General features: G+C 33.5%; 56 protein-coding genes and 1 tRNA gene. 19 read left to right on the plus strand and 38 right to left on the minus strand.

What is annotated here, in order from left to right; genetic code table 11:
- Window positions 1–361 precede the first annotated feature (361 nt).
- The 7 genes from BUB80_RS16150 to thrA form a co-directional block, all read right to left on the minus strand.
- Window positions 362–432, minus strand: a tRNA-Cys gene (locus BUB80_RS16150).
- 63 nt (window positions 433–495) lie between these two features.
- Complete coding sequence (locus tag BUB80_RS16155) at window positions 496–993, minus strand: RDD family protein (RefSeq protein ID WP_073294884.1); 498 nt, start codon at window positions 991–993, stop codon at window positions 496–498.
- A gap of 21 nt (window positions 994–1,014) precedes the next feature.
- Window positions 1,015–2,379: a DUF4403 family protein gene (locus BUB80_RS16160; RefSeq protein ID WP_073294887.1), complete on the minus strand. Its 1,365-nt coding sequence runs from the start codon at window positions 2,377–2,379 to the stop codon at window positions 1,015–1,017.
- Window positions 2,380–2,417: 38 nt separating this feature from the next.
- Window positions 2,418–2,786: a dihydroneopterin aldolase gene (gene folB, locus BUB80_RS16165; protein ID WP_073294890.1), complete on the minus strand. Its 369-nt coding sequence runs from the start codon at window positions 2,784–2,786 to the stop codon at window positions 2,418–2,420.
- Between the two features lie 5 nt (window positions 2,787–2,791).
- On the minus strand, window positions 2,792–4,096 hold the full coding sequence (thrC, locus tag BUB80_RS16170; protein WP_073295059.1) for a threonine synthase: 1,305 nt from the start codon (window positions 4,094–4,096) through the stop codon (window positions 2,792–2,794).
- A 25-nt stretch (window positions 4,097–4,121) separates the two neighbouring features.
- Window positions 4,122–5,048, minus strand: coding sequence for a homoserine kinase (locus tag BUB80_RS16175; RefSeq protein WP_073294892.1), 927 nt, complete (start codon window positions 5,046–5,048; stop codon window positions 4,122–4,124).
- A 10-nt stretch (window positions 5,049–5,058) separates the two neighbouring features.
- Window positions 5,059–7,506: a bifunctional aspartate kinase/homoserine dehydrogenase I gene (gene thrA, locus BUB80_RS16180; protein ID WP_073294897.1), complete on the minus strand. Its 2,448-nt coding sequence runs from the start codon at window positions 7,504–7,506 to the stop codon at window positions 5,059–5,061.
- A 61-nt stretch (window positions 7,507–7,567) separates the two neighbouring features.
- Here thrA and BUB80_RS23680 point away from each other — a divergent pair, with 61 nt between their 5' ends.
- The 5 genes from BUB80_RS23680 to BUB80_RS23685 all read left to right on the plus strand — a co-directional run bounded on the left by BUB80_RS23680 (window position 7,568) and on the right by BUB80_RS23685 (window position 8,714).
- Entirely contained in the window at window positions 7,568–7,741 is a 174-nt protein-coding gene (locus BUB80_RS23680) for a hypothetical protein (protein ID WP_175549622.1), read from the plus strand.
- 80 nt (window positions 7,742–7,821) lie between these two features.
- Complete coding sequence (locus BUB80_RS23430) at window positions 7,822–8,028, plus strand: bacteriocin-like protein (protein WP_139262738.1); 207 nt, start codon at window positions 7,822–7,824, stop codon at window positions 8,026–8,028.
- A gap of 14 nt (window positions 8,029–8,042) precedes the next feature.
- The gene (locus BUB80_RS16190; RefSeq protein WP_073294903.1) at window positions 8,043–8,264 is read left to right on the plus strand and encodes a hypothetical protein; all 222 of its coding nucleotides are present in this window, start codon (window positions 8,043–8,045) and stop codon (window positions 8,262–8,264) included.
- Window positions 8,265–8,309: 45 nt separating this feature from the next.
- Window positions 8,310–8,501 (plus strand): bacteriocin-like protein, encoded by a 192-nt coding sequence (locus tag BUB80_RS24145; protein ID WP_449384807.1) that lies wholly within the window; start codon window positions 8,310–8,312, stop codon window positions 8,499–8,501.
- A 45-nt stretch (window positions 8,502–8,546) separates the two neighbouring features.
- Window positions 8,547–8,714 (plus strand): bacteriocin-like protein, encoded by a 168-nt coding sequence (locus BUB80_RS23685; protein WP_175549623.1) that lies wholly within the window; start codon window positions 8,547–8,549, stop codon window positions 8,712–8,714.
- 38 nt (window positions 8,715–8,752) lie between these two features.
- Here BUB80_RS23685 and nadA read toward each other — a convergent pair whose 3' ends face one another.
- The 3 genes from nadA to BUB80_RS16205 all read right to left on the minus strand — a co-directional run bounded on the left by nadA (window position 8,753) and on the right by BUB80_RS16205 (window position 11,309).
- A complete protein-coding gene (nadA, locus tag BUB80_RS16195) occupies window positions 8,753–9,772 on the minus strand; it encodes a quinolinate synthase NadA (protein ID WP_054511778.1) in 1,020 nt (339 codons plus the stop codon).
- A 49-nt stretch (window positions 9,773–9,821) separates the two neighbouring features.
- Window positions 9,822–10,388: a guanylate kinase gene (gmk, locus tag BUB80_RS16200; protein WP_073295062.1), complete on the minus strand. Its 567-nt coding sequence runs from the start codon at window positions 10,386–10,388 to the stop codon at window positions 9,822–9,824.
- A 63-nt stretch (window positions 10,389–10,451) separates the two neighbouring features.
- Window positions 10,452–11,309, minus strand: a complete 858-nt coding sequence (locus tag BUB80_RS16205) for a YicC/YloC family endoribonuclease (RefSeq protein WP_073294906.1) — start codon at window positions 11,307–11,309, stop codon at window positions 10,452–10,454.
- Window positions 11,310–11,536: 227 nt separating this feature from the next.
- On the opposite strand from BUB80_RS16205, the gene miaA reads away from it, so the two are divergent.
- Complete coding sequence (miaA, locus tag BUB80_RS16210; protein WP_073294909.1) at window positions 11,537–12,457, plus strand: tRNA (adenosine(37)-N6)-dimethylallyltransferase MiaA; 921 nt, start codon at window positions 11,537–11,539, stop codon at window positions 12,455–12,457.
- Window positions 12,458–13,156: 699 nt separating this feature from the next.
- On the opposite strand, the gene BUB80_RS16215 is transcribed toward miaA, so the two are convergent.
- The 4 genes from BUB80_RS16215 to BUB80_RS16235 form a co-directional block, all read right to left on the minus strand.
- The gene (locus BUB80_RS16215) at window positions 13,157–14,569 is read right to left on the minus strand and encodes an efflux transporter outer membrane subunit (RefSeq protein WP_073294912.1); all 1,413 of its coding nucleotides are present in this window, start codon (window positions 14,567–14,569) and stop codon (window positions 13,157–13,159) included.
- A 382-nt stretch (window positions 14,570–14,951) separates the two neighbouring features.
- A complete protein-coding gene (locus tag BUB80_RS16225; protein ID WP_073294917.1) occupies window positions 14,952–18,134 on the minus strand; it encodes an efflux RND transporter permease subunit in 3,183 nt (1,060 codons plus the stop codon).
- 42 nt (window positions 18,135–18,176) lie between these two features.
- Window positions 18,177–19,337, minus strand: coding sequence for an efflux RND transporter periplasmic adaptor subunit (locus BUB80_RS16230; protein WP_073294920.1), 1,161 nt, complete (start codon window positions 19,335–19,337; stop codon window positions 18,177–18,179).
- 364 nt (window positions 19,338–19,701) lie between these two features.
- Complete coding sequence (locus BUB80_RS16235; RefSeq protein ID WP_073294923.1) at window positions 19,702–20,298, minus strand: TetR/AcrR family transcriptional regulator; 597 nt, start codon at window positions 20,296–20,298, stop codon at window positions 19,702–19,704.
- 290 nt (window positions 20,299–20,588) lie between these two features.
- Between BUB80_RS16235 and BUB80_RS16240 the strand changes: the two genes are divergently transcribed.
- Window positions 20,589–21,143, plus strand: a complete 555-nt coding sequence (locus BUB80_RS16240) for a thioredoxin family protein (protein ID WP_073294925.1) — start codon at window positions 20,589–20,591, stop codon at window positions 21,141–21,143.
- Window positions 21,144–21,447: 304 nt separating this feature from the next.
- Here the strand turns inward: BUB80_RS16240 and BUB80_RS16245 are convergent, their stop codons facing one another.
- Complete coding sequence (locus BUB80_RS16245; RefSeq protein WP_073294928.1) at window positions 21,448–22,353, minus strand: AraC family transcriptional regulator; 906 nt, start codon at window positions 22,351–22,353, stop codon at window positions 21,448–21,450.
- Window positions 22,354–22,475: 122 nt separating this feature from the next.
- Between BUB80_RS16245 and BUB80_RS16250 the strand changes: the two genes are divergently transcribed.
- Genes BUB80_RS16250 through BUB80_RS16260 form a run of 3 tightly spaced genes read left to right on the plus strand, consistent with a single transcriptional unit; the run spans window position 22,476 to window position 27,679 of the window.
- A complete protein-coding gene (locus BUB80_RS16250; protein ID WP_073294931.1) occupies window positions 22,476–23,705 on the plus strand; it encodes an MFS transporter in 1,230 nt (409 codons plus the stop codon).
- Window positions 23,706–23,710: 5 nt separating this feature from the next.
- A complete protein-coding gene (locus tag BUB80_RS16255) occupies window positions 23,711–25,186 on the plus strand; it encodes a trehalase family glycosidase (RefSeq protein ID WP_073294934.1) in 1,476 nt (491 codons plus the stop codon).
- 24 nt (window positions 25,187–25,210) lie between these two features.
- Window positions 25,211–27,679, plus strand: a complete 2,469-nt coding sequence (locus tag BUB80_RS16260) for a TonB-dependent receptor (RefSeq protein WP_073294941.1) — start codon at window positions 25,211–25,213, stop codon at window positions 27,677–27,679.
- Between the two features lie 68 nt (window positions 27,680–27,747).
- Here the strand turns inward: BUB80_RS16260 and BUB80_RS16265 are convergent, their stop codons facing one another.
- Both BUB80_RS16265 and BUB80_RS16270 read right to left on the minus strand, forming a co-directional pair.
- Complete coding sequence (locus tag BUB80_RS16265; RefSeq protein ID WP_073294943.1) at window positions 27,748–28,335, minus strand: leucine-rich repeat domain-containing protein; 588 nt, start codon at window positions 28,333–28,335, stop codon at window positions 27,748–27,750.
- Between the two features lie 4 nt (window positions 28,336–28,339).
- On the minus strand, window positions 28,340–28,978 hold the full coding sequence (locus BUB80_RS16270; RefSeq protein ID WP_073294945.1) for an MBL fold metallo-hydrolase: 639 nt from the start codon (window positions 28,976–28,978) through the stop codon (window positions 28,340–28,342).
- A gap of 278 nt (window positions 28,979–29,256) precedes the next feature.
- Between BUB80_RS16270 and BUB80_RS16275 the strand changes: the two genes are divergently transcribed.
- Window positions 29,257–30,471, plus strand: a complete 1,215-nt coding sequence (locus BUB80_RS16275) for a type IX secretion system plug protein (RefSeq protein WP_073294948.1) — start codon at window positions 29,257–29,259, stop codon at window positions 30,469–30,471.
- 4 nt (window positions 30,472–30,475) lie between these two features.
- Window positions 30,476–31,522, plus strand: coding sequence for a hypothetical protein (locus tag BUB80_RS16280; RefSeq protein WP_073294950.1), 1,047 nt, complete (start codon window positions 30,476–30,478; stop codon window positions 31,520–31,522).
- A 96-nt stretch (window positions 31,523–31,618) separates the two neighbouring features.
- On the opposite strand, the gene BUB80_RS16285 is transcribed toward BUB80_RS16280, so the two are convergent.
- From BUB80_RS16285 to BUB80_RS16305, 5 genes are all read right to left on the minus strand, one after another.
- The gene (locus BUB80_RS16285; protein WP_073294953.1) at window positions 31,619–31,879 is read right to left on the minus strand and encodes a hypothetical protein; all 261 of its coding nucleotides are present in this window, start codon (window positions 31,877–31,879) and stop codon (window positions 31,619–31,621) included.
- Window positions 31,879–32,106: a hypothetical protein gene (locus tag BUB80_RS16290; protein WP_073294955.1), complete on the minus strand. Its 228-nt coding sequence runs from the start codon at window positions 32,104–32,106 to the stop codon at window positions 31,879–31,881. The genes BUB80_RS16285 and BUB80_RS16290 overlap by 1 nt, the downstream gene beginning before the upstream one ends.
- 564 nt (window positions 32,107–32,670) lie before the next feature.
- Window positions 32,671–33,693 carry a ferrochelatase gene (hemH, locus tag BUB80_RS16295; protein WP_073294958.1) on the minus strand — a complete coding sequence of 341 codons (1,023 nt, stop codon included), beginning with the start codon at window positions 33,691–33,693 and terminating at the stop codon, window positions 32,671–32,673.
- On the minus strand, window positions 33,693–34,148 hold the full coding sequence (locus tag BUB80_RS16300; protein ID WP_073294961.1) for a hypothetical protein: 456 nt from the start codon (window positions 34,146–34,148) through the stop codon (window positions 33,693–33,695). The genes hemH and BUB80_RS16300 overlap by 1 nt, the downstream gene beginning before the upstream one ends.
- Before the next feature lie 9 nt (window positions 34,149–34,157).
- The gene (locus BUB80_RS16305) at window positions 34,158–35,036 is read right to left on the minus strand and encodes a NifU family protein (protein ID WP_073294964.1); all 879 of its coding nucleotides are present in this window, start codon (window positions 35,034–35,036) and stop codon (window positions 34,158–34,160) included.
- A 178-nt stretch (window positions 35,037–35,214) separates the two neighbouring features.
- On the opposite strand from BUB80_RS16305, the gene BUB80_RS16310 reads away from it, so the two are divergent.
- Entirely contained in the window at window positions 35,215–35,751 is a 537-nt protein-coding gene (locus BUB80_RS16310) for a gamma carbonic anhydrase family protein (protein ID WP_073294967.1), read from the plus strand.
- Between the two features lie 191 nt (window positions 35,752–35,942).
- On the opposite strand, the gene BUB80_RS16315 is transcribed toward BUB80_RS16310, so the two are convergent.
- The gene (locus BUB80_RS16315) at window positions 35,943–36,398 is read right to left on the minus strand and encodes a hypothetical protein (RefSeq protein ID WP_073294970.1); all 456 of its coding nucleotides are present in this window, start codon (window positions 36,396–36,398) and stop codon (window positions 35,943–35,945) included.
- An 85-nt stretch (window positions 36,399–36,483) separates the two neighbouring features.
- Here BUB80_RS16315 and BUB80_RS16320 point away from each other — a divergent pair, with 85 nt between their 5' ends.
- A complete protein-coding gene (locus tag BUB80_RS16320; RefSeq protein WP_073295064.1) occupies window positions 36,484–38,610 on the plus strand; it encodes a helix-turn-helix domain-containing protein in 2,127 nt (708 codons plus the stop codon).
- 54 nt (window positions 38,611–38,664) lie between these two features.
- Here BUB80_RS16320 and BUB80_RS16325 read toward each other — a convergent pair whose 3' ends face one another.
- The 3 genes from BUB80_RS16325 to BUB80_RS16335 are packed head-to-tail and all read right to left on the minus strand — an operon-like array spanning window position 38,665 to window position 40,441.
- Window positions 38,665–39,114: a hypothetical protein gene (locus BUB80_RS16325; RefSeq protein WP_175549624.1), complete on the minus strand. Its 450-nt coding sequence runs from the start codon at window positions 39,112–39,114 to the stop codon at window positions 38,665–38,667.
- Between the two features lie 16 nt (window positions 39,115–39,130).
- On the minus strand, window positions 39,131–39,664 hold the full coding sequence (locus tag BUB80_RS16330; RefSeq protein WP_073294976.1) for a hypothetical protein: 534 nt from the start codon (window positions 39,662–39,664) through the stop codon (window positions 39,131–39,133).
- Window positions 39,665–39,673: 9 nt separating this feature from the next.
- Window positions 39,674–40,441: a hypothetical protein gene (locus tag BUB80_RS16335; protein WP_073294979.1), complete on the minus strand. Its 768-nt coding sequence runs from the start codon at window positions 40,439–40,441 to the stop codon at window positions 39,674–39,676.
- A 237-nt stretch (window positions 40,442–40,678) separates the two neighbouring features.
- Here BUB80_RS16335 and BUB80_RS16340 point away from each other — a divergent pair, with 237 nt between their 5' ends.
- Together BUB80_RS16340 and ribB are read left to right on the plus strand one after the other, a co-directional pair.
- Window positions 40,679–41,683: an LLM class flavin-dependent oxidoreductase gene (locus BUB80_RS16340; protein ID WP_073294982.1), complete on the plus strand. Its 1,005-nt coding sequence runs from the start codon at window positions 40,679–40,681 to the stop codon at window positions 41,681–41,683.
- A gap of 67 nt (window positions 41,684–41,750) precedes the next feature.
- The gene (ribB, locus tag BUB80_RS16345; protein WP_073294985.1) at window positions 41,751–42,872 is read left to right on the plus strand and encodes a 3,4-dihydroxy-2-butanone-4-phosphate synthase; all 1,122 of its coding nucleotides are present in this window, start codon (window positions 41,751–41,753) and stop codon (window positions 42,870–42,872) included.
- A gap of 47 nt (window positions 42,873–42,919) precedes the next feature.
- Here the strand turns inward: ribB and fmt are convergent, their stop codons facing one another.
- The 5 genes from fmt to folK all read right to left on the minus strand — a co-directional run bounded on the left by fmt (window position 42,920) and on the right by folK (window position 49,057).
- On the minus strand, window positions 42,920–43,867 hold the full coding sequence (gene fmt / locus BUB80_RS16350) for a methionyl-tRNA formyltransferase (RefSeq protein ID WP_073294988.1): 948 nt from the start codon (window positions 43,865–43,867) through the stop codon (window positions 42,920–42,922).
- Window positions 43,868–43,966: 99 nt separating this feature from the next.
- Window positions 43,967–45,868 (minus strand): RecQ family ATP-dependent DNA helicase, encoded by a 1,902-nt coding sequence (locus BUB80_RS16355; protein ID WP_073294991.1) that lies wholly within the window; start codon window positions 45,866–45,868, stop codon window positions 43,967–43,969.
- An 83-nt stretch (window positions 45,869–45,951) separates the two neighbouring features.
- Window positions 45,952–47,403, minus strand: a complete 1,452-nt coding sequence (locus tag BUB80_RS16360; RefSeq protein WP_073294993.1) for an OmpA family protein — start codon at window positions 47,401–47,403, stop codon at window positions 45,952–45,954.
- 88 nt (window positions 47,404–47,491) lie between these two features.
- Window positions 47,492–48,619: a flagellar motor protein MotB gene (locus BUB80_RS16365; protein WP_073294996.1), complete on the minus strand. Its 1,128-nt coding sequence runs from the start codon at window positions 48,617–48,619 to the stop codon at window positions 47,492–47,494.
- A gap of 21 nt (window positions 48,620–48,640) precedes the next feature.
- Complete coding sequence (gene folK / locus BUB80_RS16370) at window positions 48,641–49,057, minus strand: 2-amino-4-hydroxy-6-hydroxymethyldihydropteridine diphosphokinase (RefSeq protein WP_073294999.1); 417 nt, start codon at window positions 49,055–49,057, stop codon at window positions 48,641–48,643.
- Between the two features lie 19 nt (window positions 49,058–49,076).
- Here folK and sppA point away from each other — a divergent pair, with 19 nt between their 5' ends.
- Window positions 49,077–50,834, plus strand: a complete 1,758-nt coding sequence (gene sppA, locus BUB80_RS16375; RefSeq protein ID WP_073295001.1) for a signal peptide peptidase SppA — start codon at window positions 49,077–49,079, stop codon at window positions 50,832–50,834.
- Between the two features lie 74 nt (window positions 50,835–50,908).
- Here sppA and BUB80_RS16380 read toward each other — a convergent pair whose 3' ends face one another.
- From BUB80_RS16380 to rpmB, 5 genes are all read right to left on the minus strand, one after another.
- A complete protein-coding gene (locus BUB80_RS16380) occupies window positions 50,909–51,163 on the minus strand; it encodes a GlsB/YeaQ/YmgE family stress response membrane protein (protein ID WP_073295003.1) in 255 nt (84 codons plus the stop codon).
- Between the two features lie 68 nt (window positions 51,164–51,231).
- Entirely contained in the window at window positions 51,232–52,185 is a 954-nt protein-coding gene (gene ftsY / locus BUB80_RS16385; protein ID WP_073295006.1) for a signal recognition particle-docking protein FtsY, read from the minus strand.
- A 111-nt stretch (window positions 52,186–52,296) separates the two neighbouring features.
- Entirely contained in the window at window positions 52,297–52,449 is a 153-nt protein-coding gene (locus BUB80_RS16390) for a DUF4295 domain-containing protein (protein WP_002976755.1), read from the minus strand.
- Between the two features lie 19 nt (window positions 52,450–52,468).
- The gene (gene rpmG / locus BUB80_RS16395; protein WP_027373683.1) at window positions 52,469–52,651 is read right to left on the minus strand and encodes a 50S ribosomal protein L33; all 183 of its coding nucleotides are present in this window, start codon (window positions 52,649–52,651) and stop codon (window positions 52,469–52,471) included.
- 3 nt (window positions 52,652–52,654) lie between these two features.
- Window positions 52,655–52,897 (minus strand): 50S ribosomal protein L28, encoded by a 243-nt coding sequence (gene rpmB, locus BUB80_RS16400; protein WP_054511814.1) that lies wholly within the window; start codon window positions 52,895–52,897, stop codon window positions 52,655–52,657.
- Window positions 52,898–53,138: 241 nt separating this feature from the next.
- Between rpmB and BUB80_RS16405 the strand changes: the two genes are divergently transcribed.
- Window positions 53,139–54,878, plus strand: coding sequence for a T9SS type A sorting domain-containing protein (locus BUB80_RS16405; protein ID WP_073295009.1), 1,740 nt, complete (start codon window positions 53,139–53,141; stop codon window positions 54,876–54,878).
- Between the two features lie 304 nt (window positions 54,879–55,182).
- Here BUB80_RS16405 and lnt read toward each other — a convergent pair whose 3' ends face one another.
- On the minus strand, window positions 55,183–56,817 hold the full coding sequence (gene lnt / locus BUB80_RS16410; RefSeq protein WP_073295012.1) for an apolipoprotein N-acyltransferase: 1,635 nt from the start codon (window positions 56,815–56,817) through the stop codon (window positions 55,183–55,185).
- Between the two features lie 55 nt (window positions 56,818–56,872).
- Between lnt and BUB80_RS16415 the strand changes: the two genes are divergently transcribed.
- Window positions 56,873–57,295: a VanZ family protein gene (locus BUB80_RS16415; protein WP_073295014.1), complete on the plus strand. Its 423-nt coding sequence runs from the start codon at window positions 56,873–56,875 to the stop codon at window positions 57,293–57,295.
- 9 nt (window positions 57,296–57,304) lie between these two features.
- On the opposite strand, the gene BUB80_RS16420 is transcribed toward BUB80_RS16415, so the two are convergent.
- Window positions 57,305–57,658, minus strand: a complete 354-nt coding sequence (locus tag BUB80_RS16420) for a winged helix-turn-helix transcriptional regulator (RefSeq protein WP_073295017.1) — start codon at window positions 57,656–57,658, stop codon at window positions 57,305–57,307.
- Window positions 57,659–57,671: the final 13 nt, after the last annotated feature.

Consider the following 57,671-nt stretch of genomic DNA (forward strand, 5'->3'; position numbering starts at 1 on the left):
ATGTAGAATTTGGTTTTCTTCTTCAAATTTTACAATCTCAAAATATTCAATCAACAGTTCAGGTAAAAATAATTTAAGCAGTTCGGCATCATTTAGCATTATACAAAAATAGCATTTTTTATTTTCTCCCCAACTTTTGAGACTGATCCAATGTTATTCGAATAAATAAGAATGAAGTATTGTTGAAAATAGTTATTTTAATATTTAAATGAAGAAGCTGTTTGATTAACTTCATCAATAAAATATCAAAGAAATCATTTTTTGGATTGTGAAGATTATTGAATTTTAGATAATCTCAAATTTTGAGAGTTTAGATTTAAATAAAAGAAAAAACCTCTAATCAATTGATTAGAGGTTTTCGAGGTACCTAGCGGATTCGAACCGCTGTAGATGGTGTTGCAGACCACTGCCTAGCCGCTCGGCCAAAGTACCATGATTTACCATTTTTGAGGTGTGCAAATATAATAAAATATATGACGCTAAAAAAACTTTTTATTAATTTTCTTTTGTGCCAAGGCTGTTTATATCGTCTTTTGCCTGTTTTTCAGCGAGATAATTATTCACATTAATTACTCGGGTATCACTCCAGCTATCATGCCATCCGTTTCCACCTCCTAAAAATGAAAGAGCATCGAAAGGAACTATCCTAGATAAAGTTCTATACAATACTTGTTGAGTGGTTACATCATTACCATCTATACTTATTGTTTTAGTATTGGTAATATATTTCCCTACAGTTCTTCCATTTGAATATTTTTCCCACAGAAAATAATAGATAAAGCTTATCAAATTTCCAGTGAAAAACTCCCAAAGTAATCCTCCATTGTTATAAAAATAGAAAAAATTTATTGAGGTAAAAGAATATATGATGAGTGATGCAAAAGATAGAATAGCATTTATGACGATTAAAACAATCAAATCTATTATATAATTTGCAAATCTAGTGCTAGTTGAGGCTCTGTTATCCTCTACAATTCGTAAATGTTTTATCATGGTTTTTTAGTTTTTTTTAATTTATATTCCGTTGACAATTAATTTTAAAGTAGCATTAATATCAATAACGGCGGTGATTCCTGTAGGATTTAGAAGGATGTTAGTTGGTTTTAAGTTAAAAACCTTACCTCTCATATTTAATCCTTTATAATACTCTTTATTAAATGCTTCTTCAATGCTTTTTCGTGATGTCTCTTCCAGCTCCTGAGTAGGAATTCCATATTCTTCTTCAATCATTTTCACAATTTTGCCTTGAAATAAAACAGAAGCTGTTTTTTGAAGAATATTCATTGTTTTCAGTTTAAACTTGGTGCCCGACAAAACGATTTTTCTTTTGGACTCGTCATATACCGGAACTCCCGAAATGATGGCTTTTCCTTTTACATAACCATCAGTTTCAGCTTCGATTATGATTTTATTATCCAATCCGTACACCCTGATGTCAGTAATCTTCACTTTAGAACCTTTTAAATCAAACTCTTTATTCAGGAAAGTTTTTCGTGCGATATTAGAGGCTTCTGTAAAAGGAATATTGGCGGTGGTCTGAAGTGAAAACTTATCTGCAAGAACAGGCACTGAATTAAAATTGCTTGCCGTTTTTATAGGTTGTGAAGCGTCTGGCTTGCTGCCTGTGAAAGTTTCAGAGTATACATCAATTCCAATACTTGTATCAATTTGATTTCCGTAAAATTTTAACGGAGTAATATTGATGTTAATAGGGGTTACTTTCAACCAGGTGTTATATTCTTCAGAAATATTAAAAGGTTGTGTAAATACATTCCAGGCCATCATTGCGTATTGTTGAAAATTCAACTGTGTTGCCATTTGTTGGTCAAGGGTTTTACAGAATTTTTCCTGCTGTTCTTTTAAACTCTTTTCAACCAAAGAAGTGATTGGAATTTTTACTTTTCCATAATCCAAAACAGGTTTTGTTACCCATTTAAAGCCATTAGGTTGTGTATTCGTGACAATGGTCCAGTTATTTTTAAAGCTTAAAGAAGCATTGAATGACATCACCGTTTCAAAAGTTGTGTTCTGATACGTGTAGACTCCTAACGTACCAATACCTTTTTCTGCCCATATTTTTAGAGGAACTTCAATCAGTAAATTCTGATTGGTTCCGCCAACGACTCTAATTGCGCGGGTTTTCCAAACTTTTACTTTAAACTGATCATTGTTATTATCAGTATAAGAATCGTCTTGATAGATCAGATCTTTCACAGAAGCATTGATCATATTGTTGATTTCCGAGAGTGGAATCGTTACCGGCATTGTAATGCTGGATTTTATCTTCGGAAAATTATACGCAGCCAATTGGTTATCAACATTGGTTTGCCCAAAAATATTGATACATGCTAATAGAAATAATATTTTTATGAATTTCAATTTCTTATGTTTTTTTAGAATACGAAAATAAGAATATTTTAATTTTCTGGTTTAAAACTTTTTTCCAGTTCAATACTTGCGCCTTTCATTTCGCCTTGCATTGGTGGAGCTGTTTTGGTGATTTTTAATTTGATATAAGAGATTTCAGGAAATTCTCCCTGAATTTTTGCAATAATCCTTCCTGCAACATGCTCCAATAATTTTGATTTAATTTTCATTTCATCATGAATGATTGCATTGATATCTGCATAACTTATGGTATCATTCAAATCATCTGATTCTGACGCTTTCCATAGATCCGTATGAAGTTCCAGATTCAATATATAATAGGTTCCGATAATATTTTCTTCAGGCAATACTCCATGATAGGCATATATTTTTACATCTTCAAGATAGATTTTGCTCATTGCTTTTAATTTTTGTCAAGCAAAATTCGTTTTAATTCTTCAAAATCTGCGTTAATTTCTACAGTTTTTTTCTCTTTATTCATTAAGTCTGCCAATGATTCAGGAAGTTCAATTGTAATGTGGGTTGCTTTTTCTACGGCATCGGGAAATTTTACGGGATGAGCGGTACCCAAAATGAAACCTTTTTTGCCCGGATTTTCTTCTGTATATTTTTCTAAAGCAGCAAAAGCTACGGCACTATGCGGCTCTAGCGTATATCCATATTTTGTGTAAACATCAGTTATGGTTTTTAACGTTTTATCATCATTAATAGAATAGCCTGAAACTGTGCTTTGAAGATTTTTAAACTGATTTTCAAAGATCTCGAGAATTCGCACAAAATTACTTGGATGCCCTACATCCATTGCATTAGATAAGGTGGCAACAGTTTTTTTATATTCTAATTTTTGAGTATTTAAATAAGTTGGAATACTATCATTTTCATTACAGGCGGCTATAAAATGCTCTGCTGGTAATCCTCTGAAATGAGTTAGAATTCCGGCACAAATATTCCCGAAATTACCACTCGGAACACAAATGACAGGATTTTCATTATTCGTTTTTTGCCATTGTTTTAAGGCTAAAAGATAATAGATTTGTTGAGGAAGCCATCTCGCTACATTGATTGAATTGGCTGATGTTAAAAATAAACTTGCATTAATTTCCTGATCTGAAAACGCTTGTTTTACCATCGTCTGACAATCATCGAAAGTTCCATTGACTTCAATAGCTGAAATATTTTCACCCAATGCCGTCAATTGTTTTTCCTGAACTGGGCTTACTCTATTTTTAGGATATAAAATAACCACGTTCACTCCCGAAGTTTTGTAAAAACCATGAGCAACAGCACCACCTGTATCTCCTGAAGTCGCCACAAGAACAGTAACTTTCTTATCCTCATCTTTTAAAAAATAGGAGAGACTCTGACTCATAAATCGCGCGCCAATATCTTTGAACGCCAATGTGGGACCGTGAAAAAGTTCTAAAATAGAAATCTTATCATTGATTTTTTTTAAAGGAATGTCAAAATTGATTGTTTGGGAAACGATCTCTTTTAATATTGATTCAGGGATTTCATTGCCCGCAAAATCTTTCATGCATTGGAACGCAATTTCTTCATCCGAAAAATGATTTAAATTTTCAATAAAATCCTTTTCAAACTGTGGAATTACATTCGGGAAAAACAAACCTTTTTCTTTTCCCTGTCCTTTAATAGTGGCTGTTTTAAAAGTAACCTGTTCTTTTTTATCTTTTAAATTATAGTAGATCATTGTCTTGGTTTTAATTGAATTAATTCTAATCTTCACTAACGATTTCAATTCCTGCAGGATTGATTTTGGATACATACACAAAACTGTTTATATCAATTTTATCATAAATAGATTTCATCATCTGAGCAATTTTTTGTGCAGTTTCTTCTTTTTCTGTCAACATAAAAATCGATGGGCCAGAACCGGAAATCCCACCACCCAAAGCTCCAAGTTGTAAGCTTTCGGCTTTAACTTCATCAAATTTAGGAATCAAAATACTTCTTATGGGTTCTATAATGACATCATTGAGGCTTCTCCCAATTAATGCATGATCATTGTTCTGGATTCCAGCTACCAATCCGGCGATATTTCCCCATTGCTGTACAGCATCTTTCAGCAAAATATTTTTCTTTAAGATTTGTCTTGCATCGGATGTTTTTACTTCAACTTGTGGATGCACTGCCGCAACAAATAGGTTTGGACAGTTTAACGGAATAATATCAATAGGGTCAGTTGATTTTGCTAATGTTATTCCGCCCAGAAGACAAGGTGCAATATTATCTGCATGTCTTACTCCTGAAGCTAGTTCTTCTCCAAACATTGCAAAATGAATCAGCTGGTTTTGAGATAAAATATTTCCTAATAAAGCATTGGCTCCAAAGGCAGCTCCAGCGGCACTTGCCGCGCTGGAACCGAGCCCACTTCCGGGTTTTATATTTTTATGAATAGTAACTCTGAAACCTGTTTTTAGATTAAAATGTTCCTGAATTTTTAAAAGTACCACTCCGGCAACATTTTCTTCTGCTTTTTCAGGAAGCCCAAAACCATCTGTATGTTTTATAATAATCTCTGGTGTTTCGAGTAATTGAAACTCCATTTCATCATAAGGTTGATTAATTGCCATTCCTAAGATGTCGAAACCACACACCAAGTTGGCAATTGTTGCCGGAACTCTTATTTTTATTTTTTTCATATTTTTATGATTAAACTGAACGTACGATATCTGCGAAAACTCCACTTGCTGTTACCTCGGCACCTGCTCCCGCACCTTTTACTACCAATGGTTGCTCAGAGTAACGTAAGGTTTTTAGGATAACAATATTATCTTTACCATAAAGATGATAGAGGTCACTTTCCGGGGCAATATGTTGTAGCCCAACTTTGGCTTTTCCATCTTTAAATTCGGCAACATATTTTAAAATTTTTCCGTCTTTTTTGGCTTCATCTAAAATCTTTTTAAAATGATCTTCATATTGAATCATTGCATTATAAAAATCTTCTACACTTCCTTGCATACAATCATCAGGAAGAAATTTTATATTCTCTATTTCATCAAACTGAAGAGGGTATCCGGCTTCTCTTGCAAGAATTAAAATTTTGCGGGCAACATCTGTTCCTGCTAAATCCAGTCGTGGATCTGGCTCTGTAAATCCTTCTTTTTGTGCTTGGGCTACAACTTCAGAAAATGGTTTGCTTCCATCATAATTGTTGAATACAAAGTTTAAAGTCCCACTTAATACGGCTTGTATGGAAGTAATCTTATCACCACTTCTTATCAAATCATTAATGGTTCCGATAATAGGAAGACCTGCTCCCACATTGGTTTCAAAGAAAAATTTGCAACTGTGATTTTTAGCAATATTTTTTAATGATTTATATTTTTCAAAATCAGAAGAAGCCGCAATTTTGTTACAGGCGATAATATTGATACTTCTTTTTAATACAGTTTCATAAATTTCGGGAACTTCTGCGTTGGCGGTAACATCTACAAAAACAGAGTTTCGAAGATTTCGGGAAATAGTTTCTTCTGCGAATTTTTTAATAGAAGCTTGTTCGCCATTTTCTAATTTTTTATTTAAATCATTTTGTGAAATTCCCTGATCTGCAAATGCCATTTTTCGGCTGTTGGAAACTCCTGCAATTCTTAAATTAATCAAAAGATTTTCCTGCAGATATTTATTTTGGTTATAGATCTGCTGAATCAGTTTTGAACCTACATTTCCAGTTCCGCAAATATAAAGATGAACCTGTTTTATTTCTGATTCAAAGAATTCTTCATGAAGCACGTTCACCGCTTTTTTAATATCTTTTTCTGATATCACAATGCTGATATTTCGTTCCGAAGAGCCTTGAGCAATTGCTCTGATATTAATTCCGTTATTTCCTAAACAGCCGAACATTTTAGCACTTACGCCACTTCGGTTTTTCATATTTTCGCCGACCAAAGCGACAATTGAAAGTCCGGATTCTATTTTTATGGGTGAGATTCTTTTTAATTTTAAATCATCCTCAAAAGAAGAATTGATTGCATTTTCTGCATTGAAAGTGTCTTTTTCATTGATTGCAATCGTAATCGAATGCTCCGAAGAGCTTTGAGTAATAAGAACTACATTTATTTTTTCATGGCTAAAACATTGAAACAGTTTTGCAGAAATACCGGGAATTCCAACCATTCCGCTACCTTCTAAAGTGAGAAGGATAATATTACTCATGTTTGAAATACCAACTGCAACTTGCTCTTCTTCATCTCCTGAAATTTTAATTGTATGAGATACTAAAGTGCCTGAAGCTTCGGGATCAAAAGTATTTTTAATCCTTAAATTAATATTCTTCACCATGACGGGTTGAATGGTAGGAGGATACAAAACTTTTGCTCCAAAATGAGAAAGTTCCATAGCTTCTTGGTAAGATATTTCCGCGATGGGTTTAGCGTTCGTAGAAAGTCTGGGATCTGCAGTCATCATTCCGCTTACATCAGTCCATATTTGCAGTTCTTCTGCGTTGACTATTGAAGCAAATATAGAAGCGGTATAATCTGATCCGCCTCTTCCCAAAGTTGTCGTATTTCCTGCCTGATCTTTAGCGATAAATCCTGGAGCTACCGTAATTTGATGTTGATTTTCTTCAAAATATTTTTTTACATTTTTTTCAGTAGCTTCAAAATCTACTTTAACATTTGTGAAGTTATTGTTGGTAACAATCTGATCTGCGGAATTCATCCAAGCCGCATCTAATTTTTCAAATTTTAATCTTGCAGCAATAATATTGGAAGAAAGAAATTCTCCGTAAGAGGTTATTTTATCTTTGATTCGATCTGTAAATTCTCCTAAAACGAATATTCCGTTGCAGAGTTCTTCAATATCATTGAAATGTTTTTTTACAAAACTTAGCCAGGCACTTTGCTCTAAGATGGGAATAAGTTCTTTTACTAATTTTAAGTGTTTTTCTTCAATAGTTTTGATGATGGTAGGATAACTATCATCATTATTTGATGCTTGTTCAGCTGCTTTTATCAGGCTATCTGTAACACCTTGTAATGCTGAAACTACAACAACTATTTTATTTGAATATTGATTTTTAATTATACTTTCTACTTTCAGAATATTTTCTGAGTTCGCAACAGATGTTCCACCGAATTTGAGGACTTTCATCGTTTTTTATTTTTTGAATTATTGACAATAGAATTTTTTTGCTCTTAAAAAAAGAGCACACGTGCCGATGATAATATGTGAAAATGTACCCCGTTATGGGGTAGTGGTTGTAGTCGTAGAAACAGAAGATACTTCAGAAGTAGAAAACTTCAGAGTAGAAATATCAGATATGTTTCTTGTAAATTTCATTGTTGTGAAACAAATGTACAAATTATTTTTAAATAGAAAAGTTTAAATTAAAATATTGTTTTTCAACAAAATGTGATTTATTGAAAATATTTATTACATTTATAATCTAAACTAAATCAAATTATTATGAAAAATCTTAAAAAGTTAAACCGGAGAAACTTGGAACAGATCAACGGGGCAGCAATATCACCAATTTCATATTGCAACGGATGCCCAACAGGAGCATTTGGACCCAATGATACCCATTCTTGTGAAGCATATTGGGGACTTCCGGATAGTTGTAGAAAATGTGTTCTTGTCAATATGGAATGCTTTGTACCCATTCAATTCTAAAAATAAATAATACCATGAAAAACTTAAGAAAATTAAACAGATTAAATTTAGAACAGATTAACGGAGCTGGAGTTTCACGTTGTGAGGGATGTCCTTCTCATCTTGTTTTTGGTCCTGGAGGAGGATGGCCTGATTCTTCTAGTGCTTCTTGTGAAGCTTATTTTGGTTTATCCGAGACCTGTAAAATGTGTGTGATGGTGAGCGTAGATTGCTTTGTTCAAATTACTGCAATTTAAAAAAATGCTATAAAAAGAGACTCTATATTTTTAAACTAAACTACCATGAAAAATCTAAAAAAATTAAATAGAAAAAATTTAAGAGCAATCACAGGAGGCTTAACAGAATGTAGTGTAGATCTGGATTGCGGACCTACAGGTTGTGCAATATGCACAGATTTTAGAGGCGGGCGTAGAGTTTGTCTTTACTTCTATGATCCGACGAACATGGATAATTGTCCAAATATTAATCCATAATTAAAGACGAAAAAAATTAAAATAATATCCAAAATCAAATAAATTATGAAAAATCTAAAAAAACTGTCAAGAGTAGAACAGACAAAAATCCAAGGTGGTTTCACGCAAGTTCAGATAGACGCTTGTGGTGGTGAAGCGTATGTATGTTTCCGAAAAGGAGGATGGGGCTGTTGGCGAAATCCGGGAGGAACCTGCTATGCACCTATGGTTTAATATAAGAAAAAAAGCACTGTAAAAACAGTGCTTTTGATTTATTTAATGCTTTTCGAAAGATCAAGCATCGCCTCAATGGGCTTTAATGCTCTCAAACGAAGTTCTTCGTCGATAAGGATCTCAGGAAGTTCATATTTCATACATAAGTACAACTTTTCCATTGTATTACGTTTCATATAGAAACATTCTGAGCAGTTACAGCTTTCGTCAAAAACCAAAGCTGGAATTAATTCTTTATGCGGTGCACGTTTTCTCATTTCGTGAAGAATTCCTTCTTCTGTAGCGATGATGAACGTCTGGCATTCGTCTTTTTCCACATAATCTAATAGAGCGGAAGTAGAACCTATAAAATGAGCCAGTTTCAACACAGCTTCTTCACTTTCCGGATGCGCAATCATTTTAGCATTTGGATGATCTGCTAACTGTTGTGCAATTCTCTCCATAGAAAAGGCTTCGTGAACGATGCAACTTCCATCCCAAAGAATCATATCACGTCCCGTTTTTTTAGATAAATATCTTCCTAAGTTTTTATCCGGAGCGAAAATAATTGGTCGGTCTTTTGGTAAGGCTTCAATTACTGTTTCAGCGTTTGAACTTGTTACGATAATATCACTTTCTGCTTTTGTTTCAGCGTTACAGTTGATGTAAGTTGCGATCAAAGCATTAGGATGCTGCTCACGCATTTTTCTCAAACCTTCCCCTGAACAACCGTCTGCCAAAGAGCATCCTGCCATCGTGTCTGGAAGAACTACTTTTTTAGTTGGGTTCAGGATCTTCGCCGCTTCTGCCATGAAATGTACTCCGCAGAATACAATCATATCAGCATTGGTATCTTTTGCCTGTCTTGCCAATTGCAGAGAATCTCCCAAGAAGTCGGCAATATCCTGAATCTCTCCAGGTTGGTAATAATGCGCTAAAATAACCGCATTTTTCTCTTCTTTCAATTTAAGAATGGCTTTCACCAATTCTTCTCCTTGAGGAATTACCAAATCTTTTATATCTAAAAATCCTCTTACCGGAATCGCAGATTTAGCTCTTTCTAATGTTTCGGTACTCATATCAACCTCAATGTTTTGTTCTTTTAAAAGTAGAAATTTTTAAGTGATTTTAATCTCTACTGATAAAATTTTTTATTAAACTTTCTATTTCTTCTTTTGCAATATCCAAATCGTTATTGATCACGATTTTATCAAATTCTTTTGCGTAAGACATTTCTTCTTCTGCCTTTTCTACGCGGGTTTTGATGGTTTCTGCATCATCTGTGTTTCTGGAAATCAATCTTCGTTCCAATTCTTCAATGGAAGGGGGTTCAATGAAAATAGATAAGGCTTTTTCTCCAAAATATTTTTTTAAAGAAATTCCGCCTTTTACATCAACATCAAAAATCACTACTTTTCCCTGATTCCAGATCTTTTCAACTTCAGATTTTAAAGTACCGTAATATTTATCAGTATACACTTCTTCAAATTCTACAAAAGCATCTTCCGAAATTTTCTGTCTGAATTCATCAGGACTTAAAAAATGATAATCCACGGCATGGGCTTCATTTCCTCTGGGTTGTCTCGTAGTACAAGAAATTGAAAATTGGAGTTCATTAAATACCTCCAAAGAATGCTTTACTAATGTAGTTTTTCCGCTTCCTGACGGCGCTGAAAATATGATAACTTTATTCATATGGCTGTTGGTTGCTTGTTTCTCGCTGCCTGTTTTATCCAGCAACTGTCAACTAGCAACTCATTATAATACGTTTAACGTTTGTTCTTTAATTTTTTCCAAATCATCCTTCATCATCACCACCAATTTTTGGATCTCAGCATGATTGGCTTTTGAACCTAATGTATTGATCTCTCTTCCGATCTCCTGGGAAATAAAACCTAGTTTTTTTCCATTGAAATCTTCATTATCCATTACTTCCTGGTAATATTTTAAGTGTTGTGTTAATCTTACTTTTTCCTCAGCAATATCTAATTTCTCTGTGAAATAAGCCATTTCCTGATAGAAACGAGTTTCATCAACGTTCTCAAATTCTTTTAAAGATTTTTGGTAACGTTCTTTTACACTCTGGATTCTTACTTCTTCAAAAGGAATGACTTCAGATAAATACTTGTCGATATTTTTAATATTCTTCTCAAGTTCAAGATGTAAGGTTTTCCCTTCTGTCTTTCTGAAATCTTCAAATTTGTCAACAGCGTTATTAACAATTTTTGCTAAAGATTCCCATTCTCCATCTGTTAATTCGTCTGGTCTTGAGGTAATCGCATCAGGAAGTCTTACCGCCATTTTAAGGTACTCAAATTCAGGAGCATCAGAAGCAATATTTCGAAGTTCATTCATGTAAGAATCAATCAGTTTTTTATTGATTTTCACATCATTGGATTCTTCAAGATTTTCTATATTAACATAGCAATCCACTTTTCCACGGATAATCCTATCGTTAAGAATTTTTCTGATCTCGAATTCTTTCTCTTTATAGCGTAACGGTATTTTGATATTTAAATCAAAGCTTTTGCTGTTCAGTGATTTAACATCTACGGTTATTTTTTTTCCTTCAAAAACATCTTCGGCTCTACCGAAACCGGTCATTGATAAAATCATAGTTTTTTATTGTCGTACAAAGATAAACATTTAAGTGTATGTGTTCCCACTATATTCAATTTTAACCACAAAAGTCACAAAAGAAAAGTTTGGAAATATTTAGTTTTCAAAAGAGCAAAAAAGTTTATGTTCCGCTTTTTTGAGCTTTTAAATATCTAAAAATCAAAGAAAGTCTTTTGTGACTTTTGTGGTTAAAAATAAAAAATCAATTTTCGTAAATTAGCGCTGTGAAAAATAAAAATTTAATTTCTGTTGTAGGACCCACCGGAATTGGAAAAACAAGATTGGCAATTGATTTGGCTAACCATTTTAGCACAGAAATTATTTCTTGTGACTCGCGCCAGTTTTTTAAAGAAATGAAGATTGGTACCGCTTCACCATCACAAGAAGAATTGGGGGAAGCACCTCATCATTTTATTGGAAATCTTTCGGTTGAGGAATATTATTCGATCGGACAATATGAGGAAGATGCCTTAAAAAAACTCAACGAACTTTTTGAAAAATATGATACTGTCATTTTAGTTGGCGGAAGTATGATGTATGAAAAAGCGGTGATTGAAGGATTGAATGATTTACCTGAAGCTAATGAAGAAAATCAAAGCAAACTCCAGGAGATTCTAGATAATGAAGGAATTGAAAAATTGCAGGAAATCTTGAAAGAACTCGATCCTGAGTATTTTGCAGTAGTAGATTTTCATAATCACCGAAGACTTTTCCGATCGATTGATGTTATTTGGCAAACCAATAAAAAATATTCTGAATTAATTGCTGTTTCACAAGATTCCAGAGATTTTAATGTGATCCGAATCGGTATTGAAGCTCCTCGAGAAGAACTGTATGACAGAATCAATAGGAGAGTGGATATGATGATGGAGAAGGGCTTGCTGGAGGAAGCAAAAGGTCTGGGAAAATTCAAAGGTTTGACTGCTTTAAACACCGTTGGCTATGCAGAATTATTCAAATATTTTGATGGAGAATGGGAATTGGATTTTGCAGTTTCTGAAATCAAAAAAAACAGCAGAAGATATTCGAAGCGTCAACTGACTTGGTACAGAAAAGCGGATGATATTCATTATTTGAAATTGGGTTATTCTCAGGAGGATTTTGATGGTTTGATTGAATATATTAATCAGGAAATTCGCAAGTGATTTTTTTTAACGCAAAGATTTATTTTCAATTTTGCTTATTTAAGGGAGCAAAGAATTGAATCAATGTAATTGATTCTTACTAAGCTAGCTTCATCAGCGACTTTATTGCTTTTCTTTGCTCACTCAAATACTAGTTTTCTTATATTAAAACTTTGCGTTTAAATTTAAATCTTTAAGATTTTTATGAAGAGGTTAAGAATATTAAGGGATTATTTTATGTTGGTTTTCGCAAAGACGCAATTTTTTCAATTTGATATATAAATAAAAATAAGGCGCAAGGATTTTATCTTCGATAAAATTTAATACGTTAAACTTGCTGAGAAATCTTTGATTTTCTTGCGCCTTAAAACAGTCTTTTATTAAAACTTTGCGTTTAAAAATAAATTCAATTTTTAACCATTAAGATTTTTATTAAGAAGTTAAGAATATTAAGTTTCACTTCGCAGTAAGTCTTAAAAATCTATTTAATTTTCTCTTAATTAAACTTAACTCCTTACGTATTCTTAATGGTTCAAATAAACTTTGCGAATTGTCATTCTGACGAAGGAAGAATCTCAACACATTAAAATAGATTCTTCACTTCACTTTGTTGCGTTCAGAATGACAGAGTGGATAAATATCAGCGTAAAATTTTAATTGATAAAACAAAAAAAGTGCGATCCCGAAAGACCGCACTTCAAACAATATTAATTTAATTTACTACTTCCAACCGCCACCTAGAGCTCGGTATAGATCTACAATACTGCTTAATCTCTGTCTTTTTACGGATGCAAGATTTAGTTCAGCTTGTAAAGAATTTCCCTGAGCTGTAATTACTTCTAGGTAATTTGCCATTCCGCCTTTATAAAGCATTTCAGCACTTTTAATTCCGTTTTTCAACGTTGCAACTTGTTCGGTTGCTTTTTGTTCCTGAACTTTTAAACTTTCGTTTGAAACTAATGCATCAGAAACTTCACCTACTGCATTCAAAACAGATTGACGGAACGCTAACACGTTTTTCTCTCTCTGAATTTTAGCAACATTTAAATCGGTTTTCAATTGTCTTTTCTGGAAAATAGGCTGAGTTAATCCTCCTAAAACAGATCCGAACAATGAAGCCGGAATCTGAAACCAGTTATCAATTTTAAATGAATTTACGCCACCGTTTGCTGTAATTTTCAATGCAGGATACATATTTGCCTGAGCAATTCCTACGATTGAATTAGATTCCAACAACACCAATTCCTGCTGACGAACATCCGGACGACGACTTACCATTGCTGCAGGAAGTCCTGTAGAAATATTTTGAGGTAAAGAAGTGTCAGACATTTCTATGGTTCTGTTCACTTTATTTGGATTTTCACCCACTAAAATGCTTAATGCATTTTCCTGAATGGCAATGTTTTGTTGCAATTGTGTGATCAAAAGTTCTGTTGATTGCTTTTGAGCTGTTGCCTGCTGAACACCCAATGAAGTGGTATCACCACTTTGCCACATCTTTTCAGTAATAGACAATGTGTTATTGCTTAATTCTAAATTTGATGTTGCAATATTTAATTGTTTGTCAAGCATCAATAAATTATAATAACCTTGAGCAATTGCTGCAACAACTTGTGTCTGGATTGCTTTTGTAGCTTCGTAAGTTTGCAAATACTGCATTCTTGAAACCTCCTGTTGGTTTTTGATTTTTCCCCAAATATCCGCTTCCCAAGATAAATTAAAGGCTGCATTGTAATCTTCAACATGGTTTTGTCCTAAAAATAAATTAAGACTTTGCCCGTTCATGCTGTTTTTTGAAGGCTTCGAGATTTGTCCTGAAACAGCGAAACCAACATCCGGATATTGAAGATATTTTGCCTGTTTTAGTTTTTCCTGTGAAGAAGCAACTTGTTTTAGAGCAATTTGTAAATCGTAGTTATTTTTAATTCCTTTTTCAATCAAACCCTGTAACATAGGATCGTTGAAAAATTGTTTCCATTCCAGGTTGGCAACACTTGCGGTATCCGCAGTTGCTGTGTATTGGAATTTCTCTGGAAGCTCAAGGGCTGGTTCTGCATATGCCAATTTGGAAACACACGAAACCGATCCTAAAGCCAATATAAATGTGAGAAATATATTCTTTATTCTTTTCATATGGAGATATTTATTTTTATTAAAAGGTCATATGTAATCGCTGGATTTTATTGAAATTTTCGTTTCCAAGTGATAGCGATTTCATAGTTCTTAAATAAACTTTTAATTGAATACAAAACTTTGAGAGGTCTTATTTTATGCAAAGAAGTCTTTAGTAGGAGAAAATACTTTGCTTTTATAATTGTAGTTTGAATAGTTGCTTCTCTATTTTTATTAATTTGAACCATTAAGGACATTTAAGGAGTTAAGTTTAATTAAGAGAAAATCAAATAGATTTTAATAAGTATTGTACTAAAAACAAAGCTCATCTTAATATTCTTAACTAAAACCTTAATGGTTTAAATTAAATGTAAATCTCTCAAAGTTTGTAATTCATTTTTTATTAATGAGCAGATGCTAAAAGTTCTTCCTGTTGTTTTTGTTTTAGCAATCTTTTATTTTTTCTGCTTGGCATTTTTTCATGCAGATATTGGAAGATCACATACATCACCGGAATGATGAAAATTCCGAATACAACTCCTGTAAGCATTCCTCCTACGGTACTGTAACCGATAGAGTGGTTACCTTGCGCAGAAGCTCCTTGAGTCCAGATTAGTGGAAGCATCCCAACGATGAAGGCAAAAGAGGTCATTAAGATGGGTCTTAAACGTAATCTTGAAGCCTGAAGTGCAGATTCAATTAATGATTTTCCTGCTTTTCTTCTCTGAACCGCGAATTCTACAATAAGAATCGCATTTTTAGCTAATAGTCCGACAAGCATGATTAATCCCACCTGAACGTAAATGTTATTATCAATTCCTGCTAATCCTGTGAAAGCAAATACTCCAAAGATCCCCGTAGGTATTGTTAAAATTACAGCAAACGGAAGGATATAACTTTCATACTGTGCTGCCAATAGGAAGTACACAAATAAGATACTTAACATGAAGACGAATATCGTTTGCCCACCTGTTTTAATCTCTTCACGGGTAATCCCTGTCCATTCGTAACCATATCCTCTTGGAAGAGATTTCTTAGCTACTTCTTCAACAGCTTTAATAGCATCTCCGGTACTGTAACCAGGTTTTGGAGTTCCGTTAATGGTAACAGCGTTGAATAAGTTATTTCTCGTCACTGTTTCCGGTCCGAAAGTTCTTTTTAAGGTAACTAACGTTTTGGCAGGAACCATTTCTCCGGATTTATTTTTTACATAAATACCTTCCAGAGAATTTATATCTGTACGGTAAGGAACATCTGCCTGAGCCATTACTCTGTAGTATTTACCAAATCTGTTGAAATCTGATACGAAGCTACTTCCGTAATAAATTTGCATCGTCTGCATCAATTCTGTTACAGAAACTCCCAATTGGTTGGCTTTATCTGTATTTACATCAATCGTATATTGTGGATTTCCTGCTGCATATGTTGTAAAGGCAAATGCAATTTCCGGACGCTTCATTAGCTCTCCAATGAATGCCTGAGTAGTAGTTCCCAATTGTTCAAAAGAACTGTTGGTTTTATCCTGAAGCATAAATTCAAAACCGGAAACGTTACCAAATCCCTGAATGGTAGGGAAGTTGAAGAAGAAAGCGTTGGCATCTTTTACCTGGCTTACTTTTCCTGTTAAGGTAGCGGCAATCTCGTTTGGATCTTTCATATCACCACGTTTGTCATAATCTTTAAGCTTGATGAAACCTGCAGAGTATGGCGATGCGTTGGCGTTACTGATAAAGTTCATTCCGTCTGCAACCCAAAGGTGATTGGTCGCCTTTTCACCATTAATGATCTTATCGATCTGTGCAGTTGCTCTGTGAGTTCTTTCTAATGAACTTCCCGGAGGAGTATTCACTGCGTATAATACAAATCCTTGATCTTCAGTAGGAATAAATCCTGTTGGCGCTTTTTTAATTAAGAAAACGCTTGCTGCTGTGATAAGCATTAAACCTCCTACAGCTACCCATTTATTTTTAATTAAAAATTTAAGACTGTAGATGTATTTTCTGGTCATGTTATTGAAGCTTGCATTGAATGCATTGAAAAATCTTGCTCCAAAACCTTTTTTGTGACCATGTTCACCATGCTCTCCCTGAGGATCATTCAAGAACATTGCACATAAAGCAGGGCTTAATGTTAATGCATTTACAGCAGAGATCAAGATTGCAATTACTAGCGTAAAGGCAAACTGTCTGTAGAAAACTCCTGCAGGTCCTTGCATGAAACCTACGGGAATAAATACCGCACACATCACCAAAGTAATCGAAATAATTGCTCCTGAAATTTCACTCATAGAGTTCGTGGTAGCTTGTTCTACAGGCATTCCTGTCTGCTCCATTTTAGAATGGACGGCTTCTACCACTACAATGGCATCATCCACTACAATACCAATGGCGAGTACCAATGCGAATAAGGTCAACATATTAATACTAAATCCAAACAATTGTAGGAAGAAGAACGTACCGATAATTGCAACCGGAACTGCAATCGCCGGAATTAATGTTGATCTGAAATCCTGAAGGAAGATAAATACAACAATAAATACAAGAACGAATGCAATCACAAGCGTTTCTACTACCTGATGAATAGACGCATCCAAGAAGTCCTTGGAATTATACATGATGATCGGTTCCACTCCTTTTGGAAGTGTTGTCTTAAGTTGATCAACCTGTTTTTCAATTTCAGTTAAAATTTCATTCGCGTTAGAACCTGCAGTTTGAAGGATAGCAAATCCGGCAACCGGTTTTCCGTCTACTCTGTTGGTTGCAGTATACGTATAAGAACCAAATTCTACTCGCGCAACATCTTTTAATCTTAGGAATGATCCGTCGCTATTTGCTTTAATAGCAATGCTTTCGTAATCTTCCCCTTTATTTAGTTTTCCTTTATACTTAAGGATGTACTCATAAGTTTCCTTACTTCCTTGTCCAAGACGTCCCGGAGCAGCTTCAAGGTTATGATCTTTGATGGCAGCAAGAACTTCCTGTGGAGAAAGATTGTTGGCTGCTAATCTATCTGGTTTTAGCCAAATACGCATTGAATAATCTCTTGTTCCAAATACCTGAGCCTGAGCAACTCCAGGAATACGCTGAATCTGTGGAATTACGTTGATTTTAAGATAATTCTGAAGGAATAACTCATCATATTGTTTTGGGTTATCACTGGATAATCCCATAAACATGATCATACTGTTCTGTACTTTCTGAGTGGATATTCCGGCCTGAACAACCTCCTGTGGAAGCTGACTCATTGCTTTTGATACCCTGTTTTGTACGTTTACCGCAGCGTTATCAGGATCTGATCCTTGCTTGAAAAAGACACTCAGTGTCATGGTTCCGTCATTACTGGAGTTTGAGGTCATGTAAGTCATGTTCTCCACTCCGTTTACGGCTTCCTCAATTGGGGTAGCTACTGAACGTGCTACTACCTCCGCATTCGCTCCCGGATAAAAAGCCGTTACCTGTACACTTGGCGGAGCAATATCCGGAAAGAGGGCGATCGGTAAATTAAAGAGAGACAGCGCCCCCAGTAATAGAAGTATTATGGAGATGACCGTTGAAAGTACCGGTCTTTCTATAAATTGTTTTAACATAAGAAGTTTATTTATTTAAGTCTTCTGTATTAGTAAAGATGTCTACAAAGGTTTTGCTTTGAACAGGCTGTCAGAAGAGATGGCTTTCGGTTGTATTGAAGCGCCGTCTTTTAAGCTGCCCAATCCTGTATATACAATCTTGTCACCTACAGAAATTCCTTCAGAGATGAAGTAATAACTATCTGTTTTTCCAGAGATGGTTACTGGTTTGCTGGTTACTTTTTTATCCTTTCCTAGGATATATACATAGGTTTTATCCTGAATCTCAAAAGTAGATTCTTGTGGAATAACTACTACATTACTAAGAAGTTGAGGTAAACGTACTCTTCCTGTGTTACCTGTTCTTAAGGCTCCGTGAGCATTAGGGAATACGGCACGTACGCTGATGGCTCCTGTACTTTTGTCAAACTGACCATCCACAATACTCATTTTACCTTTTTGAGGATACGTACTGTTGTCTGCAATCACTAAGTCTACCATCGGCATGTTTCTTAGTTTTTCTTCTAGTGTAGCTCCGGGATATTTATTTTGAAAAGCAATAAAATCCAGTTCACTTAAAGAGAAGTAGGCGTAGATCTCGCTGATATCAGATAATAAAGTCAAAGGACTAGGATCTGTTCTTGAAATCAAGCTTCCTTTTTTGTAAGGAATTCTTCCGATATAACCGCTTACAGGAGCTGTTATTGTAGTGAATCCTACATTAATTTTAGCACTTCCAATAGAAGCTTTTGCCTGAGATGCGGCTGCAACAGCGGCTGCATAATTTGCTTTTGCCGTTTTCATTTGTACATCAGAAACAACTTTAGCGGCTACTAGAGGTTGAAGTCTGTCAACTTCCACTTTAGCTTTTTGGATATTAGCATTGGCAACTTGTAAATTAGCCTGAGCCATATTCATTTGTTCACCATAAGCTCTTGAATCTATTTTGAATAACGGTTGTCCCGCTCTTACAAAAGAACCTTCTTCCACGTATATTCTATCTAGATAACCGTCTACTTGTGATCTTATTTCTACATTATTTTTCCCTTCTAGAGCAGTCGGGAATTCCTGATATGTTGTAGCTGGAGAGGTGATCACGGTATAGACCGGCAATTCTGGTGCAGGAGGAGCTTGGTTTCCACCTTCAGCTGCCTTCGTGCAATTTTGTAAAAGGATAATACTAGAGATAAGTACAATAATCCTTGTTTTTCCAGGTATTTTCATTTTAAGTTTAAATTTTTAATGAAGTATTGAATTAAATATGATTGTTTTTGTTTATTGTTCTGTTAATTTTTCTAACGGTGTTAATATTAAGTTCAAAAAAAATTAAAGAATTATTAATGAGTAGTTAAATTGTTATTCCCATAATTGTTATTGTTTTAATGTTGGTTTTAAATACAGAGATGGAGTATTTAGTGTTATTTTTCCTAACGCTGTTAATGGTAAGGGAAAAAAATAGCAAGAATTAATGTTATGAAGTCATTTTTCATTTTAGAGTATTTTATTTTTTAATTTAAAAAAAATTGAATAATGTTAATTATTCCATGTTACTTTTCCTAACGGTGTTAATTTTTGGTTCAAAAAAAAATTACAAAGATTTAACAAAAGCCGAAACTGTTTCATCTAAAGTTGTTTTGTTCATCGTAGAAGGAATATCGTCATTTCGCATCATCATAATAGAGATCAAACCATGTACCGCTGAAAATAAAGCGTGAGAGGAGTGACAGGCATTATCAGGATTTGAACCTTTTTTCTTAATGATTTCATAAGTGCAATCATATATCATATCCTGAAATGAAGAAAATTCTTCTTTCATCAACCCTTTTCCGCTGCATTGCATTCCCAACCCAAACATTAATTGGTAGTACTCTTTATTTTTAAAAGCGAATTTCCAGTAAGCATCAACAATTGCTGTAATTTGCTCTTCTGGAGTGTCATGTTTTTTCTGAGCTTTTAATAATTCTATATGTAAACAATGGAAACCATTTAAAGAAATTTCGTACAAAATAGCTTCTTTGTTTTCAAAGTAATCGTAAACTACAGGTGCACTATATTCTATGGCATCTGCAATTTTTCGAATTGAAAGGGAGCCCCAACCTTCCGTTTTTGCCAAAGAAAAAGCCGCATCCAAAATATTGGCACGTATTGATTCTTTTTCTCTTTGACGACGTTCATGTAAGCCCATGATTTTTATTTACTAACAGTGTTAGCAAAACTACAAACTTTTAAGTATATCTTCCAAATGTTATTTTGTTTTTAAATTCTAAGTAAGGATTTTAAAGAACTTATAAATAGGTCGGATGTTGGAGGAATGGGAGTTTTAACTCACTAATTTAAAATTATTGTAAAAGCTGATGTGTTTAATAGTCTATTTCAATTAAATCATAATTATTTTAGAATATGCAGTTTCCCACTTCAAGCTTCTTTATTATATACCAAAAGAAATTTTTATCTTTGTGCACAAATAAAAAAGATATGAATACTCCCTCAAATATGTTGGCATTAGGTACAAAAGCTCCTTTTTTTGAGCTTCCAAACCCGTCAAAAAGTAATGAAATTCAGTCATTGGATGATTTGAAAGGTGAAAAAGGAACATTGGTGATGTTTATTTGCAACCATTGTCCGTTCGTTCTTCATGCGATTGATAAATTGAATGAATTGTATGAAGACTATAATGAAAGAGGAATAGAATTCATTGCTATTAATGCTAATGATGTTGAAAAATATCCTGCTGATTCTCCAGAGAAAATGATAGAATTCCAAATCGAGAAGAATTTTGATTTTCCTTATTTATATGACGAGAGCCAAGCGGTTGCAAAAGCATATGAAGCTGCATGTACTCCGGATTTCTTTTTCTTTGATGAAAAATTAGATCTTATTTATAGAGGGCAAATGGATGATTCAAGACCTGGAAATAATAAAGATATAACAGGTGAAGATTTAATTATTGCTTTTGAAAATCTTTTATTAGGTGAGCCTCAGGAAGATATCCAGAGACCAAGCATGGGATGTAATATCAAATGGAAATAGTCATAGATTATCACTAGATAATTTTACTCACAAAATACAAGCCGTTCTTTTAGTAGAACGGCTTTTTTTATTTGTTATTGATAATCTTGCTGTTATAGGCTTTTGTGAAAGTTATCCACAATGCAATCCACGAGTTATCCACATTTGTTTGTTGATAAGTATCCGATTGTAAAAAATATGGATCACTTTTATTGATAAATTGTTAGTAAAATTAATTTTTAAAAGTCTTAAAATTAATAACTTATTTACTAATTTGTAAGTTATCCACAATTTTATCCACAGACTTATCCACAATAATGTTATTTTAAAATGTAGCTATTATTTTATGGGTATCATCAATTTTAAAATCTATCTTCATTTTATTATGAGAGTAATTCTTAATGAACTCAGACGGGGTCTTTTCTGTGTACTTTTTAAACATCCTATTGAAATACGTTACATTATTAAAGCCACAGCTATAGCTACATTCTGAAATACTTTTATCTTGAGTCATTAATAAACAGGCTTTGTTGATGCGGTATCGATTCACAAATTCTGTAAAAGTAATCTGAGTTGCCTTTTTAAAAAAGTTGCAGAAAGCGGGTAGTGTGAGGTTGGCAAGTTTAGCAACGTTTTCAATATTGATCTCCTGATCGTAATGATGTTCTACATAGGTAAAGATGTTTTCCAGGCGGGTTTTATTTTTTGAGATAATGGTGTAGGGCATGATTTCTTTATTCAAGAGTTCATAATCTTTACATGTAGAAAGTTCAAAAAGAATATCTAATAACAATAGGTATCTTTTGTATCCTTCGGATTCCAGCATTAATTTTAGCTTGGGAAGCATTGCTTTTTTGATCTTACTGTGGAATTGAATCCCATACTTTGAAAGTTCCAATAAATCTTTGATAGATTTTGCTCCAACTTCCTGCTCGGGAAATTGCAAGATATCTTCTTTAAACTGTAAAACAATTTCTTCATGCGGATCAATCGAGTTTAATCCAAATCCCGAATGTGGGATATTGGAACCAATAAGAACTAAATCTCCATTAGAATAATTGCTTTTATGATAGCCAACATGGCGGGTTCCGCTTCCTGAAATTACGCACACTAATTCTATTTCCGGATGATAATGGTATTGCCATTTGAATTCAGAAATAGGGGAGTTATTGTGAATTGTGCGAAAAGAGCTTTCCTCGTCGGGGATTACTCGTTCAAAAGTAACTTTCATTCAGTTAATCGTATTTTATTAGCTAAAATAATAATTATATTAATATAGTTCAAGTATTTATTTACTGTGTTAAATTAATGTTAAGCTAAATGCTTATATCTTAGCCACCAAGAAATTATTTAATGAGAAATTTCAATATAAAGGCCATTTTATTTTTAAACTATTTCGTTTTTGCAATTCTTTTGAATTCTGTAGGAACGGTAATATTACAAATGCAGCAGAATTTCGGGATTTCGAAATCTTCTGCCAGTGTTTTGGAAGGTTTTAAAGATCTTCCGATTGCAATTTGTTCCTTTATTTTAGCATCATTTTTACCGAGAATTGGTATTAAAAACTCTATGCTTATCGCGCTTTTTTTGGTGAGTTGCATGTGTTTTGTAATGCCTTTTTCAAGTGCTTTTTGGTTTTTTAAATTGCTTTTTGCTATTGTGGGAGTTTCTTTTGCATTAATAAAAATTTCTGTTTTTACTTCAATTGGGTTAGTAACGGAAACTGATAAAGAACACGCAAGTTTCATGGGCTTTCTGGAAGGTTTCTTTATGGTAGGGGTTTTGGCGGGAAATGTGCTCTTTAGTTTATTTATTGATGATCATAACCCAAAATCTACTCATTGGCTTAATGTCTATTGGGTGTTGGGAGCACTTTCTGTATTGTCATTCTTATTTCTTTTCTTTTCTAAATTGAATGAAAGTGAAGTGAAAAGTGAAAAAACAGATTTACTGGGTGATATTAAAAACAGTATTAGCTTATTCAGTTATAAAAAAGTATTATTCTTTTTACTGTGCGCCTTTCTTTTTGTATTGGTAGAGCAGAGTTTTCAAACATGGACACCTACTTTTTATAAAGAAATCTTAAAAGTTCCTACTTCGATGAGTATTCAGGCGGGAGCTGTTTTGGCAGGAGCTTTTGCATTGGGAAGATTTTTATCCGGATTTTTCTCAAAGAAATTCAGTTGGATTTATGTTGTTTCCTTTTGTGTGGTAGGTTTTGCAATAAGCATTCTGCTGGTATTACCCTTAACTCACAATATTAATATTAGCGCAGGAACCAATTGGTTAAATGCTCCGCTTGTGGTGTATTTGTTTCCATTGATGGGAGGGTTGCTGGCTCCTATTTACCCAAGTATCAACTCTGTGATTTTAGCTTCTATTCCTAAGTATTTACATAGCGCGATGGCGGGCTTAATTGTAGTTTTTTCTGCTATTGGAGGGACTATAGGCTCTATAGTTACTGGTTTTGTATTTGAGGAGTTCAGTGGGCAGCAAGCATTTTACCTGTCGTTAATCCCTCTTTCTTTATTGATAGTTTCGGCTATTATCATGAGTAAATTAAAAATAAACCCTAAAAAATAAACAAAATGAACAATCAACTTTATATACAGGAAATTCAGGCTCTTTTTGAGGATATCCAAAGGTCAAAAATTTTTGAAGATCAAAAAACAATGACAGATGCTGTTCCTTTATTTCCTGTTTCTGAAATCAATGAAAAATATGATAATGAAAAAAATGCGGAAGGTTTTGATTTGAAGGGATTTGTATTGTCGAATTTTGATTTTCTAGGAGCTAAAATTTCTATTAAAAGAGAAGAACGGTTGCTAATTGAGATTCATATTGAAAAACTTTGGGACGAATTAACCCGTACCGCTTACGAAGCAAAAGGAACACTTTTGAAACTCCCGAAGCCTTATATTGTTCCTGGGGGGAGATTTAATGAGTTTTTTTATTGGGACAGCTATTTTATAATGCTTGGATTACAGGTTTCCGGAAGAGTGGAAATGATGGAGAATATTGTTGAAAACTGTTCTTATCTCATTCAGACAGTAGGATTTGTACCTAATGCTAGCCGAACTCATTTCTTGAGCCGTTCTCAGCCTCCTTATTTTTCTTTGATGCTTGATTTGCTTTTTGAAACAACAGGTAATGAAGAAATTTATACTCAATATCACGATACTTTAGAGAAAGAATATGCTTTCTGGATGGATGGTGAGGAAGGCTTAGAAAAAGATTCAAGCAGTAAAAGGGTGATAAAAACTAAAGATGGCGATATTCTAAATAGATATTATGACGCAGAAAATACGCCTCGCCCTGAAAGTTATTTAATTGATATTGAAGATCATGAAAATGCTTCCAGTGAAGAATTTTACAGAAATATTAGAAGCGGATGTGAGTCTGGTTGGGATTTTTCCAGCAGATGGTTTGCGGATGGTGAAACAATACAGACTATAGAAACATTGAATCTTTCTGAGGTAGATCTTAATTGCCTGTTGTGGCATTTAGAAAAAACATTGGCGAAATCTTCTGCACTTCAGGGATTAACGGAAAGGGAAAATTATTTTATTGCAAGGGCTAAAAATAGAAAGCAGGCAATTGATACTTATTTCTGGGATGGATATATTTATAAAGATTATCATACGAAAAAGCATGCTAAAACTGCCTCTGAGCATATTTGTACGCTTTATCCTTTGTTTTTAGGTTTGGCAAGTGAGGAGCAGGCTAAAGTTGTTGCAGGAACTATTGCGGAAAAGTTTCTTTACCAAGGAGGGCTTGTTACCACGACTAAAAAAACTATTCAACAATGGGATTTTCCTAATGCTTGGGCGCCATACCAATGGTTAGGATTTAAAGGAATGAAAAATTATGGCTTTGATGAACTTGCTGATAAAATTAAAAATAATTGGTGCTCCAATGTTGAAAGAGTGTACGATAACACAGGTAAATTGATGGAGAAATACAATGCGCTGGATATTGAAACAGTTGCTGGAGGTGGAGAATATCCAAATCAGGATGGCTTTGGCTGGACAAACGGAGTTTATCTGAAATTAAAACAAAACTAAACAAAAATAAAATCATTTACGGCTATGAAAAATAAATCAATCTTTTTGATTGCGGGTATTGCTACGCTTTATTTCAACAATGCCTATGCTCAGGAAACTCCAAAGGTTCAGGACTCTACGAGGTCTGCATCTATTGAGCAAGTTGTAATTACAGGGAATTCTAGTCCTAAGAAGAAAATAGAATCGAGTACAGCTATTTCTACATTTAGTGCAAAGGAAATCCAGAAACAAAACCCGATAAGTGCGGCGGCTTTACTGCAGAGAGTTCCGGGATTCGCTGTTGAAACTTCAGGAGGTGAAGTGGGAAATAATCTTTTTGCTAGAGGTATTCCTTCGGCGGGAGCTTATGAATTTGTACAGGTACAGGAAGATGGCTTACCGGTCTTTGAAGATGGTGCTTTGCAATTTGCTAATGCAGATAATTTCTTCCGTGTAGATAATTCGGTAAGTAGGCTAGAGGCATTAAGAGGGGGTTCAGGATCTATTTTTGCAACCAATTCTCCTGGTGGTTTAATTAACTTTATTACCAAAGAAGGGACTAATGATTTTAGAGGAACGGCAAAATTAGAAACCAGTACCTACGGATTGATGCGTACAGATGTGAATCTTGGAGGTGCACTGGTTAAAGATAAATTATTTTTCAACGTCGGAGGTTTCTATAGAACGGATGATGGAATTAGAAAAACAGGCTTCAAAGCTAACCAAGGTGGGCAAATCAGAATGAATCTTAAGTATGTTTTTGATAAAGGATACGCTAAAGTGTATTATAAAAAATTAGATGATAGAAATACATTCTACCTTCCTATTCCTTTAACTCAGGACGGAGATAAATTGAAGGCTTTTCCTGGTTTTGATCCAAATTACGGAACGTACAGTTACAGAGGAATTAGTCAGTTAAATATTCCTCAAGCAGGAGGTGGATTTTTTAAAAGAAACTTAGAAGATGGGATTCATCCGAAAGTTGATGTTTTAGGAGCTGAATTTAAATATGATTTGGGAAATAACTTCTCTGTTTTAAACAAAACGAGATATACCAATATCAATATGAATTATACTGGGATTTTCCCAGCAGGTGCTCCACAGACTGCAGGTGGTTTTGCGAATAAACCTGTAGAGAAAGGAGGGGCTGGAATTATAGGAAATAATTATCAATATTCTTTAGTGAGTAATGGTGCTATTGTAAATCCTGATTATGTTCAGAAATTAGGTTTCTGGGCTATTGACAAACAAATGAACAATTTTGTAAATGATTTACAGTTCAATTATAAATTTGATAAAGGAAATGTGACGGCAGGTTTCTATAAATCAAACTGGAAATCAAACCAACAATGGAACTGGAGTAATATTTTAACCACTGCGTCAGACAGACCTGAACTTCTTAATTTAGTAGATACTTCTTTAACACCTAATTCTCCAGGGTATTCTAAAACATATAACGGCGTTACCGATATGTCTTTCTTAATGAGGGATTCTCAGGTGCAGGGTAGTTTGAATGATCTTTATTTGAATTTAGATTATAATATTACAGACAATTTGAGTTTCAATGGTGGAATTCGTTATAGCCGTGATTTCTATAAAGGATATGGAGTGAATACAACCACTTCAAACTTAAATAATTCGGGATTAACAACGGATGGTACTCATAGTTTCCTAACAACAACAGCAGATGATAATATGGCTGTCTTAGGAAATAAATATACATATTGGAACTATGATGTAAACAGGGTTTCTTTTACTACTGCGATGAACTATAAAATTAATAGTGAAAATGCTGTATATGCGCGTTTTTCTAATGGTTTCAGATCTCCAAATGAAGAATCTTACTATAATAATATGACAGATTTAGGTAAGATTAAACCGGTAACAACAAATCAGTTGGAAATTGGATATAAATATTATTCAAGAACGTTTGATATCGGAGTGATTCCTTTCTACTCTGCCTTAAAAAATCTATCGTTTACGGATGTTTTCTCTGATGGAACTTCAGAAAATAAATTTGCAAATACAACAAATATCGGAGTAGAATTGGAAGGGTATGCAAGATTGTTCAATAACTTCTTGGAAGTAACTTTCAATGGAACATTCCAAAACCCAAAATATAAAGATTTTAGAGGAACTAATGCCGATAAAACAACGTTCGATTATGATGGAAATTTAGTAAGAAGAATGCCTAAATTCTATTTTAATATTTCTCCAGCAGTAAATATTACAAAACAATGGAGAGCATATGTAAGTATGAATTATTATGGAAAGCGTTTCCAGGATGAAGCAAATAGCGTAGATAATACCTTGCCATCATTTACGGAATTTGGAGCGGGAACTTCTTATCAGTTAGGTAAAATTAGATTTGCTATTGATGGAACTAACGTCTTCAATACAATTGGTATTACTGAAGGGGATCCAAGATCTCCATTAACAGGAAGTGGTGATATCAGAATGGCAAGACCAATTATGGGTGCAGCTGCAAGAGCATCAATTTCATTTGATTTCTAAAACAACTTAGTTTTTTCATAAATTGATAAAACCGTCAGAAAATCTCTGACGGTTTTTATTGTGACAAATTATATCTTAGTTTTTCTCATTGCTTTTTTCAAATTTTCCAAATCATCATCTTCAAATTTTCTTGAACCAGATAAACTTATTTCTTTTAAATTATTGGGAAATAGATCAGGGTTAAGGTCTGTTAGTTTTGTACTACAAAGTCCTAGAAATCTTAAGCTTGACATTTGGTTGAGGGTTTTAGGTAGTTTCTTCAATTCACAGTTTTCAATACGTAGTGTTTTTAGATTATTTAACTGCATTATTGTATCGGGAATTGAATCTATGTCATTTCCTCTAACCATTAAATATTTTAATGATTTTATTTGAGTGAGCCATTCAGGAAAAGTTCTAAACGGAAGGTTTAGAAGCCATATTTTTTTTAATTTTTTTAGACTGGCGATTTCTTCCGGAAGTTCAAAGTTATCCAAATCATATATAGAAGGATCAGCCTGAATTTCTAGTGTTCTTAAGTTGATGAATTGTGAAAAAATAGCACCTTTATCCTTTAAGTTGTATTCTATAAATAATAGGCTTAGTTTTTTACAATTCTTTGGATTTTGAATTGCATCACTTAATGATGAAAATTTAGTTTTTTTAAAGAGATACATTTTTTTACTTCAAAAACGGATTATGTTGCTTCTCAAAACCGATTGACGTAGGGTTTCCATGACCTGAAAAAACTTGTGTTTCATCATCTAAAATGAAAAGTTTTGTTTTAATTCCATCAATTAATTGATCGTAATTTCCTTTGTAAAGATCGGTTCTTCCGATGCTTCCTTCAAAAAGAACGTCACCCGAGATCATGAAATTTTGATTTTCATTATGATAAACCACACTTCCTGGAGAATGTCCCGGAACGTGATAGATTTTGAATTTTTCTCCATCCAATTCTAATTCATCACCTTCATGTACGTATTCTACTTCTACTTTTACGGGCTCAATTTGAAAACCGAATCTCATTCCGCTTGCTTGGAGCATGTCCAATACTTCCTGATCATCCTTGTGTAAGCTCACGGGAACTTTAAATGTGTCATGAGCCCATTGTAAACCCAAAACATGGTCAATGTGAGCGTGTGTTAGTAATATTTTCTGAATCTTTAATTCGTTTTCTGTAATGAAAGAATCAATCGCTTTTGTTTCCTGTTCATTCATGTTTCCTGGATCAATTAACCAGGCATTTTTATTTTCATTATAAATGATATAGGTGTTTTCGCTTGCAAAGTTGAATACGAAGCCTTGAATTTGAAGCATATGCTGAATGTTTTTATGAATACAAATTTAACCACAAAAGTTTTGGTTTAAAACATTTTAATTAATTTTTAATTTGAATATATTTTAAAAAGATACTTTGGCTTCGCTTAGTGTGATATCTCTACAAATTTACCGTTAAATAAGGCGATTAGTGTTAGAGCTGTTATGCTGGGCGAAGTCGAAGCATCTATTATTTTTAATGTTAAAAAATCAATTCAATTTAATAAAGATCTTAACCTTTTGTGGTTTAAAAATGATTTTTCGTTATCTTCGTCATAATGAAAACTTTGCGCATACTTTTACTTTCTTTGAGTGGTTTGGTTTTTGGACAAAACATCCAAAGTATACAATTGTTCAACCCACAGACGAACGATGAAACTCCGGTGATTAACTTTAATCAGAAATTGGTTTTGAGTTTTGATGACCTTACCAATTCTAGTGATATTTTTAGGTATACTCTTAAACATTATGACAGAAATTGGAATGATGATAATCTTTTTTTTACAGAGTTTGCTAATGGAAGCTTGAATGATTTAATTGATAAATTTCAATATTCGTTCAATACGTTACAGCCTTATACGCATTACACATTAACGTTTCCTAATGATAAAATACAGCCAAAGGTTTCAGGGAATTTTGAGCTGATTGTGTATAAAGATTCTGTAGATAAGCCCCTTTTTAAAAGAAGATTTTATCTTGTTGAAGACAATGCCAGCTTAGGATTGAATATTTCAAGAGTGGCAGATGCAAGAAATCCAAATGTGAACCAAAGAGTAGAAGTGCAGGCGATTTCAAAAGGGGGAGATCTTTCATCAAATGTAAATTCAATGAGTTTGAATGTGATGCAGAATAACAACCCGAATGTAACAATTAATAATCTAAAACCAAGTGCCACTTTAGGAAATAAATTGCTGTTCCAGCAGATGAGTCTTGCTTTTCCTGGGAATAATGAATTTTATTATTTCGATAATAAAAATATGAATATTGCAGCAGATATGGTGGGTAACACGGAATTGAAAGATGGAGTAAATCAAACCTATCTTCATCCGGTTTGGGCTTTTCCTCTGAATTATCAATATCAACCAGACGTAAACGGAGCTTGGTATTACAGAAGAAATGATATGGGGCTTGAAAGAAATGCAGAAAGAGAGGCGGATTATTCTTGGGTATATTTTTCTTTAGAATCTGATCCTGTGGATAAAGAAATTTATGTGTTGGGTGGATTTAATAATTTTATACCTAGCAAAGAAAATCAAATGCAGTATGATGAAGCGGGTAAAAGGTATGTGGCCAAAATATTTCTAAAACAAGGTTTTTACAATTATGTTCTGGCGACGAAAGAAGCTAATGGCCCATTGAATTTCGGGGAGGTTAACGGAAACTTCTGGCAAACAGAAAACCTGTATCAGGCCTTTTTATATTATGCTCCTTTTGGGAGAAGTTATGATGGTTTGATGGGGTATGGAGAGTTTAGAACTCCTGTAAGAAAATAATTAAATGAGTAGATCTATATACTTATTTTTAATTCTTTTAGTTTTTATATCATGCAAAAAAGAGTATGAAGTCGAGGATTTCAGAAAAGAATTAAGACCATATTTAGCTAGGCTTTCAAAAGAAAAGTTTGTTCCTGTTTCTGATACAATGGCGAAGAGTTTTTTAGAAAAGAATGCAAAAAAAGATGAGTTGATTAAGCTTATGGACGCTAAAAATCCATTACTGAGAGTAATTGCTTACAGAGCCATAGTAAATAAAAGTGAACCTGAATATTTTGATTTGTTAATTAAGCATCTAGATGATACCGCTAAGGTAACTTGGCAATACTATGAAGATGCGAGTGGGGTTTTTACTGTTTCAGATTTGATGATAAGAAAAGCTTATGATGAAAATGGGTTATCACCAATTCAAAAAAAATATCTTGTAGAGAAAGTTTTATTAGAGTATCCATTTCTTGATGTTTCTAATTGGATGATAAAAGATGTAGATGCAAATGAAAAATATTATAATTTAATTAAGTATAAAAGTAAGGTTGAAAACGAAGATAAGTGTGGTGATCAGTTGATAGCTTGCTATGCCTTGAGCAAGTTTAATAAGAAAGAAGATGTCAATTTTTTATATAATGTCTTTCATAATAGTATAAATGGATACTGTGTTGAATCAATTTTTAAAAGCATTGAAGCATTCCCGGATAAAATCTTTTTTAAGTTGTTAAAGGATTACTTTGAAAAGAATATTAAAAATAAGCTTACCTCAAAGGAAAATATTACAGATGACGTTCTGTATTTTGCTAGAGCTGTTGCATCATATGAAAATAAAGATGCGTTAGATATGTTAAAGTATATAGAACAAAATAATACTTATATCAATCGTCCTGCTTGGCCACCTAGTAACAAAATATATGTTTTAAAAGCTGTAACCATTCATTATAATAAAATCTACGATGAGTTAATCAAAAAAATTAAGAATGAAATGAATGATTGCGACTTAAAGAATTTGGGATTCAGTAATTATGAGCTTTTAGAAAATAATGACAAAAAAGATTGGTAAATTTAAATACTAAAAAACCTTATAGGTATCAACGCCTATAAGGTTCTATAAAATAGTCTTGAAAAATGTGTTGAATATTGTATTTAATCATTTTTTTTAATTGATCTCTTTGAAAATTGCAGTGATAAATAAGCTTTTTTCATTTTCAAAAATATAATGAATGTGAACAGGAAAGTTTTGCATAGTCATTTGCAGATGTTCTTCTTCTTCAAGATTTTCGGGATTTTCTACAATCTGTTTGATTGATTCTTTTAAGTCTTCCAAAAAATACGCTCCTTTATGTTCTTTTTCAGCATTAAAAACCCTTATAAGAAGTCTTATATCATTTTTTGCAATAGAAGATAATAGAACTTTCATTAGGTGAAGCTATTTTCCAATTCAGAAATATTTTCATAGAAATCTAGTTTTGTTCTGGGATTCTCGTTATGAAACTGAATTCGATATAAAACTTCATCCATTTGAAACTGGGGAATGGAAAATCTACTTTGTGATTCTAACTTTTCTACCATTCTTGCCAAAGTTTGAAGCAATTCTGGAGAAAAACTTTCTATTTTGTGTTTTAAAATTTCGGCAGTTGCATTCATCATTTTAATTTTTAAGGTTAATGATGTTGTTTTGATAGGGTAAAGGTAATTAAAATAATTAAATTTGAAATATTTATTGAAAATAACAGGGGTGTTGTTTGGGGTTTAATATTTAATTTAAATTTTTTGCTTGAAAATAAGGGGTGTTGTTGAAAAAAATGCTTTTATTTTTTATTTGAAGCTTTTTCCAGCTTTCCGCTATATCTTTTGGGTTACGGGCTCTGCTTCGCTTCGCCCGCAACCCAAAAGGATGCCGCTGCAATCCGGGCTAGGGCTGTAGTGGCTCTTTCAACATCTGCCATTTCGAACCGAAGGTGAAGCAATCTCATAAAAGATGTAGTGAAAAATATATGCTTCGACTCTGCTTAGCATGACATTGCTACAAATTACCGTAAAATAAAACGGTTAGTATTAGAGCTGTCATCTTTAGCGGAGTCGAAGCATCCATTAAATACATAGTACAAAGCCAGATTTTATTCCAAAATAGAAGCAGTTGGAATTCCCGACAACGCAAACCAATATTTAAACAAAAAAATAACCTCCGTTTCCGAAGGTTACTATATTTTAAACGAGATAAAATTCATTGAGTTTTTCCTCACACAAAGTTTTTACAACTTCTATCCAGCGGTCTTCATCATTTAGGCATGGGATATAATGGAAATTTTCTCCACCTCCGTGTAGGAACTGTTCTTTTCCTTCCACTGAAATCTCTTCCAGGGTTTCCAAACAATCAGAAACGAAAGCCGGACAAACAATAGCCAGGTTTTTCACTCCTTTTTTACCGATACTTTCCAAAGTTTCGTCGGTGTAAGGTTCCATCCATTTGTCGTTTCCTAATCTTGACTGAAACGTAACCATTACTTTTTCTTTTGGTAATCCTAATTTTTTAATAACAGAATTGGTCACGTCAAAACATTGATGGCGATAACAAAACTGATGACTAGGATTATTTTCACGAGAACAGCAATCGTTTAAATTACATGTTTTTGTAGGATCGGTTTTATAAATGTGCCTTTCCGGAACTCCGTGATAAGAGAACTGTAAAGCATCGAAGTTTTCAGGAAGTTTTTCTCTGATACTTTCCGCCAGACAATCGGTGTAGATCTCTCTATTGTAAAAAGGCTGAATATAATTGATCTTTATATTTGGGAAGCTCTTTTTTCTAACTTCTTCTGCCTTATCAATAACCGTTTCCGTTGTACTCATTGCGTATTGCGGGTACAATGGGAAAAGCACGATTTCGGTAACACCTTGATCAACTAATTTCTGAATTCCAGCTTCAATACTTGGCTGAGCATATCTCATCCCGATTTCAACAGGAACATCCACCAGTTTTTGAAGCTTCTTCTGAATTTTTTCAGTGATTACAATCAAGGGTGAGCCTTGTTCTGTCCAAACCGTTTTATAAGCTTCTGCAGATTTTGCAGGTCTTGTATTTAAAATAATTCCACGCACTAAAAGTGCTCGAAAAATCCAACGATAATCAATTACCTTTTCGTCCATCAGGAATTCGTCAAGATATTCCTTTACATCATTTACCGCCGTTGATCTTGGTGAGCCAAGATTTACTAATAGAATTCCCTTCATTATTTATTTAGATTTTCCAGTTGTCCATCAACAGTCGGACCATAGTTTTTCTTTAAGTGAAAAATATACACTTCTCTGGCAAGCATTTCCTCATCTTTTGTTATTCCAAAAGAAGCAAGGTATTTATCGTCTTTCTCAGAGATTATTTTGGTGAACAGCGCAAAATATTCTTCAGGGTGTTCACTTAGGAAATTTTCTCCTTTTGATTTTTTTATTTCCTCCTGAGTTTCTTTGTCAAGCTTATAATAATAGTGAACATAATAATCCAGGAAATTCGTATTCTTTTTATTAAGCTTATCAAAAACAACATCCATCTTTTGAAGGCTGTCCTTGGCTAATTTAGATTTCACAAGATCCTCATGAAATCCGAGATTGATATTAGAATGTGACTCAGCTTCTTTCTTGCATGAAAGAATACTTATACTGAAACAAATTAAAAGAAGAAATATTCTCATATTTAATAATTATCCGTTTACAGCTTCCACTCTTTCTACCAAATCAGGAACGAATTGTTTTAAAATACCTTCAATTCCGTTTTTCAAAGTAGCGGTAGAACTTGGGCATCCTGAGCAAGCACCTTGTAAAAGCATTCTTGCTGTTTTAGTAGATTGAACGTATTCCATTAAAGAAATCTTTCCACCGTCATTTTCTACAGCAGGAGCAACGTATTCATTTAAAATATCCGAAATTTTCTGCTCATCATCAGTATAATCTCTGTTGATGATCTTTTCTACAGGATTTTCGTGTGTTTGAGCTTCTATTGTAGAGATCTCACCGCCGTTTTGTAAATATTCAGCGATCAATCCACGAACTGCCATCATTACTTCGTGCCATTCTACAGAATTATCTCTTGTTACGGCAACAAAATTATCAGAAATAAAAACTTCCTTAGTAAAATCAAACTCTTTGAAAATAGCCTGAGCCAAAGGAACTCCATCTGCCTGTTCTCTAGATTTTACTTCAACAAAACCTTCCAATAAAAGTTTGCTTGAAACAAACTTCATTACCGCCGGGTTTGGAGTCATTTCTGCATAGATTTGATACATTTCCTTTTTCTTTTGAAGATACACTCTAGGGTTAGCCAATAGTTCGTCTTCAATGATGTTTTTCAAACTGTCAACTACATGTTCCCATTCTACAGTATCTTGTTTTGCAACGGCTACAAAATTTGCAGTAATAAAAACTCTTTCAATAAAAGGATAGTTAAAAAGTTCTTGTGCCAAAGGAATTTCTGAGATATCAGAATCTCTGTCCAGCTCCAAAGACCCCGGAATCAAGTTGTAGTCTGCTACAAATTTCATCACTTTTGGGTTTTCGGTTGGTTCTATAAGTATAGTATGCATTTTTTCGTTAAATTTGAGTTACAAAAATACGCATAAGAAGTGGGATTGTAAGAAGAGGGGAGTTAGATTTTTGCTATCGCTGTAATTTAGATTTTAGGATGGGTGGTATTTATCCTTTGTTTAAATTACTATTCATTAAATTAAAGTTTTCAAATAACTCATTATCAAATTAAAAAATATGGCACTTATAAAAGAACTTTTAGGTAAATCACCACAAATAGGAGAAAATACTTTTTTAGCTGAAACCGCAACAATCATTGGTGATGTTGTGATGGGTAAGGATTGTAGCATCTGGTATAATGCGGTGATAAGAGGAGATGTAAATTACATCAAAATGGGAGACAAAGTAAATGTTCAGGATAATGTAATGTTACATTGTACGTATGAAAAATATCCTTTAATTATTGGAAATAACGTTTCGGTGGGGCATAATGCCATTGTTCATGGATGTACAATTCAGGATAATGTTTTAATCGGGATGGGTTCTATTGTAATGGATGACTGTTTGGTGGAAGAAAATTCTATTGTTGGAGCAGGTTCTGTGGTAACACAAGGAACGCATATTAAATCCGGTGAAGTTTGGGGTGGAGTTCCGGCGAGAAAAATTAAAGATATTTCTGCTCAGTTATTAGAAGGAGAGGTCAACAGAATTGCTAATAATTATGTAAAATATTCTTCTTGGTATAAAGAGAATGCCAAAGAAGTTGAAAGATAGTTTGGATGTGAATTGTGAATTTTCTTTGAAGTCAAATAACTTTGTTGTCAATTTTTTAACACTGTAAAATTCACTTGCAAAGCAAAATTGACTATTCACATTTTAATAATTCACAAAAAAGCATTGTCAATTTTGACAATGCTTTTTTTATCCTTAATGAGAAAACTCCTGATCGAGTTCGGGTGTTTGTGTTATTCTACAGGGTAAACAACCTGTGCTTTTCCATTGATGCATCTTATTCCTGCAGGCTCTCCAACAAATGAACAGTCTGATGAAATGTTGTATTTTTTATTAAATTCAGATTCTTTTTTATTGTAATTCTCAATTTTTGGTAGAATCTTAGCCTCTAGTTTTGTAGGGTAAGCAATGTAAGATACGGGGCCTCCACAAGCTTTAGATCCCATAGGGGCGGGTTTCCATTCTTTTATTGTAGCTTCTGCACATTTTTCTTTGGAAATTTCGGCTTCAATTTCAGCTCGAAGTTTATCCAATTGGGCCTGGTCATATTTTTGACTGCTTTCGTCGGCCGGTCTTTCTGCAATGTCTTTAGGTAAATTAGTATTAGAGTCTGCTTTTGCCTTACATGAATTCAAAGCAAAAAAAGAAATTAGCACTAAAGTTGGAACCTGAATGAATAATTTTTTCATAAAATATATTTTTTTCTATTCTCTAATTTTCAAAACTTGTGCCAAGATAAAAAATTCAAATTCATTTTCCGTAATTTTGCCAGCGATGAACAATCATTTTTTTGACTTAATAGAGTATACCAACAGAAGTATTTTCTTAACAGGTAAAGCAGGTACAGGAAAAACAACTTTCCTTAACGATTTTGTAAAACGTACAAAAAAGAAGCACATTGTTGTGGCTCCTACAGGAATTGCTGCGATTAATGCGGGAGGAGTTACCATTCACTCGATGTTTGGGCTGCCTTTGCGAACCTTTTTACCGACAACCGACCGTATTGATACCAGTTTGGCAAATAATATTGCCGATCTGATGCCTCATTTTAAATATAGAAAAGATAAACTTAAGCTTCTACGTGAAGTAGAGGTTTTGATTATTGATGAGGTTTCAATGTTGAGAGCCGATGTCTTGGATATGATGGATTTTTCTTTACGATTCATCAGAAGAAATAGCCAACGATTTGGTGGTGTTCAGATGTTGTTCATCGGAGATTTATATCAGCTTCCGCCGGTGGTGAGAGACGAGCATATTTTAAAAATGTTTTATAATTCTCCATTCTTTTTTGATAGTCATGCTATCAAAGAGATTCCTTTATTGACGATTGAATTAACAAAAGTTTACCGCCAATCTGACGAAAGCTTTTTAGATATATTGAATGCGATTCGTGATGGAGATGTAGGAAGCATAGATTTCGAACATCTTAATGAAAGATACGACCCGGCATTTGAAACAGGAACTGAATCTTATGTCTATTTGTGTTCTCACAACAGAATGGCAGATGAGATCAATCAGGAAAAATTAAAGGAAATAAAAGTGGATCCTTCAACTTTTGAGGCGAAACTTTTCGGTGAATTTAAAGAAAATCAGTTTCCTAACGAGCAGTTTTTAGAATTGAAAATAGGCGCTCAGGTGATGTTTATCCGAAATGATATTTCCGGAGAAAAAAGATATTTCAATGGAAAGCTGGGTGAGATTTCTGCTTTAGATGAAAATGAAATTAAAGTAGTTCTCGACGGAAGCGAAAGAGAAATTACCGTAAAAAGAGAAGTTTGGGAACAGAAAAAATATTTTCTGGACACCGATAAAAATATTAAAGAAGAAGTTTTGGGAAGCTTCGAGCAATTTCCTATAAAGCTGGCTTGGGCGGTTACCATTCATAAAAGTCAGGGATTGACATTTGATAAAGTAATTATCGATGCCGGAAAAAGTTTTACAGCGGGTCAGGTATATGTTGCCTTATCGCGTTGCCGAACATTGGAAGGAATTGTGTTGAAATCTAAAATTACGCCTGAAGTTATTTTTAAAGACAACAGGATTCTGCAGTTTCAGGGATCTACTCTTGCCAATGATAATGTTGAGTCTATTTTAAATCAGGAAAAATACGATTACAGCATTAAAAAAGTACTTCGCACCGTAGATTCAAGATGGATTTTAAATGAAGTGGAAGAATGGAATAAACTTTCAATCGTTACAAAAAGTATTGATACCGTTAAAACCAATCAACTCTATATTCAGCTAAAACATGAAGTAACCCAATTGGGGAAAATTTTCGAAAAGCTGGAAAAAGTAATTTCTCAGAAAGTAAATAATTTCATTGATCAAAAAGAAGAATGGTCTGAAATTGAAGCCAAAACAAAAGGGGCGGTCAATTTCTTTTTTACGGAAATAAGAGATAAAGTTTTCAGTCCATTAAAAGATTTTTATGCTGAAATAAAAGGAGCAAAAGGTTTAAAACAATACAACGAAGAATTTCGGAATTGGCTGGAAGATGTTGAAGAATATCTGAATAGTTTAAAAGAAGCTCATTTATTAGAAACGAAACTTTTAGACGAAAAGAATGATAAGGAAATCAGCATGAAAATTGCAAAAGTTCCTTCTCAGGTGCTTACTTTTCAACTGTTTGAACAAGGGAAAACCATTGCAGAAGTTGCGTTTGAAAGAGGTTTGGTAAAAGAAACGGTAATCGGACATTTGGCAAAGTTTGCTGAACAAGGATTGTTAGATATTGCCAGAGTCATTACTACAGATAAGATAAAAGCTTTTGAAGATGTATTCTACAAAACGCCTCACGAAACATTAACGGAATGGAAAAACGCCTTACCAAGTAATTTTGAATTTAATGAAATCAGGATTTTGATTAATCATTATAATTTTAAAAAGGAGAAAAATAAATAATAGTATTTAAAAAGGATTAATAAATGACTTCAAATTTATTAATCCTTTTTTTATTTAAATATCTAAGATTAATTTTCTCTGATTGTTATCCAAATAATCAGCGCTTCTGCTATTATTTCTATATTCTACTTCAATATTTTCGATTTCATTAAATCTACTTTTATCAGTTTTGGCAAACTCAATGATGGTGAAATATTTTTCATCAACGATATTGAAATCAACGAGTTTTAAATAGTCATCGATTGAGTTTTTATCAATCATAATTTTTCCACTACCAAACTGATGGCGGTCTTGTCCATTTTTCTTTACGCCCGAAACCCAATATTCTTCTCCTGTTTCTATATCAAAATGATTTCCTAAGATTCCTGTATTTTTAAGTTTTTTTAATGCTTTATTATTGAAATAAACCGTTTGACCAGATTTTGAAAATTCTACAAAACCAATCCACGCTGATCCGCTGTGACCATTTGATTTATTTTCGAGAGACATTATTTTTGATTTCATGGTTTGTTTTTTTAGCTTAAGCTATATTGAATTCTTCAGCAATCACAAACTGATTATTAATCATAATTAATTGGTGAGGAGTTATCTTTTTCTCTCCAAAGTAACTCATTTTTACATTGTGTTTTTCACAGATTCTTTCAATGCTTTCAACAATTGAAAAAGGTGCTTTTAAAATGATGCCTGATCCTTGTCGAATATTTTGTAGGAAGATGTCATAAGTAATTCCGATATTAATTTCAAAGTAATCTTTCCAATTTTTCCAGCCTTTTGTGATTTCATCAATTGATTTTTGAAAGTCTTCAATGAACATTTCAATGTTTTCAGGTTTTGAGTTGATGAAAACTTCAAGATTGCTTTCGTTATGATTAACGAGTAGAGGATGGTATTCATGAAAAGCTAATACTCCTGTTTCTTTCTGTTTTAAGAACGCTTCTTTTTTATTTTTAAAGTTAAAACGAAATAATTTATTTTCAATTTTTAAAATAATAAATGTTGATTGAAACGCTTCAATTTCCACTGTTTTATTATTAAAGTTTTCAATTTTGATCATGATTTTAATTTAATAATATTCATAGTTTCCATATTGGAATTCTTGAGCTCTTCGAAGATAAAAATTGTCTGTAATTAATTGATCAATATTATTGACTATCTCCTCCATTTTTGCTGTTAGTTCAATTTTCTGTTGTTCAGTAGATTCAAAATCAATTTTATTTTCATCTTCAACTAATTGCCTTAAAGATTTTATGTATAATTCTTTTTGTTTTGAGATGTCATATGTTTTATAAAACTCATCTTTATTTTTTGGATATAAATAAATTGAATATTCTGCATATCCTAATATTCTGGAATATTGATGTCCAAAATATGTTCCTCCATCTTCAAAATACTGGAATAAAGAATTAATGTTTGAATAAATATTGATAAGTTTTTTTCGTTGTTCAGCATATTTTTCAGAACCATTTTTTTGTTTGAGAAAATATGCATACAAAATGAAATAAGAATCCTTTCCAGCTTCACTTTCAAAATCATTTCCAAAACGATAGTATTGTTTGTCTGGATTTTCAGGTATATCTTGGAAGAATTCAGGATGAGAATCTACTATTTTATTAAATTCTTTTTTCCCTAATTTTAGTGCAAAATCAGATTCAGGTAATAATAAAACGGTGTTTAATTTTGTATGATACTTTGAATTATCAGGCTGTTGCCTTTTATAAGGATTGGTATTTCGAATTTCTGTAACAGTTTTTCCCTGTGAATTTTTAAAACTATCATTATTATTACAATTTAAGAGAGTAATTGTTATTAAAATAAGAAAAATATTCTTCACGATTTAAGTTATATTACTTTCAAAAATACAAAATCATAGAATATTTAAATTGTATAATTAAAATCATTTAATTTGAAACTTAATTCTCATAGTTTTTTCCTGAACTACACCATCAGACTTATCAATTACAAAAAGTAACTAATGCAGATTAGATGTTTTAAATTTGTTTAGATTTAAAATAAATGAAATCGACAAAGGAGATTTCGTATCCCCTTTAAAAAAGTAAATATCTCGTATATGAAAAACTTTGAAATATCTGTGCTGGATCTTGCGCCTGTAAAGCAAGGGAAAAGCATTCATGATAGTTTTCAGGACAGTTTATCTTTAGCAAACTTTACTGAAAATCTTAATTATAACAGATTCTGGCTTGCCGAGCATCATAATATGGAAAGTATTGCCAGTTCTGCAACTTCGGTTTTGATTGGTTTTATCGCCAATGGAACAAAAAAAATAAGAGTAGGATCGGGAGGAATTATGCTTCCGAATCACAGTTCATTAGTTATTGCCGAGCAATTCGGAACATTGGAATCTCTTTTTCCCGGAAGAATTGATCTTGGCTTGGGAAGAGCTCCGGGGACTGATGGTTTAACGGCTCAGGCTTTGGGTAGAAACCCCGCAAGTATAAATGAAAAGTTTCCAAGACAAATTTTAGAACTTCAAAAATACTTCTCTAAAGAAAATTCTAATGCATTGGTTCGTGCCATTCCGGGAGAAGGATTGGATATTCCTTTGTATATTTTGGGGTCGAGTACTGATAGTGCGTGGTTAGCAGCGGAATTAGGACTTCCTTATGCATTTGCCGGGCATTTCGCTCCTGAACAAATGGAAATGGCGTTCAATATTTATAGAGAGCATTTTGAGCCTTCAAAGCAATTGGATAAACCGTATATTTTAGCTTGTGTGAATGGAGTGGCAGCGGAAACTACAGAAGAAGCACATAAGCTTTCTACCACTTTATTTCAGGCGTTTATCAATATTGTAAGAAATGACAGAAAACCATTTTCTCCACCTGTTGATGATATGGATGATATTTGGTCGCCAATGGAAAAATCGATGGTGTTACAGAAGTTGAGATATACTTTCATTGGAGATCAATCTGAGATTGAAGAGAAGTTAAAAAGCTTTCAGGAGAAGTTCAATGTAGATGAATTAATGATCAATTCTCATATTTACGATCATCAGAAAAGATTAGATTCTTACGACATCATCAGAAAAGCCAAAGACTCTTTATTCAAAGCGTAACAAACCATTTATATTAATTGGGAGATGCTTATTTTTATGAGTATCTTTGCAAAAATCTAAAGTAAAAATGTCTGATATTAAATTAAATACTATTCCGGAGGCTATTGAAGACCTTAAAAATGGTAAAATAATCATAGTAGTAGATGATGAAGACAGAGAGAATGAAGGTGATTTTCTTTGTGCTGCAGAACTTACAACACCAGAACTAATCAATTTTATGGCTGTTCACGGAAGAGGGCTTATCTGTATGCCACTTCCTGAAAAAAGATGTGACGAGCTTGGTTTAGATATCATGGTAAGCCGTAGTAGTGATCCTAAAGAAACTGCGTTTACTGTTTCTGTTGACCTTTTAGGAAACGGGACTTCTACCGGTATTTCTGCAGGTGACAGAGCGAAAACGATTTTGGCTTTGATGGATGAAAATTCAAAACCTACAGATTTCATGAGACCTGGACACATTTTTCCGCTTCGTGCTAAAAAAGGAGGTGTTTTAAAAAGAGCCGGACATACGGAAGCTGCCATTGATTTAACTCAATTAGCTGGCTTAAAAGAAGGTGGTGTGATCTGTGAGATCATGAATGAAGACGGATCAATGTCTCGTTTGCCGGATCTTCAGGTTTTTGCTCAGAAACATGATATGAAAATTGTTTCTATTGAAGATTTGATTCACTACCAGCTTAAAAAAGGAAACCTTATCGAAAGATTGGAAGAAAGAAAAGTGAAAACTGCTTATGGTGAGTTTGATTTTTATGCTTTCAGAGAAACTTCAAACGAACAGATCCATTTTGCATTGACGAAAGGAACTTGGACGGTTGATGAGCCTGTTTTGGTAAGAGTACAGTCTTCTGATTCTTATTTTGATGTGTTGACAAGATTAAATAATGGTGAAAAGCCTTTATTGGAAAAAGTAACAAACATGGTAAATGAAGCAGGAAAAGGTGCCGTTATTTTCATTAATAACGTTTCAAACTCTGAAAATACTCTGAAAAAGCTACAGCAGTTCTTGGATTATCAAGACGGTCAGGAACAACGTCCAACGTTGGCTTATAACTACAGAGATTATGGTATTGGAACGCAGATCTTAAAGAATTTAGGAATCAATAAGTTTAAAGTAATCACTCAAAACCCTAATATTAAACCTCAGGTTGGAGGATACGATGTTGAGGTGACGGAGTTGGTACAACTTTAATGTTATAGAAACCTTCAAGGTTTTTAAAACCTTGAAGGTTTATTTTTTTAAGCCATTTTTATTTCTTCGAAATTTCTGAAACCATTCAGAAAATCTTTTATATTCATTCTTTTCTTTCCTTCTAATTGTAATTCTAAAGGAAAATAAACACCGTCTTTGGTATAGATTTTAAATTCATTTTTAGAAATATCTAAACTTCCAACAGGCTTTCCATGGTCTTCGATTTCAAATTTCCCGGCAAATATTTTTAGCCCTTTTTCTTCTTCTCCAATTTTTAACGTCGTAAAAGCAGCTGGATAAGGTGACATTCCTAAAATAAACTGATGAACTTCTTTTGAGGTTTTTGTCCAGTCTATTCTTGTATCTTCCTTAAAGATTTTATATGCATTTTTAGGATGTTCAACTTCTGGTTGAGGTTTTTCTTCAATTGAATTTTCAGCTAAACCGTCTAAAGTTTTTACCACCAATTTTGAACCCATGGTCATTAATCGATCATGAAGAGTTCCAGCATTTTCATCAGGTGAAATTTCTAATTCATCTTGAAGTAAAATATTTCCCTCATCTATTTTTTCATTAATAAAGAACGTTGTTGCTCCCGTTTTTTCTTCTCCGTTAATAACAGCATAGTTGATAGGTGCAGCGCCTCTATAATCAGGAAGCAGAGAAGCATGAAGGTTGAATGTACCCATTTTAGGCATTTCAAAAAGAACTCTAGGCATCATTCTGAAAGCGACCACGATGAAAACATCAGCGTCTAATTTTCTAAGCTCTTCCAAAAACTCTGGATTTCTCAATTTTTCAGGTTGAAAAACCGGAATGTTATTTTCTGCAGCAAAAATTTTCACAGGAGATTGATTGATCTTTTGCCCTCGTCCGCTTGCTTTATCGGCAACCGTTACAACGCCTACCACTTCATGATGAGATTGATGAACAGCTTCCAATGAAGTTTTTGCAAACTCTGGAGTACCTAAAAAAACTACTTTCAATGATTTCATAATGCAAAGATAGCAGTCTTTTGATTATTGAAAAATTAATTGATTTAAAAATTAGAAAACTAGCCATGGAAATTGTATCCATTACCAATTACTCATTACCTATGCTAATGCGTACGTTCTGAAGTTCAGCATTTTCACTTTTCCGGAATCTAAAAGATAAATAAGATTTTCTAAAATATTTTGTTTTGGATGAAAACTCAACTGTACAGAAAGCTCTTCAATTGTAGATGCTTTTTCTGATAAAATATTAATGATCTGAAGAGAAATATTTTTCCCAAACATGGACTGTTTATTTTTCTCGCACACTGAGCATTGACCACAGTTTTTAGAATTTTTCTCTCCGAAATAGGCCATGATCAATTTCATTTTACAGTAGTCATTATTCTCTGTGTAAAATTTCATTTCTTCCCATTTCTGGATTTTATTCTTTTGAATATGTTCGAAAAGTTTCCAATATGCACTATTTGTAACTCTTTCGTCTCTAGGTTTTAAGAATTTCACGCTTGACAATGCACCGTCTACATATTCCAGATAATTCTTTTGTTGTAATTCTTTAAGTCTTTCCTTAATCAAATGAATGCTTATCCCTAGTTTATTACTCACCTGCTGCTCGCTGAACATTACTTTGTGAGTTGTAATTCCTGAAATTGAACGAAGTAAAAGCTCTATAAAATAGGCGTCTTTTTTAGGAAGTTGCTCAATCTCATCTGCTTTCATAAGCAGTTCTAAAGAAGACAAACTTTTATTATCATTAAAATATATGATCTCCTGGTTATGTAGGAAATTCAATACATTCTTGATTTTTGCATTGGATAACTTTGTGAAATTTTGAATCCCAATTGTATTTAACTGAAATACTTTCTCTGGTAATTCATATTCAGCAACCTGAAAAATAGAGTAGAGGTAATTGATAATTCTCAAGAATTCACTTTTACTTGGAATTTGGTTTTTTAATATTTGATCAAAATTTAAGATTTCCTGCTGATTCCAAAGCATGAAGGCAAAACTGTCTTTTCCATCTCTTCCTGATCTGCCGATTTCTTGGTAATAATTTTCAATTGATGGAGCAGGAGAGAAGTGGATAACAAAACGAACATTATCTTTATCAATTCCCATCCCGAAAGCATTCGTAGAAATTAGAACATGATTATTGCTTTTGTTCCATTGATTTTGTCTCGTATTCTTTTCTTTTGTTGTTAATCCAGCGTGGAAGAAGTCAACATTCTTTAATTGATTTTTGTGAAGGAATTCGGTTAATAACTCTGCTTCTTTTCTGGTACGGACATAGATAATCCCTGAATCATTATTGTATTTTAAGATATCAAAAATTCGCTGGAATTTATCAGAAACTTCTTCTGTGAAGATTTTTATATTATCTCTTTTAAAACTTTTCTGAAAAACTTTAGGATTTTTAAGTTCTAATTTAATTTTAATCTCTTCTAAAACTTTTGGAGTTGCCGTTGCCGTTAAAGCTAAGCAAGGGATTTTAGGATTGTTTTTTCTAAATTCTTTTATATTCTGATAACTGGGTCTGAAATCTTGGCCCCATTCTGAAATACAGTGAGCTTCATCTACTGCAATAAAAGACAATTGTATTTCGTCAATATTTTGTAGAAATTGTTTATTGGTGACTCTTTCCGGTGAAACATAGAGTAGTTTAGTTAAACCGTCTTTACATCTGTTATAAATGGTCTCAGCATCGAATTCATCAAGTTCTGAAGATAAATATTCCGCCTCAATTCCACGAAATTTTAATTGATTAACCTGATCTTTCATTAAGGCCAAAAGAGGGGAGATAACAAGACATGTTCCCTCTTTCAACAAAGCCGGAAGTTGGTAACATAAAGATTTCCCTGCTCCGGTAGGTAGTAAGACTAAAGAATCTTTTTCATTTAAAACTGAATTAATGACTTCTTCCTGAGAATCTCTAAATTGATCATAGCCCCAAAAATACTTCAGGGTTTCATATTTTAATTTTTGAAAATCTTGTTCGGAAATCATTAGGTAAAAATAAGGAAAGTATTTATTACAACAAAAAAAGTCACGCAATGCGTGACTTTAATATATAATTAAATAATTTATTATTATTTAGCCTCAAAGTAAACTCTTCTGTTTGCTCTGTTTTTCCATTCTGGACACTTAGTCGCTGGCTCACACTCTGGGTATTTAAGGTCTGTTTTACCTTTACCAACTGCGTTAAGTTTTCCATTCTGAACACCGTTTTTAACCAAATAATTTTTAACGTTGTTAGCTCTTCTTTGAGATAGCTTTTGGTTATAAGCATCAGTACCTCTTGTATCAGTAGCACCAACTACATTATATGCACCGCTTGAAGTGTTGATATAGTTAACAGCATTATTTAAGATTGGTGTATTAGAAGGTAAGATTCTGTCTGAATTTAAATCAAACTCAATTCCTTCTAATTTAGTTTCAGTTTCTACAACCGGTCCTGTAGTTGTTGTTGGACAACCATTGTTTTCAACTGGTCCAGGAACTGTTACACACTTATCGTAAAGATCAATTACTCCGTCTAAGTCTGTATCAAGAGCTACACCAGCACCGTCAACTCTTGCACCTGCAGGAGTATCAAGTTGTCTGTCCCAATCATCGCAAACACCATCATTATCAGCATCTCCTTTTTTACAAACTTCAATGTCTTGGTTTTTAGTAGCTAAAACATCTAATTTATAATAGATTTCCTGTAATGGATCATGCCACATTAAGTGAGATTCATGTTTTCCTAACTTTAAAGAAACTCCTAAAGTCGCGTTAAAGAAGTTATCAGAAATTTGCTCTGAACGTTGGTTTATAGCGCTGTATTGGTCTCCTCCGCCATCAAACGAATCATCACCAGTCATTACATACATTAATCTACCTTCGATATCTAAACTTCTATTAACCTTAAATTTAAGACCAGCACCTGCTTGACCAAATAATGATCCTATTTTGAAAGGTTTAACTTCAGTCATTAGTCTTTGTCCCATCTCATCTTTTTGATATGCTCTATAGGCTAGAGTACCAATACCTGCATAACCATGTAATGCCCATCTATATGAAGAATGGTTATCAACTCTTCTTAAAAGATTTGAGAAGTTGATATCTCCTAAGATTGAGATTGCATCATACTGAGTTCTACCTGCTACTTGTTGGAATTTTGAAGCATTTGCAGGAGCAGAGTCTTTAGTATTAAACCATCCTTGTCTGGTTTCTCCTCTGTCATATTGTAGGCTTATTCCAAAAGCATGAGTAATGGCTTTATCAATACTGATGTAAGCAGAATATCCAAAAAGGTTCTTACCGTTACCGTTTTTGATTGATGTTAAATCGGCAGATTGTACAAGAGGTACACCAGCACCAATTGAAACTGACCAATCATTAAATCTTTTAGATTTCTGTGTAAATGGGGAAACATTAGCAGAGCCCGAAGAAAATGTATTGGGATATTTTCCGTTTGAAGAAACTGCCGTTGAGTCTTGTGCATAACTGGCTGTAGGAACAGCTAGTGCTAATGCAACAATTGCTAAACTTAATTTCATAGTGTATTTTTTATTTAGTTAATTAAATGATTTTATTTTAATTGAAGTAAAATGTTTTACTTACTTTATTCGCTATTTACTAACTATATTATTTATTAGTAGGAGCAGTATTAGTAGGACAACCATTGTTTTCTGGAGGACCAGGAACTGTTACACACTTATCGTATAAGTCAATAACACCATCAAGATCCATATCTAATGCAACACCTGCACCGTCTACTCTTGCACCAGCAGGAGTATTTAGTTCTCTATCCCAATCATCACAAACTCCGTCATTATCATTGTCTCCTTTTTCACATACAACAAAATCTGTTGAAGCATTTTCAAGTACACTTGTTCTGTAATAAGCTTCTTGTAAAGGATCATGCCAAGTTAAATGAGACATATGCTTACCTAATTTGAATGATAATCCTAAATTAAATGTCCACATATTATCTGATCTATGTTTGTTGATCATATTATACTTTGCTAGATTAGGATCTGCAACATAGTCTTTTGGACCAGCCCATCCTCCGCCATCGAACTCATCATCACCACTTACAGTATACATTGCTCTAACTTCAACGTCAATAAGTTTGGAAACGTTATATTTCAAGCCAGTACCAAATTGGAAATAAATAGAGTTAATGTCAATTTTTTGATCAATAAACAAAGGAATTCTTGCTGGGGTAGTGCTCCATCTGTACTCATAATTATCATGTAAAGATGTGTGGTATCCCATTAAGCCAAGACCGGCATATCCGTGTAATGCCCATCTGTATGGAGAATGATTGTCAACTCTTCTTAAAAGGTTAGAAAAGTTAATATCTCCTAGTATACCAATCTGATCAAACTTTGTCTTTGCAACACCAACCCCACTTAGTTGTCCAGCTGGGCCGGCTGCTTGACCTTTTTGATTTGTTTCCCCTTTTTGGTAGATAAGACTCAAACCAAAAGTGTGTGAAATCTGCTTGTCTATACTGACGTAGCTGTTATAACCCCAATTTACTTTACCATCATAAAATGAAGTAAGATCAGCATTAGTCATGAATGCTGCACCTCCACCCACTGAGATACTCCAGTCCTTAAATCGTCTAGCCTTGTTGTCGAAAGTTTGGACATTGGCAGAACCTGAGGAAAAAGTATTGGGGTATTCGCTAGAGGAACTAACGGCGATACTGTCCTGAGCGTAAGTAGCAATAGGCAATGTGGCCAATAATAATAAACCTAGTTTCATACAATATGTTTTATGTTTTATTTAAATAAAATCTTTTAATAATATTCTAGAAAATTCTCTTTCAAAAAGATGTTTCTGATGAGGGATTTCTAATCTTTCTGACGTAAATTTTAATTCATCATATGTAATGATATCAATGTCTATTACTCTGTCAGTATAACCTCCGGTAGCCCTTGAATCATTAACTCTTCCCATCTCAACTTCAATACTTTTAACAAAATCAAGTAGTTGTATTGGCGAAAGATGCGTGAATATTATTGATGCAATATTACAAAAAATATTGGAACTAACAAATTCTACAGGGTCAGATGTTAAAAATTTGCTAATTTTTAATATTTCATTACCTCCTTCTTTTATTTTGTTAAGAGCCTCTTCTAAATTTTTTTTTTGATCTCCAATGTTACTTCCTAGTAACAAAACTACCTTATGCTGCGACATATCAAGAAAATGATTGTTTATGAAAAGTTTTTTTAAAATTGTATTAGCAAATATAGTCGCAATTGTGATACTATGCGTCGTGTTTTTCTTCTTTTTTATTATGATGCTTGTATTTAGTTCAATGAGTAGTGATAAATCGGTAGTAGTGAAAAAGAATTCGGTATTAACGATTAATTTAAAAACAAATATCATTGATAGTCCTACAGAAGAGCAAACCGGAGTATTCAACATTAGCAATCAAAATAAAAGTGTTCTAATATATGATGCGATAGAAGCTATCAACAAAGCTAAAACGGATGATAATATTAAAGGAATAAGTATTGAAGCTGATAATCTACATGCAGGGATTACACAAATTGATGATTTGAGAAGTGCAATTGAAGATTTTAAAAAGAGTGGAAAGTTTGTGTATGCTTATGGTAATGCTGTTTCCCAGTCTTCTTATTATTTAGGATCTGTGGCTGATCAGTATTATCTTAACCCATCAGGAATGATCGAGCTTAAAGGTCTTGCAACAGAAGTAGCTTTTTTCAAAGATTTTGCAGATAAATATGGGATTGGTATTGAAGTGATCCGTCATGGTAAATTTAAATCTGCTGTTGAACCATTTTTAAGAAATGATATTTCGCCAGAAAACAGAGAGCAGTTAAGTACTCTTTTGAATGATATTTGGAAAAATACGTCTACAAGAATTGCGACTTCCAGAAAAATGGATAGCGCACAGTTCAGAACTGTAGTAGACAGTTTATATGGAATGATTCCTGAATTGGGATTAAAATACAAACTGGCAGATAAATTAATTCAAAAAACTGAATATGATGAATTAATTAAATCTAAACTAAGTTTAAAGACGGATGATAAGCTTAATAAAATATCTTTAGGTAAATATATTGATTCGTATTCTAATGATGATAAATCTGGAGATAAAGTGGCTGTCTTGTATGCATCTGGATCTATTAATAATGGAGATAGTTATAATGATATCTATTCTGATAAATATATCAAATACATCAAAGAACTACAGGAAAATGATAAAGTAAAAGCTGTTGTTTTAAGAATTAATTCTCCTGGAGGAAGTGCTAATGCTTCTGACGAAATTTTATTTGAGCTTCAACAATTAAAAAAGAAAAAACCACTTGTTGTTTCTTTTGGAGATTACGCAGCATCTGGAGGATATTATATTGCTATGGCAGCGGATAAGATTTATTCTGAGCCTAATACATTAACAGGGTCTATCGGAGTTTTCGGAGTGATTCCTTACTTTAAAGATTTGGCTAATAAAAATGGTGTACGTTCTGATATTGTTGCTACCAATGCCAATTCTCAATATTATTCTTCTTTAAACGGGGTGAGCCCATACGGAGTAAATATGATTACGAGAAGTGTTGAAGGAACATATAAAAGATTTGTACATTTTGTAACACAAAATAGAAAACAAACTTTTGAGCAGATTGATAATATTGGCGGAGGTAGAGTATGGAGTGGAACAAGAGCTAAGCAAATTGGCTTAGTAGATGAATTAGGAACTTTAAATGATGCCATTAAATTTGCAGCACAAAAAGCAGGATTGAAATCCTCTTATAACGTTGCTTCTTTCCCTAAAAAGATGACTGCCTTTGAGCAAATATTTAATGATCTGAATGAAGATGAGATTTCTGCAAAAATCATTAAAAGTAAAATTGGTAAAGCAAATTATGAAATTTTAAACCAGATCACTAATGAAAAATTACAGTCTGAAGTGAAAATGGAAATGCCTTATCAGATTAAAATAGACTAAATTATATTGTTCATAAAAGAAGCCGGATTTGAATTTCAAATCCGGCTTCTTTGTTTTTATCTCTTTATCTATAACTAGCTTTTCTTTGTAGCCATTCCGTAAATCCAGAGGACGATTAATGCTCCACCTACGGCTAATAACATACTTTTGAAATTGAAACTGTCAGCAGTTCCCCATCCTAAAAGGCTCCCTACAAATCCTCCTACAAAAGCTCCAACAATTCCTAAGATGATGGTCATTAACCAACCGCCTCCTTGTGTTCCAGGCATTATCATTTTTGCAATAGCACCTGCAATAAGACCAAATAAGATCCAAGTTAAAATTCCCATAGTTTTAATTTTTAATTGTTAATATTTATGAATGTGTTTTAGTCATTTTAAGAAGGATATGATAAAAATCATCTCTTCTTGAAGAATGAGTCAACAAATTCTGTACCATTAAACAATTGCAAATCATGCATCTTTTCACCAACGCCTATATATTTTACCGGAATCTGGAATTGGTCAGAGATTCCAATCACCACACCTCCTTTAGCTGTACCGTCTAGTTTTGTTACTGCCAAAGCATTTACTTCAGTAGCTGCTGTAAACTGTTTTGCCTGCTCAAAAGCATTTTGTCCGGTAGAACCGTCAAGAACTAATAAGATCTCATGAGGAGCATCAGGAATAACTTTCTGCATTACTCTTTTGATCTTTGAAAGCTCGTTCATTAAATTAATTTTATTGTGAAGTCTTCCTGCTGTATCTATGATAACAACATCTGCTCCCTGAGCTTGGGCACTTTGCACAGTGTCGAAAGCAACAGAAGCCGGATCAGATCCCATATCTTGCTTTACAATAGAAACACCCACTCTTTCACTCCAGATTGTTAATTGCTCAACAGCTGCAGCTCTAAATGTATCAGCGGCTCCCAACACTACTTTTTTACCTTCTGATTTAAATTGATGTGCCAGTTTTCCGATAGTCGTTGTTTTTCCTACACCGTTTACCCCCACAACCATTATTACATAAGGTTTCTTTGAAGTATCAATGTTTCCAGTTCCTGCATGAGGATTTTCTAATAGTAATCCTGAAATCTCTTCACGAAGAATATTGTCCAGTTCACTTACATTTACATATTTATCTCTGGCTACACGTTCTTCAATTCTTTCTATAATCTTGATGGTAGTTGATGCGCCTACGTCTGAAGCGATGAGTATTTCCTCTAAATTATCAAGTACTTCATCATCTACTTTACTTTTGCCGACTACGGCCTTCGTCATTTTTTCGAAGAAACCTTGACTGGATTTTTCTAATCCTTTGTCTAATGTTTCTTTCTCTTCTTTTTTGAAAATGTTTTTAAACCAACTCATATTAGAATTTTGATTGTATATAAGGTGTTGTATTGCCTTTCTTTACAACAAAGATAACAAAAAAACTACCCAAAAGATGAGTAGTTTTTTATATTGTAAATAAAGTGGGAATTATTTTTTCAAATAACCGTCAACTTCGTCTGCATTCATTACTTTTTCTTCGAAAACGTAAGCTCCTGATTTAGAAGACTTCACCATTTTCACGACTTTAGTCATTTTTTTTGACTGTCCGCTTTGTAGGGTTGCTACTACTTTCTTTGCCATGGTAAATTATATTTATAAATTACTTGATTTCTTTGTGAAGGGTAGATCTCTTAAGAACAGGATTGTATTTTTTCAATTCCAATCTCTCTGTAGTGTTCTTTTTATTTTTTGTAGAAATGTATCTAGACATTCCTGGCATACCACTTTCTTTGTGCTCTGTACATTCAAGGATTACTTGAACTCTATTTCCTTTTTTTGCCATGATTTAGTTCTTTTTAATCAATCCGTTTCTAGTGCCTCTTTCAATAGCCTCTTCGATTCCAATCTTGTTAATCACTCTCAATCCATGAGCTGATACTTTCAGTGTTACGTGCTTATCTTGCTCTGGAAGGTAAAATTTCTTCTCTAATAAGTTAATTTCAAAACGACGCTTCGTTTTGTTATTAGCGTGAGAAACGTTGTTACCAACCATTGCACGCTTTCCTGTTATTTGGCAAATTCTTGACATATCTCGATGTTCTTATTTGTATAATATTTGAGGTTGCAAAATAACGAAGAATTTTTTAGATAGGCAAATGTTTTATAAAATATTTACAAATAACTGACTGATTCATAATATTGAATTTATACATAAGAATAATCTTAAGATACCATGGACATTGAGCCTGATAAAATTCATGTGGACTTTATTCTGGATCGAATAATTAATCTTATATCTTTGTTTTTAATTAATCTAAATAAAAATAATAATGAAGAAGATCTATATTTTATTATCAATGCTTCCGATAGGGATTATGGCGCAAACCTTCACTGAGGTTCAGACCAGTATGAGTAATTACTATTATGCGGCCAGTGATATAGGGGATATTGATAATGACGGAGCACAGGATATTGTGGTGAATGGAGCAATAGATTCTGATGGTGACGGAAATGTAGATACCACTTATAATGGAATATATAAAAACAATGGATCTACATTTATTCCTTATGCTGATCTGGGAGCAGATGCAACACATTTGGGAGATATCAAATTCATTGATTATAATAATGATGGCTTGGCAGATATTATTTCTACAGGATTAAGTTATATGGATATTGTAAATTATAAACACTACAGATTCAGAAATACAGGTACAGGTTTTGTGAAAGAAGCTGATCTTAAAGGAAAAATTTATGGTTCCTTAGAAGTTTTCGACTTTAACCATGACGGTTTGCAGGATTATGCATTGAATGGAACTCAATATGTTGATGGAGTAGGATTTGTAAATAAATTAGATTTTTACCAAAATACAGGAAGCAGTTTTCAAGTAACTTCCGGTTGGATGGAAGGTACCCAGAACAGTAGTTTTAAAATGGTAGACCTTAATAACGATCACCTTCTTGATATGGTGATTCTGGGGTATGATGGTAATAGTAATCCCATATTCAAGGTATATTTAAATATGGCAGGAACGTTAACGCTTACTCAAACACTTCCTCCTTTAGCAAGCGGAAAATTAGAGTTTGCTGATTTCAATGCAGATGGCTTTCAGGATGTTGTAGTTTCAGCGCAAGATGAAAACTATAAAGGATATCTTGGAGTCTTAATGAATGATGGAGCTGGGCATTTGACTGCTCAAAATATAAATATTCCTGAAATTTCAGATTCATCGTTGAGTGTTGGCGACTTAAATAATGATGGATATTATGATTTCATTGTATCAGGAAATGACGAAAATAATGATGCTGTGGTAAAAGTTTTCACTTATAGCCCAAGCAATCAAAACTTCACAGAAAATACTACTACTACTACTACTACTACTACTACTACTACAGGTTTGTACAACTTAGGAGGTCCGGGTTTTGTACATCTACTTGACTATAATAATGATCATCACCTCGATGTTCTATTGTCCGGATTTGATTGGGCAGATCCGGCAATGCCTTCATTAACTAAAATTTTCAAAAACGTTTCGTCCGAAACCAATTTAAAACCCGCGCCTCCTACAAACCTGAATGTTACAAAAACGGGGGACAGATTTAATTTCTCTTGGACTGGTGCTTCCGATGATAAAACGCCAGTGAATGCATTGCGCTACGAAATCAAAGTAGGGACCACTCCAGGTGCTCAGAATCTGGCTAAATATGTCGTAACAACACCTTCTTGGTTCTTAGATCTTGATCCGGCAATTCAGAATGTATATTGGAGTGTAAGATCCATAGATGCTTCAAAAGTGTATTCTGATATTTCCACAGAAAATACTTTAGGAACTCAAAATATAAGTTTAGAAAACCAGTTCTCCATTTACCCAAATCCTGCTACAGAAAAGGTATTTATAAAAGGAGATAAAGTCTCAGATATTGAAATGTATTCAATAGACGGAAGGAAACTGAATGTGATGGTAAATAACGATCAGTCGATCAATGTTTCTCATCTTCCAAAAGGAGTTTACATGATTAAATTAAAAATAAAACAACAAGAAACCACCAAAAAACTCATTATTAAATAATTGAACTTTTTCCTTAATCAATGAGAAAAGCCAGACGTCCAGCTGGCTTTTCTTTCTCTACTTTTATTTTAAATGGCGACTCAGAAAAATCTGGGTCGCCATTTTATTTTTTATTAGATGAGAACTGTTTTAAACACAAATGTTCACAAATGTTTTCCACAAATAGCACGAATTTTTATAGTATTTATATCAATAGGAACGGGCTTTAGTTTAATAAAAAAATATCAATCAATTGGCTTTAGCCAAAACTTAAAAAAATATTCACAAACATCTGTGAAAATCTGTGTAATCTGTGGGGAAAAAATTAAGACTTTTTCATTTTATTCTGAACTCTTTTAATCAAGAAATAAAACAACAAGAATCCCAACGCAAAAAATGAAAATCTTGTTAATAAATCTCCACTTCTTGTGTAGAAAGTCTGCGTGTCATACAGATTAATTTTAGCAAATAACGTTGTTTTATCTCCGTAAAAAGTATCTTCTACAATTTCTCCTTTTGCGTTAATATGAGCCGAAATTCCACTGTTGGCAGCGCGGGCAATTTCTCTTCTTGTTTCGATAGCTCTTAATTTTGCATATGATAAAAGCTGCTTGTGGCCTTCGGATACACCCCACCAAGAATCATTGGTCATGATGGCGAAGAAATTAGCTCCTTTTTTTACATAATTGGTTACAAATTCTCCATAAATACTTTCGTAGCAAATGATCGGAGCCATTTTTCCTTTGTTGAATGGATTTGAAAATGCAACCCTTTCTTTATCTATTCCTAATGAAGCAACAGTTCCTCCCAAGTTAAGCATGGCATCCCCTAAAAGTGGTTTTAAAACACTCATGTAAGGGAATATTTCAACACCGGGAACCAATTTTCCTTTGTGATACACTTCTACTTTTTGATTCGGAACAATCTGAACTGCTGAATTGTAACTTTCAACCCAAAGTCCCGGATTAAGTTGGTATGCCTGTATGGGTAAATCTTTGTTGCTTGTATAAAAACGATGGGAAGAAATTCCTGTGGAGAAAACTGCGCCCGGATGTTTTACAAGAAAACTTTTAACATTATTTAAAAGTAAACTCTTTTCAAAAGCAGTTTCAGAAATAGAACCTCTTCCCGGAAGTGCCGTTTCGGGGGCAATATAATAATCAATTTTACCTTTTGAATTTCTTTCTGCAAGGCTTAAAAGGTCATTTTCTATTGTTAAACTGTCAGTTGAATATTTTTCTGCGTAAGGATCAAGGTCAGGTTGAAGCATCAATACATTCACCTGCCCAATTGGTTTTTCATTAAAATTATTGTATTTCACCAATGAAATGATCATTGGGACAACAATTAAAATAGCTACAATAGAGGTGTTGATTATTAAACTCTTTCGTTTTCGTCCTGCTTCCCAAATTCTTAAAGTGTAAAAAATAAGAACATTAATCACCAAGATCCAGAAACTTCCGCCAGTTGCTCCCAGGGTATCATACCACTGAACAAACTTTGGATAATCTGAAAACACATTTCCAAGATTCAGCCAAGGCCAAGTGAGTTCCCAATTCAGATGGAATTTTTCAAAACTCATCCATATCGCTACGAAAAATGCCAGCCCCCAATAGGTTCCCTGCGCATTTTTATACCAGTGATAACATTGAAAAACCAAAGAGTATAATAAGGAATTAACCAACACAGGAAATATAACGGCCATCATAGAATGGCTTCCGTCAGGATTTTTGGCACCATATAGCCAGCCTGTTGTTACAATATTCCAGATGACAAAGCAGAGATAGGAAAGTCCGAAAACCACCCAGCTTTTTCTATTGAAATTGGAAAATTTTGAAACGCCGTGTTCCATCATCAAAAGCGGAACAAGGGCAAAAAATATAAAGAACGGAATTCCGTAAGTTGGCCAGGATATAGACAACAGCATCGCCGAAATGAGCGTAAGTAAAACGTATTTCATTAATTTTATTTAACACACAAATTTAATGTTTTTGAAATGAATAAATTTGCAATTAATGGTAAAGAAAATTTATAAAATATTTATTGTTCCCTACACTTTATTTTTGCTGTATCTGATGTTTTTAGGAATGGGCAGATTTCAGTATGATGAAAATGTTGTGAGAATAAAACCTGTGATATCAACGATAGAGTTTGTTCAGGGAACCATTCGTTGGGAAGATATTATCAGGATTGTTTTAGGAAATATAGTAATGTTTGTCCCTTTTGGTTTTCTAGGCTGGATCTTTCCTAGACTTAGAGATCTGAAAAGTCTTCTCTTTTCCTTTATGTCGGCAATCGTTATTGTAGAAGCCCTCCAGTATTTTACAAGAATGGGAATCTTTGAAACAGACGATGTTATTTTAAATACGTTTGGTGTTTATTTAGGGTTCCTGATCTGTCAGTTTATTGAAAAGAATTATAAACGTTTAGTTTCCTGATTGATTTTCCTAGAGCTTTTCAATAGATTGTAGTCCCATATCTTTCAAGCCCCAATCTTGAATGACCATAATGATAGGCAGGAATGATTCTCCATATTCCGTTAATTTATATTCTACACGAGGTGGAATTTCTGCATATGTGATTTTTTCAATAATACGATCTTCTTCCAATTCTCTTAATTGATTCACGAGCATCTGTTTGCTAATTGTTGGGATAGCTTTTTGAAGCATACTGAATCTATTGACTTGCTTACTAACTCCATATAATATGACCGTTTTCCATTTTCCGCCCGCTTTATTGTAAAAATGGGTGACTGGACAATTATTGGGATTAAAGTCTTTGTTTTTTCTTTTGTTTTCCATTGGTCCAAAAAAA

Source organism: Chryseobacterium polytrichastri, assembly GCF_900142445.1.
Lineage (GTDB): Bacteria > Bacteroidota > Bacteroidia > Flavobacteriales > Weeksellaceae > Chryseobacterium > Chryseobacterium polytrichastri.

Excerpts from the sequence above, each read along its gene's own strand:
- BUB80_RS16215 (WP_073294912.1), bottom strand. The coding sequence starts at position 14,569 with ATGAAAAGAATAAAGAATATATTTCTCACATTTATATTGGCTTTAGGA.
- ribB (WP_073294985.1), top strand. The coding sequence starts at position 41,751 with ATGTCTGATATTAAATTAAATACTATTCCGGAGGCTATTGAAGACCTT.
- BUB80_RS16235 (WP_073294923.1), bottom strand. The coding sequence starts at position 20,298 with ATGGGCTTACATGAACGTCGTCAAAGAGAAAAAGAATCAATACGTGCC.
- BUB80_RS16305 (WP_073294964.1), bottom strand. The coding sequence starts at position 35,036 with ATGCATACTATACTTATAGAACCAACCGAAAACCCAAAAGTGATGAAA.
- BUB80_RS16405 (WP_073295009.1), top strand. The coding sequence starts at position 53,139 with ATGAAGAAGATCTATATTTTATTATCAATGCTTCCGATAGGGATTATG.
- BUB80_RS16205 (WP_073294906.1), bottom strand. The coding sequence starts at position 11,309 with ATGATTTTATCAATGACCGGTTTCGGTAGAGCCGAAGATGTTTTTGAA.
- folK (WP_073294999.1), bottom strand. The coding sequence starts at position 49,057 with ATGTCGCAGCATAAGGTAGTTTTGTTACTAGGAAGTAACATTGGAGAT.
- hemH (WP_073294958.1), bottom strand. The coding sequence starts at position 33,693 with ATGAAGGGAATTCTATTAGTAAATCTTGGCTCACCAAGATCAACGGCG.
- BUB80_RS16290 (WP_073294955.1), bottom strand. The coding sequence starts at position 32,106 with ATGAATGCAACTGCCGAAATTTTAAAACACAAAATAGAAAGTTTTTCT.
- BUB80_RS16340 (WP_073294982.1), top strand. The coding sequence starts at position 40,679 with ATGAAAAACTTTGAAATATCTGTGCTGGATCTTGCGCCTGTAAAGCAA.
- BUB80_RS16245 (WP_073294928.1), bottom strand. The coding sequence starts at position 22,353 with ATGAAAGTTACTTTTGAACGAGTAATCCCCGACGAGGAAAGCTCTTTT.
- BUB80_RS16270 (WP_073294945.1), bottom strand. The coding sequence starts at position 28,978 with ATGCTTCAAATTCAAGGCTTCGTATTCAACTTTGCAAGCGAAAACACC.
- nadA (WP_054511778.1), bottom strand. The coding sequence starts at position 9,772 with ATGAGTACCGAAACATTAGAAAGAGCTAAATCTGCGATTCCGGTAAGA.
- rpmB (WP_054511814.1), bottom strand. The coding sequence starts at position 52,897 with ATGTCAAGAATTTGCCAAATAACAGGAAAGCGTGCAATGGTTGGTAAC.
- BUB80_RS16315 (WP_073294970.1), bottom strand. The coding sequence starts at position 36,398 with ATGAAAAAATTATTCATTCAGGTTCCAACTTTAGTGCTAATTTCTTTT.
- BUB80_RS16265 (WP_073294943.1), bottom strand. The coding sequence starts at position 28,335 with ATGTATCTCTTTAAAAAAACTAAATTTTCATCATTAAGTGATGCAATT.
- BUB80_RS16190 (WP_073294903.1), top strand. The coding sequence starts at position 8,043 with ATGAAAAACTTAAGAAAATTAAACAGATTAAATTTAGAACAGATTAAC.
- BUB80_RS16420 (WP_073295017.1), bottom strand. The coding sequence starts at position 57,658 with ATGGAAAACAAAAGAAAAAACAAAGACTTTAATCCCAATAATTGTCCA.
- thrC (WP_073295059.1), bottom strand. The coding sequence starts at position 4,096 with ATGATCTACTATAATTTAAAAGATAAAAAAGAACAGGTTACTTTTAAA.
- BUB80_RS16365 (WP_073294996.1), bottom strand. The coding sequence starts at position 48,619 with ATGAAACTAGGTTTATTATTATTGGCCACATTGCCTATTGCTACTTAC.
- BUB80_RS16280 (WP_073294950.1), top strand. The coding sequence starts at position 30,476 with ATGAGTAGATCTATATACTTATTTTTAATTCTTTTAGTTTTTATATCA.
- BUB80_RS16390 (WP_002976755.1), bottom strand. The coding sequence starts at position 52,449 with ATGGCAAAGAAAGTAGTAGCAACCCTACAAAGCGGACAGTCAAAAAAA.
- fmt (WP_073294988.1), bottom strand. The coding sequence starts at position 43,867 with ATGAAATCATTGAAAGTAGTTTTTTTAGGTACTCCAGAGTTTGCAAAA.
- gmk (WP_073295062.1), bottom strand. The coding sequence starts at position 10,388 with ATGAATAAAGTTATCATATTTTCAGCGCCGTCAGGAAGCGGAAAAACT.
- rpmG (WP_027373683.1), bottom strand. The coding sequence starts at position 52,651 with ATGGCAAAAAAAGGAAATAGAGTTCAAGTAATCCTTGAATGTACAGAG.
- BUB80_RS16175 (WP_073294892.1), bottom strand. The coding sequence starts at position 5,048 with ATGAAAAAAATAAAAATAAGAGTTCCGGCAACAATTGCCAACTTGGTG.
- BUB80_RS16325 (WP_175549624.1), bottom strand. The coding sequence starts at position 39,114 with ATGAAATCAAAAATAATGTCTCTCGAAAATAAATCAAATGGTCACAGC.
- BUB80_RS24145 (WP_449384807.1), top strand. The coding sequence starts at position 8,310 with ATGAAAAATCTAAAAAAATTAAATAGAAAAAATTTAAGAGCAATCACA.
- BUB80_RS16300 (WP_073294961.1), bottom strand. The coding sequence starts at position 34,148 with ATGAGAATATTTCTTCTTTTAATTTGTTTCAGTATAAGTATTCTTTCA.
- BUB80_RS16260 (WP_073294941.1), top strand. The coding sequence starts at position 25,211 with ATGAAAAATAAATCAATCTTTTTGATTGCGGGTATTGCTACGCTTTAT.
- BUB80_RS23685 (WP_175549623.1), top strand. The coding sequence starts at position 8,547 with ATGAAAAATCTAAAAAAACTGTCAAGAGTAGAACAGACAAAAATCCAA.
- BUB80_RS16155 (WP_073294884.1), bottom strand. The coding sequence starts at position 993 with ATGATAAAACATTTACGAATTGTAGAGGATAACAGAGCCTCAACTAGC.
- BUB80_RS16415 (WP_073295014.1), top strand. The coding sequence starts at position 56,873 with ATGGTAAAGAAAATTTATAAAATATTTATTGTTCCCTACACTTTATTT.
- BUB80_RS16355 (WP_073294991.1), bottom strand. The coding sequence starts at position 45,868 with ATGATTTCCGAACAAGATTTTCAAAAATTAAAATATGAAACCCTGAAG.
- BUB80_RS16250 (WP_073294931.1), top strand. The coding sequence starts at position 22,476 with ATGAGAAATTTCAATATAAAGGCCATTTTATTTTTAAACTATTTCGTT.
- sppA (WP_073295001.1), top strand. The coding sequence starts at position 49,077 with ATGAAAAGTTTTTTTAAAATTGTATTAGCAAATATAGTCGCAATTGTG.
- folB (WP_073294890.1), bottom strand. The coding sequence starts at position 2,786 with ATGAGCAAAATCTATCTTGAAGATGTAAAAATATATGCCTATCATGGA.
- BUB80_RS16230 (WP_073294920.1), bottom strand. The coding sequence starts at position 19,337 with ATGAAAATACCTGGAAAAACAAGGATTATTGTACTTATCTCTAGTATT.
- BUB80_RS16275 (WP_073294948.1), top strand. The coding sequence starts at position 29,257 with ATGAAAACTTTGCGCATACTTTTACTTTCTTTGAGTGGTTTGGTTTTT.
- thrA (WP_073294897.1), bottom strand. The coding sequence starts at position 7,506 with ATGAAAGTCCTCAAATTCGGTGGAACATCTGTTGCGAACTCAGAAAAT.
- BUB80_RS16225 (WP_073294917.1), bottom strand. The coding sequence starts at position 18,134 with ATGTTAAAACAATTTATAGAAAGACCGGTACTTTCAACGGTCATCTCC.
- BUB80_RS16330 (WP_073294976.1), bottom strand. The coding sequence starts at position 39,664 with ATGATCAAAATTGAAAACTTTAATAATAAAACAGTGGAAATTGAAGCG.
- BUB80_RS16285 (WP_073294953.1), bottom strand. The coding sequence starts at position 31,879 with ATGAAAGTTCTATTATCTTCTATTGCAAAAAATGATATAAGACTTCTT.
- BUB80_RS16240 (WP_073294925.1), top strand. The coding sequence starts at position 20,589 with ATGAATACTCCCTCAAATATGTTGGCATTAGGTACAAAAGCTCCTTTT.
- BUB80_RS16380 (WP_073295003.1), bottom strand. The coding sequence starts at position 51,163 with ATGGGAATTTTAACTTGGATCTTATTTGGTCTTATTGCAGGTGCTATT.
- ftsY (WP_073295006.1), bottom strand. The coding sequence starts at position 52,185 with ATGAGTTGGTTTAAAAACATTTTCAAAAAAGAAGAGAAAGAAACATTA.
- BUB80_RS16255 (WP_073294934.1), top strand. The coding sequence starts at position 23,711 with ATGAACAATCAACTTTATATACAGGAAATTCAGGCTCTTTTTGAGGAT.
- lnt (WP_073295012.1), bottom strand. The coding sequence starts at position 56,817 with ATGAAATACGTTTTACTTACGCTCATTTCGGCGATGCTGTTGTCTATA.
- BUB80_RS16360 (WP_073294993.1), bottom strand. The coding sequence starts at position 47,403 with ATGAAATTAAGTTTAGCAATTGTTGCATTAGCACTAGCTGTTCCTACA.
- BUB80_RS16320 (WP_073295064.1), top strand. The coding sequence starts at position 36,484 with ATGAACAATCATTTTTTTGACTTAATAGAGTATACCAACAGAAGTATT.
- BUB80_RS23430 (WP_139262738.1), top strand. The coding sequence starts at position 7,822 with ATGAAAAATCTTAAAAAGTTAAACCGGAGAAACTTGGAACAGATCAAC.
- BUB80_RS16310 (WP_073294967.1), top strand. The coding sequence starts at position 35,215 with ATGGCACTTATAAAAGAACTTTTAGGTAAATCACCACAAATAGGAGAA.